The organism is Pseudomonas sp. NFIX28, from assembly GCF_900107395.1.
Lineage (GTDB): Bacteria > Pseudomonadota > Gammaproteobacteria > Pseudomonadales > Pseudomonadaceae > Aquipseudomonas.
Genome location: NZ_FNPW01000012.1, coordinates 171644 through 213685 on the forward strand (window position 1 = coordinate 171644; position 42042 = coordinate 213685).

At 63.7% G+C, this 42042-nt stretch carries 42 protein-coding genes, 3 tRNA genes and 3 pseudogenes (1 of these 48 running past the window's edge); 28 read left to right on the top strand and 20 right to left on the bottom strand.

The annotated features are described in order from the left end of the window. From BLV20_RS22110 to BLV20_RS22120, 3 genes are all read right to left on the bottom strand, one after another. Window positions 1–10 (bottom strand) — tRNA-Leu (locus tag BLV20_RS22110); it reaches 75 nt to the left of the window's first position. A 56-nt stretch (window positions 11–66) separates the two neighbouring features. Next, a tRNA-His gene (locus BLV20_RS22115) sits at window positions 67–142 on the bottom strand. A gap of 40 nt (window positions 143–182) precedes the next feature. Then, a tRNA-Arg gene (locus tag BLV20_RS22120) sits at window positions 183–259 on the bottom strand. Between the two features lie 280 nt (window positions 260–539). On the opposite strand from BLV20_RS22120, the gene folD reads away from it, so the two are divergent. Beyond that, the gene (gene folD, locus BLV20_RS22125; protein WP_092304581.1) at window positions 540–1394 is read left to right on the top strand and encodes a bifunctional methylenetetrahydrofolate dehydrogenase/methenyltetrahydrofolate cyclohydrolase FolD; all 855 of its coding nucleotides are present in this window, start codon (window positions 540–542) and stop codon (window positions 1392–1394) included. Between the two features lie 278 nt (window positions 1395–1672). Further along, the gene (gene pbpG, locus BLV20_RS22130; RefSeq protein ID WP_092304582.1) at window positions 1673–2608 is read left to right on the top strand and encodes a D-alanyl-D-alanine endopeptidase; all 936 of its coding nucleotides are present in this window, start codon (window positions 1673–1675) and stop codon (window positions 2606–2608) included. A 91-nt stretch (window positions 2609–2699) separates the two neighbouring features. Here pbpG and BLV20_RS22135 read toward each other — a convergent pair whose 3' ends face one another. Continuing rightward, the gene (locus BLV20_RS22135; RefSeq protein WP_092304583.1) at window positions 2700–3374 is read right to left on the bottom strand and encodes a PA2778 family cysteine peptidase; all 675 of its coding nucleotides are present in this window, start codon (window positions 3372–3374) and stop codon (window positions 2700–2702) included. A 221-nt stretch (window positions 3375–3595) separates the two neighbouring features. On the opposite strand from BLV20_RS22135, the gene BLV20_RS31500 reads away from it, so the two are divergent. Next, window positions 3596–3763 carry a hypothetical protein gene (locus tag BLV20_RS31500; protein ID WP_175540246.1) on the top strand — a complete coding sequence of 56 codons (168 nt, stop codon included), beginning with the start codon at window positions 3596–3598 and terminating at the stop codon, window positions 3761–3763. A gap of 70 nt (window positions 3764–3833) precedes the next feature. On the opposite strand, the gene BLV20_RS22140 is transcribed toward BLV20_RS31500, so the two are convergent. Together BLV20_RS22140 and BLV20_RS22145 are read right to left on the bottom strand one after the other, a co-directional pair. Beyond that, on the bottom strand, window positions 3834–4595 hold the full coding sequence (locus tag BLV20_RS22140; RefSeq protein WP_092304584.1) for a TerC family protein: 762 nt from the start codon (window positions 4593–4595) through the stop codon (window positions 3834–3836). Between the two features lie 32 nt (window positions 4596–4627). Continuing rightward, on the bottom strand, window positions 4628–4876 hold the full coding sequence (locus BLV20_RS22145; protein ID WP_092304585.1) for a hypothetical protein: 249 nt from the start codon (window positions 4874–4876) through the stop codon (window positions 4628–4630). A gap of 136 nt (window positions 4877–5012) precedes the next feature. On the opposite strand from BLV20_RS22145, the gene nhaR reads away from it, so the two are divergent. Next, the gene (nhaR, locus tag BLV20_RS22150; RefSeq protein ID WP_092304586.1) at window positions 5013–5918 is read left to right on the top strand and encodes a transcriptional activator NhaR; all 906 of its coding nucleotides are present in this window, start codon (window positions 5013–5015) and stop codon (window positions 5916–5918) included. Between the two features lie 6 nt (window positions 5919–5924). On the opposite strand, the gene BLV20_RS22155 is transcribed toward nhaR, so the two are convergent. Then, entirely contained in the window at window positions 5925–7079 is a 1155-nt protein-coding gene (locus BLV20_RS22155) for an MFS transporter (RefSeq protein ID WP_092304587.1), read from the bottom strand. 284 nt (window positions 7080–7363) lie between these two features. Here BLV20_RS22155 and sstT point away from each other — a divergent pair, with 284 nt between their 5' ends. Continuing rightward, entirely contained in the window at window positions 7364–8596 is a 1233-nt protein-coding gene (gene sstT / locus BLV20_RS22160; protein ID WP_092304588.1) for a serine/threonine transporter SstT, read from the top strand. Window positions 8597–8679: 83 nt separating this feature from the next. Here the strand turns inward: sstT and BLV20_RS22165 are convergent, their stop codons facing one another. Continuing rightward, a complete protein-coding gene (locus tag BLV20_RS22165) occupies window positions 8680–9189 on the bottom strand; it encodes a DUF1993 domain-containing protein (RefSeq protein WP_092304589.1) in 510 nt (169 codons plus the stop codon). A 136-nt stretch (window positions 9190–9325) separates the two neighbouring features. On the opposite strand from BLV20_RS22165, the gene BLV20_RS22170 reads away from it, so the two are divergent. After that, the gene (locus BLV20_RS22170) at window positions 9326–9976 is read left to right on the top strand and encodes a YceH family protein (RefSeq protein WP_092304590.1); all 651 of its coding nucleotides are present in this window, start codon (window positions 9326–9328) and stop codon (window positions 9974–9976) included. Window positions 9977–9999: 23 nt separating this feature from the next. On the opposite strand, the gene BLV20_RS22175 is transcribed toward BLV20_RS22170, so the two are convergent. Further along, window positions 10000–10818 (bottom strand): shikimate 5-dehydrogenase, encoded by an 819-nt coding sequence (locus BLV20_RS22175; RefSeq protein ID WP_092304591.1) that lies wholly within the window; start codon window positions 10816–10818, stop codon window positions 10000–10002. Between the two features lie 253 nt (window positions 10819–11071). Here BLV20_RS22175 and BLV20_RS22180 point away from each other — a divergent pair, with 253 nt between their 5' ends. The 3 genes from BLV20_RS22180 (at window position 11072) to BLV20_RS22190 (ending at window position 12159) form a co-directional block, all read left to right on the top strand. After that, entirely contained in the window at window positions 11072–11425 is a 354-nt protein-coding gene (locus BLV20_RS22180; RefSeq protein ID WP_092304592.1) for a hypothetical protein, read from the top strand. Between the two features lie 248 nt (window positions 11426–11673). After that, window positions 11674–11868: a hypothetical protein gene (locus BLV20_RS22185; RefSeq protein WP_092304593.1), complete on the top strand. Its 195-nt coding sequence runs from the start codon at window positions 11674–11676 to the stop codon at window positions 11866–11868. Window positions 11869–11976: 108 nt separating this feature from the next. Further along, window positions 11977–12159 carry a hypothetical protein gene (locus BLV20_RS22190; protein ID WP_092304594.1) on the top strand — a complete coding sequence of 61 codons (183 nt, stop codon included), beginning with the start codon at window positions 11977–11979 and terminating at the stop codon, window positions 12157–12159. Here BLV20_RS22190 and BLV20_RS22195 read toward each other — a convergent pair. Beyond that, window positions 12156–13223: an AI-2E family transporter gene (locus BLV20_RS22195; protein WP_092304595.1), complete on the bottom strand. Its 1068-nt coding sequence runs from the start codon at window positions 13221–13223 to the stop codon at window positions 12156–12158. The two genes, BLV20_RS22190 and BLV20_RS22195, sit on opposite strands and share 4 nt — an antisense overlap. A gap of 165 nt (window positions 13224–13388) precedes the next feature. Between BLV20_RS22195 and yegQ the strand changes: the two genes are divergently transcribed. From yegQ to BLV20_RS22230, 7 genes are all read left to right on the top strand, one after another. Next, entirely contained in the window at window positions 13389–14726 is a 1338-nt protein-coding gene (gene yegQ / locus BLV20_RS22200; RefSeq protein WP_092304596.1) for a prephenate-dependent tRNA uridine(34) hydroxylase TrhP, read from the top strand. Between the two features lie 326 nt (window positions 14727–15052). Beyond that, window positions 15053–15829, top strand: a complete 777-nt coding sequence (locus BLV20_RS22205) for an ABC transporter substrate-binding protein (RefSeq protein WP_092304597.1) — start codon at window positions 15053–15055, stop codon at window positions 15827–15829. Between the two features lie 84 nt (window positions 15830–15913). Beyond that, window positions 15914–16603 carry an ABC transporter permease gene (locus BLV20_RS22210; protein ID WP_092304598.1) on the top strand — a complete coding sequence of 230 codons (690 nt, stop codon included), beginning with the start codon at window positions 15914–15916 and terminating at the stop codon, window positions 16601–16603. Window positions 16604–16615: 12 nt separating this feature from the next. Next, a complete protein-coding gene (locus tag BLV20_RS22215) occupies window positions 16616–17314 on the top strand; it encodes an ABC transporter permease (RefSeq protein WP_092304599.1) in 699 nt (232 codons plus the stop codon). A 9-nt stretch (window positions 17315–17323) separates the two neighbouring features. Next, window positions 17324–18436 (top strand): succinylglutamate desuccinylase/aspartoacylase family protein, encoded by a 1113-nt coding sequence (locus BLV20_RS22220; RefSeq protein WP_092304600.1) that lies wholly within the window; start codon window positions 17324–17326, stop codon window positions 18434–18436. 18 nt (window positions 18437–18454) lie between these two features. Beyond that, window positions 18455–19219 carry an ABC transporter ATP-binding protein gene (locus BLV20_RS22225; protein WP_092304601.1) on the top strand — a complete coding sequence of 255 codons (765 nt, stop codon included), beginning with the start codon at window positions 18455–18457 and terminating at the stop codon, window positions 19217–19219. Window positions 19220–19329: 110 nt separating this feature from the next. Next, a complete protein-coding gene (locus BLV20_RS22230) occupies window positions 19330–20238 on the top strand; it encodes a MurR/RpiR family transcriptional regulator (protein WP_092304602.1) in 909 nt (302 codons plus the stop codon). A 143-nt stretch (window positions 20239–20381) separates the two neighbouring features. Here BLV20_RS22230 and BLV20_RS32120 read toward each other — a convergent pair whose 3' ends face one another. From BLV20_RS32120 to BLV20_RS22240, 3 genes and pseudogenes are all read right to left on the bottom strand, one after another. Beyond that, entirely contained in the window at window positions 20382–21203 is an 822-nt protein-coding gene (locus tag BLV20_RS32120) for a methyl-accepting chemotaxis protein (protein WP_371860293.1), read from the bottom strand. An 84-nt stretch (window positions 21204–21287) separates the two neighbouring features. Then, window positions 21288–22061, bottom strand: a pseudogene (locus BLV20_RS32125) (cache domain-containing protein); the annotation flags it as partial. 200 nt (window positions 22062–22261) lie between these two features. Then, complete coding sequence (locus BLV20_RS22240; protein WP_175540247.1) at window positions 22262–23578, bottom strand: Na+/H+ antiporter family protein; 1317 nt, start codon at window positions 23576–23578, stop codon at window positions 22262–22264. Between the two features lie 643 nt (window positions 23579–24221). On the opposite strand from BLV20_RS22240, the pseudogene BLV20_RS32130 reads away from it, so the two are divergent. Next, window positions 24222–25292, top strand: a pseudogene (locus tag BLV20_RS32130) (HAMP domain-containing protein); the annotation flags it as partial. A 342-nt stretch (window positions 25293–25634) separates the two neighbouring features. Beyond that, a pseudogene (locus BLV20_RS32135) lies at window positions 25635–26150 on the top strand (methyl-accepting chemotaxis protein); the annotation flags it as partial. 237 nt (window positions 26151–26387) lie between these two features. On the opposite strand, the gene BLV20_RS22250 reads toward BLV20_RS32135, so the two are convergent. From BLV20_RS22250 to BLV20_RS22265, 4 genes are read right to left on the bottom strand one after another with little or no spacing between them, the layout of a single operon-like run. Then, entirely contained in the window at window positions 26388–27701 is a 1314-nt protein-coding gene (locus tag BLV20_RS22250; protein WP_092304606.1) for a sensor histidine kinase, read from the bottom strand. Continuing rightward, window positions 27698–28366: a response regulator transcription factor gene (locus BLV20_RS22255; protein WP_009044669.1), complete on the bottom strand. Its 669-nt coding sequence runs from the start codon at window positions 28364–28366 to the stop codon at window positions 27698–27700. The genes BLV20_RS22250 and BLV20_RS22255 overlap by 4 nt, the downstream gene beginning before the upstream one ends. Beyond that, window positions 28366–28680, bottom strand: a complete 315-nt coding sequence (locus BLV20_RS22260) for a PepSY domain-containing protein (RefSeq protein WP_092304607.1) — start codon at window positions 28678–28680, stop codon at window positions 28366–28368. The genes BLV20_RS22255 and BLV20_RS22260 overlap by 1 nt, the downstream gene beginning before the upstream one ends. Next, window positions 28680–28988 carry a PepSY domain-containing protein gene (locus tag BLV20_RS22265; RefSeq protein ID WP_092304608.1) on the bottom strand — a complete coding sequence of 103 codons (309 nt, stop codon included), beginning with the start codon at window positions 28986–28988 and terminating at the stop codon, window positions 28680–28682. Before BLV20_RS22265 ends, BLV20_RS22260 begins: the two co-directional genes overlap by 1 nt. A 159-nt stretch (window positions 28989–29147) precedes the next feature. Between BLV20_RS22265 and BLV20_RS22270 the strand changes: the two genes are divergently transcribed. The 9 genes from BLV20_RS22270 (at window position 29148) to codA (ending at window position 36412) form a co-directional block, all read left to right on the top strand. Beyond that, the gene (locus tag BLV20_RS22270; protein ID WP_092304630.1) at window positions 29148–30227 is read left to right on the top strand and encodes a patatin-like phospholipase family protein; all 1080 of its coding nucleotides are present in this window, start codon (window positions 29148–29150) and stop codon (window positions 30225–30227) included. Between the two features lie 111 nt (window positions 30228–30338). Further along, a complete protein-coding gene (gene queD / locus BLV20_RS22275) occupies window positions 30339–30695 on the top strand; it encodes a 6-carboxytetrahydropterin synthase QueD (protein ID WP_025804812.1) in 357 nt (118 codons plus the stop codon). Window positions 30696–30927: 232 nt separating this feature from the next. Then, complete coding sequence (locus BLV20_RS22280) at window positions 30928–31752, top strand: alpha/beta fold hydrolase (RefSeq protein WP_092304609.1); 825 nt, start codon at window positions 30928–30930, stop codon at window positions 31750–31752. Between the two features lie 16 nt (window positions 31753–31768). Continuing rightward, a complete protein-coding gene (locus tag BLV20_RS22285) occupies window positions 31769–32278 on the top strand; it encodes a nucleoside 2-deoxyribosyltransferase (RefSeq protein WP_092304610.1) in 510 nt (169 codons plus the stop codon). Window positions 32279–32315: 37 nt separating this feature from the next. Next, entirely contained in the window at window positions 32316–32939 is a 624-nt protein-coding gene (locus tag BLV20_RS22290) for an NUDIX hydrolase (protein ID WP_092304611.1), read from the top strand. A gap of 74 nt (window positions 32940–33013) precedes the next feature. After that, window positions 33014–33388, top strand: coding sequence for a hypothetical protein (locus BLV20_RS22295; protein ID WP_092304612.1), 375 nt, complete (start codon window positions 33014–33016; stop codon window positions 33386–33388). After that, window positions 33385–33582 (top strand): helix-turn-helix transcriptional regulator, encoded by a 198-nt coding sequence (locus tag BLV20_RS22300; protein ID WP_092304613.1) that lies wholly within the window; start codon window positions 33385–33387, stop codon window positions 33580–33582. Before BLV20_RS22295 ends, BLV20_RS22300 begins: the two co-directional genes overlap by 4 nt. A 225-nt stretch (window positions 33583–33807) precedes the next feature. Continuing rightward, the gene (codB, locus tag BLV20_RS22305) at window positions 33808–35079 is read left to right on the top strand and encodes a cytosine permease (RefSeq protein ID WP_092304614.1); all 1272 of its coding nucleotides are present in this window, start codon (window positions 33808–33810) and stop codon (window positions 35077–35079) included. 79 nt (window positions 35080–35158) lie between these two features. Beyond that, complete coding sequence (gene codA / locus BLV20_RS22310; protein ID WP_092304615.1) at window positions 35159–36412, top strand: cytosine deaminase; 1254 nt, start codon at window positions 35159–35161, stop codon at window positions 36410–36412. Window positions 36413–36924: 512 nt separating this feature from the next. Here the strand turns inward: codA and BLV20_RS22320 are convergent. The 3 genes from BLV20_RS22320 to BLV20_RS22330 form a co-directional block, all read right to left on the bottom strand. Next, window positions 36925–37917: a diaminopimelate epimerase gene (locus BLV20_RS22320; protein ID WP_092304617.1), complete on the bottom strand. Its 993-nt coding sequence runs from the start codon at window positions 37915–37917 to the stop codon at window positions 36925–36927. Window positions 37918–38005: 88 nt separating this feature from the next. Continuing rightward, entirely contained in the window at window positions 38006–39361 is a 1356-nt protein-coding gene (gene gudD, locus BLV20_RS22325; protein ID WP_092304618.1) for a glucarate dehydratase, read from the bottom strand. 23 nt (window positions 39362–39384) lie between these two features. Next, complete coding sequence (locus tag BLV20_RS22330; RefSeq protein WP_092304619.1) at window positions 39385–40737, bottom strand: MFS transporter; 1353 nt, start codon at window positions 40735–40737, stop codon at window positions 39385–39387. A gap of 353 nt (window positions 40738–41090) precedes the next feature. On the opposite strand from BLV20_RS22330, the gene BLV20_RS22335 reads away from it, so the two are divergent. Next, window positions 41091–41807, top strand: a complete 717-nt coding sequence (locus BLV20_RS22335; RefSeq protein ID WP_092304620.1) for a FadR/GntR family transcriptional regulator — start codon at window positions 41091–41093, stop codon at window positions 41805–41807. Window positions 41808–42042: the final 235 nt, after the last annotated feature.

Sequence of the window (42042 nt, forward strand, 5' to 3'; positions counted from 1 at the left end):
CCACGTCCGCGTATCACGCTTTTAAAGCAAAGGCGCCAGACTATTAATCTGGCGCCTTTCGGAATATGGGGTGGACGATGGGGATCGAACCCACGACAACAGGAGTCACAATCCTGTGCTCTACCAACTGAGCTACGCCCACCATATTGCGTTGTTGCGTTACTTGTGCCAAAGCTGCCTAATGGCGCACCCGGCAGGACTCGAACCTGCGACCATCCGCTTAGAAGGCGGATGCTCTATCCAGCTGAGCTACGGGCGCCTTATTAATCTGTATTCTTTAACGATTACAAACTAAGTGCTTTCAGTCGTTACGAGTTAAACATCAACTCTGCCCGACCTTCTTAACCAGTGCTAGGCTGTGCCCGACAAGTGCGACGAATGTTATAGACGAGCCGTTAGGTCGTCAACTCTTTTTTGAAAAAAATTCATTTAATTAAAGGAGTTAGGGGAATTTGCAGACCAAGCGCCTTTGCCCTCACGTCCTGGCATGCGAGAATGCGTTCTCTTTTTCTCACCCTCTCGATGGTTAATCACGCGTCATGACTGCACAACTAATCGACGGCAAAGCGATCGCCGCTAGCCTGCGCCAGCAGATCGCCAAACGTGTCGCCGAGCGTCGCCAGCAAGGCCTGCGTACTCCCGGCCTCGCGGTGATCCTGGTCGGCAGCGACCCGGCCTCTCAAGTTTATGTCTCGCACAAGCGTAAAGACTGCGAAGAGGTCGGCTTTCTTTCACAAGCCTATGACTTGCCTACAGACACCACTCAAGAAGCTCTGGCTGGCCTGATCGACCGCCTCAACGATGACCCGAACATCGATGGCGTCCTGCTGCAACTGCCACTGCCCGAACACCTGGATGCCTCCAAACTGCTGGAGCGCATCCGCCCGGATAAAGACGTGGATGGTTTCCATCCTTATAACGTCGGCCGCCTGGCCCAGCGCATTCCCCTGCTACGCCCATGCACACCTAAAGGCATCATGACCCTGCTGGAAAGCACCGGCGCCGATCTTTACGGCATGGATGCAGTGGTTGTGGGCGCTTCCAACATCGTTGGCCGCCCGATGGCAATGGAGTTGCTGCTAGCCGGTTGCACCGTAACCGTCACTCACCGCTTTACCAAGGATCTGGCCGGCCACGTCGGGCGCGCCGACCTGGTGGTGGTGGCCGCCGGCAAGCCGGGCCTGGTCAAGGGTGAATGGATCAAGGAAGGCGCCATCGTCATCGACGTCGGCATCAACCGCCAGGAAGACGGCAAGCTGGTAGGCGACGTGGTCTACGAGACCGCCCTGCCCCGCGCTGGCTGGATCACCCCGGTACCGGGGGGCGTCGGCCCGATGACTCGCGCCTGCCTGCTGGAAAATACCTTGTATGCAGCCGAAACGCTGCACGGTTGACCCCTGGGAAATACCCTGACTAAAAGAACCCCGCCATTGGCGGGGTTCTTTGTTTTCATCCGCCAGAAACCTCAACCGACCCAGCCCTTCACGCCATCGGTGCCTCAGCGGTGAGGGGCCGGGACTGGTACAAAACTGATACAGGATGAAATTTAATTTACCTGAAGCCCTTTACCCCCAGGCGTGTAGCTCTTTCCTCGCACATACTCATAAAATGTAACGTTTTTTTGAACGCAGCCCGTTGTAGAACGGCATATCCACTTCATGAGTCCGCCCGCGTGAAAATCCGTCTTTCTATCCTGAGCCTGTTTTTTGCTGTTACAGGCACCTTTATCACGCAGAGCGCCGTCGCTCGCGAAACCACCGAAGCGCCGCGCGACCCCTCTCAGCTGCATATCGCCTCCGGCAGCGCCATGCTGCTGGACCTGCAGACCAACAAAATCATCTATTCCAGCAATCCTGACGTTGTCGTGCCCATCGCTTCGGTGACCAAGCTGATGACCGGCCTGATTGTGCTAGACGCCAAACAACCGCTGGATGAATACATTTCCGTGGACATTAGCAATACGCCGGAAATGAAGGGCGTGTTTTCACGGGTCAAGCTCAAAAGCGAATTGCAGCGCAAGGACATGCTGCTGATTACCCTGATGTCGTCGGAAAACCGTGCCGCCGCCAGCCTTGCCCACCATTATCCCGGTGGCTACGCAGCCTTTATTGCCGCCATGAACGCCAAGGCCAAGGCATTGGGCATGACCAGCACGCACTATGTCGAACCCACAGGCCTGTCGACCCATAACGTTTCCACCGCACGCGACCTGAGCAAGTTGCTGCTGGCAGCGCGCAAATACCCGTTGCTGAGCGAACTGAGCGCCACCAAGGAAAAGACCGTGGCATTTCGCAAACCCAGCTACACCCTGGGTTTTCGCAATACCGATCATCTGGTCCACCGGGCCAACTGGGATATCAAGCTGACCAAGACCGGCTTTACCGATGAAGCGGGTCATTGCCTGGTGCTGGTCACCAGCATGAGCAACCGCCCGGTTGCCCTGGTAATTCTCGATGCCTTTGGCAAATACACGCACTTCGCCGATGCCAGCCGCATTCGGCAATGGCTGGAAACCGGAAAAAGCGGCTCGGTACCGGACGCAGCCTTGCGCTACAAGGCCGACAAGAACCTGAAAAGTCGCCAGAACGGCGTCGCCCAGAGCAAATAAAACCCGAGAGACACAAAAAAGGCCGCAGTTCAGTCGATCGCGGCCCTTTTCAAAGACGGCGCCCTTGGGCGCCGTCAGCGTTTGTGCAACCTCAGTTGGCGGTCAACGCCTTGGTCGCCCGCGCCGCCGCGTTCTCCTGCCCGGCCCGGGCCAGCTCATCGGCCGCCTTCAACCAACGCTGGCGGTCAACCTGGGCCGGCACCTGGGTCGGCCCCTGGATCAATACCGCCCAATGCCCTGCACTGCTCCAGGCCGACTCGAACTTGGCAAAATCCATCAACAAGCGACGATTCATCCCCGCTCGCAGCAGCACCGTCTGCTTGTGCCGGTTGTAACCGGCCAGCACGGCATAGCGAGGCTCGGCCCAGAACGCCGAGCCTTCGGTGTAACGCACCATTACCGGGTACCCCGCGGCGACCTGGGCCAGCAGCGCGGCTAAATTATCGTCCAGCGGATAAACCACCATTCCGTACTCACGCGCCAGGCTCAGCATGTTCTGCTGCAACTTCGCCTCGGCGCCGGGCAGCTGCAGCGGCTTGTCCAATAAGCCCGGGGTGATCGCGATGCCCTGCTGGGACAGCATGCTGGCCAGTGCGCCCGGGCCGCTCTGATAAGTCTCGCCACGGTAAAACGGTACGCCATTGAGCTCTACCCGCTCGGGCAGACGCTGAATTTCCGGCTGCACGCTGCTGGCGCAACCGGCTAGCGTGAGGGCGCAGGCACCCGCCAACAATAGTGTGCGAAATCGTAGAAACATCCGTTCCATCATGACTCTCTTGTGCAGGTGCCAAGCCGGGAGCGCCGGCTGAAACGCTGATGATAGGGCTCCGCGGTGCACGGGTATAGCGTTAAGCCGCAGTAATTTGCAGCCCATAGAGCAAACGGGTTGATGGCACTCGACTATTGGTCAATGGCTTGAAATACATCCGCGACTAAACTGTCCATTGCAACGAGCGTGTGCCCGGACAGGGCAATAAGGAGGCATATATGAGCCTGACAACGACAATCCTGATGCTGATCGGCGGCTGGCTGTCCGTCGCCGCTGCCATGCTCTGGGGCGTCCTGCGAATTGCTCGCCGGCACCATCACCCGCGGTTGCCGACTGCCGCCACGAAAACCGCAAAACCGGCCCGGCATCACGCCACCGCGCACTGACCGCACCTTTATTTCCCCCATAAAAAAGGCGGCCCGTGAACACGGGCCGCCTCGGTCATTGCCGCAAATATCAGGCCTGGACTTCCGCCTCCGCCGCTGCGCGCTTCTGCCGGGCACGACGGGCCAGCATGTTCAACCCCTCGATGGCTGCCGAGAAGGTCATGGCCGCGTAGACGTAACCTTTTGGCACATGGGCACCGAAACCTTCGGCGATCAGGGTCATGCCGATCATGATCAGAAAGCCCAGGGCCAGCATGACCACCGTCGGGTTGTCATTGATGAACTTGGCCAAAGGCTCGGCCGCCAGCAACATCACCAGTACCGAGACCACCACCGCGATGATCATGATCGGCAAGTGCTCGGTCATGCCGACGGCGGTAATGATGCTGTCGATGGAGAACACCATGTCCAGCATCAGGATCTGGCCGATCGCTGCGGCAAAACCCAGGGATACGCCTGCGGTCTCGCTTTTGCCGTCCTGCGATGCCGGGTCCATGCTGTGATGGATCTCGGTAGTGGCCTTCCACAACAGGAACAGGCCACCGGCAATCAGAATCATGTCCTTCCAGGAGAAGACCTGGCCGAATACATCGATCACCGGCTCGGTCAGCTGCACGATGAATGCGATGGTACTGAGCAGTGCCAGGCGCAGGATCAGAGCCATGCCGATACCGATCCGGCGAGCCTTGGCCCGGTGCTGTTCAGGCAGCTTGTTGGTCAAGATCGAAATGAAGATCAGGTTATCGATGCCGAGCACGATTTCCATGACCACCAGGGTTGCCAGGGCGATCCAGGCGGTGGGGCTGGCGGCAAGTTGTAAAAGGTATTCCATGGCTCAGTCCTGAGTCGGGGGTATTGGGAGAATCAGATTTCCTGGGACGACGAGGCAGGCTCTTTGGCCTCGTCAGCCGGCTTTTCCTGCTTGCTGATCAAGCCCTGGGTTGCATCGCTGAGCGCTTGCTCAGCGGCCTTGTGCGTATCGTCGATTGCCTGCTTGGCGTTTTCGGCGGCTTTACCCAGCAGCTGTTGCGCGCTTTTTTCCGCCTGGTCGCAACCGGCAAGGGTGATCAACGACAACGCCAGCAACGGTGCGGCGATGGATTTATAGATCATTGCACTTTCCTCGTTAGAACAGACCGAGCCGAGAGTATGGCTCGTCAATAGCGAGGCATTCTATGCAGATGAATACTTCAGGAAAATTCGTATTTTTAACAGCTATACTTCGATTTTTACGAATAAAAAGCCCGCCATGCTCAATTACCGCCAACTCCACTACTTCTGGGTCGTCGCCAAGACCGGCAGCATTGTCCGGGCCTGCGAACAACTGAACCTGACTCCGCAAACCATCAGCGGCCAGATCACCTTGCTCGAACAAACTTATGGCATCGAGCTGTTTCGCCGGGTTGGCCGGCAACTGGAGCTGACCGAAGCCGGGCGCCAGACCCTGCCCTACGCCGAGCAGATGTTCCAGCTGGGTGGCGAACTGGAGGCCATGCTCCAGGCCCAGCCCAATGAACAGCAAATCCTGTTTCGGGTCGGCGTGGCCGATGTGGTGCCCAAATCCATCGTCTATCGCCTGATCGCCCCGACCATGGAGCTGAACGAACCGATCCGCATCACCTGCCGCGAAGACAAGCTCGAACGCCTGCTGGCGGACCTCGCCATCCAGCGCCTGGACCTGGTGATTTCCGACAGCCCCATGCCCTCGCACCTGGATATCAAGGGCTACAGCCAGAAACTCGGCGAATGCGGCATCAGTTTTTTCGCCACCGAGGAACTGGCCGAGCTGTACGGAACGGATTTCCCCCATAGCCTGCATGGCGCCCCGTTGCTGATTCCCGGCCAGGAAACCGTGGTGCGCAGCCGCCTGCTGCGCTGGCTGGCCGAGCAGCAGATACAACCGAGGATCATCGGTGAGTTCGACGACAGCGCCCTGATGCAGGCATTCGGCCAGTCAGGCAGCGGGATCTTCATCAGCCCGAGCGTGATCGCCGACGAAGTGAGGCGCCAATATGGCGTGCAACTGATTGGCCAGACCGACGCGGTCAGCGAGTCGTTCTACGCCATCTCGGTCGAGCGCAAGGTCAAGCACCCTGGCATCGTGGCGATCACCGAAGGCGCCCGCCGCGAACTGTTCACCGCCATGGGCGCCTGAGACGGATCAGGCGCAGCTGGCCTGGGGTTTGAGGGTCATCAACAGCAAAGCCAGCAGGATCGACACCAGGATAAAAGCAGCAGCGGCAACCCCCAGGCTGCCCAGCCCCAACGTATCGATCACCCGGCCGCCGACCATGGCGCCCAGGCCGATTCCCAGGTTGGCTCCGGCGATATTCAACGACGCAGCGAATGCCGGCGCCTGGGGAGCAGCCTTGATCAGGCGGACATGGCTGACCAGGAACAGCGCCGCCTGGGTCACGCCCCAGACGCCCATGGCCGCGGCCAGGCCCACTGGCGAGTGGATGCTTGGCACCAGCGCCACCATGCCGCCGATCATCAAGGCGCAGAATCCCATGGACGCGAGCAGCGGATGGCGGTCCACCGCGCGGCCGCCCAGGGAGTTGCCAATCAGCCCCACCGCACCGAAGCCCATCAGGCACCAGCCGACCAGCGTGCCGTTGAAACCGGCCAGGCGCTCGAGGATATCCGCCAGGTAGGTGTAGGCGGTGAACATGCCGCTGAACACCAGGATCGACAGCAGCACATGCCCTTGCATCAAGGGGCTGCGCAGAATGCGCAACTGCGAGCGCAGGCTTGCCTGTTCGTTGTGCACGCGGGTCTGCGGCAGGTAGACATACAGCAACAACGCCTTGGCAAAGGCCACCAGCGCCAGGATGCCGAATGCACTGCGCCAGCCGAAGGCATCGGAAATCAGGGTGCCCACCGGGATGCCGAACACCGTGGCGCAGACGATGCCAAAGCCGATCTTGGCGATGGCGCGCCCGGCGTAGTCAGGGCCGACTATATCCACCGCGGTTTCGCTGGCCAGGGCCCAGAACACCGGCAAGCCGAGCGCCGGGATCAAGCGGGCCACGGCCATCACCCAGATATTCGGCGCCAGCGCCGCCAGGGTGTTGGCCAGGCCGAACATCACCAGCACCGAAATGAACAGGCGCTTGCGCTGGAAACGCGCGAAATAAGCCGTCAGCAAGGGTCCGAACGCCGCCACGGTGAAAGCGAACAGCGTCACCAGCAGGCCGGCCTGCGGCACGCTGACGTCCAGGTCGCGGGCAATCGACGGCAGCAGGCCGACTATGATGAATTCCGTGGTCAGCACGGTAAAACCGGCGGCTGACAGCAGCAGGATAGGCAACAGCATGGAAAAACTCCGGAAACGACGACATCAGCGATGGCCTGGGGGCCCGCTGACTGGAGATGAGAAGAGGATGGCGAATCCTAACAGAATGTTTCTGCCGATGTCCGCGAGCCGCCGCAAAAAACCGCAGATCGTTTCGAAGGCGCTGGTGGCAGATCGTCACATCCTTGGGCCAAGCCTGTGTGATAAAGTCCGCCTCCTGCCGCAACCCCCCGTACCTTTTGCAACTCATCAGCACGGCGTCACCCTCGACGCACGGCATATTAAAAAAACAGAGATACAGTTCTATGACTGCTGCCCCCCCATCGCTCCTGGAAAAACTCAAACGCACCAGCCTGGTCACGCAGATCGTCATCGGCCTGATCGCCGGTATCGCCCTCGCGCTGGTCGCCCCCGAACTGGCGAAATCCACTGCTTTCATTGGCAAGGTGTTCGTCTCGGCGCTCAAAGCCGTCGCACCGATCCTGGTGTTCGTGCTGGTAATGGCTTCCATCGCCAACCACAAACACGGCCAGGAAACCCATATCCGCCCGATCCTCTGGCTCTACCTGCTGGGCACTTTTGCCGCGGCGGCGGTGGCGGTGGTCGCCAGCAGCCTGTTCCCCTCCACCCTGGTACTGAGCAGCCATGACGTCGCCATCTCCGCCCCCGGCGGCATCAACGAAGTCCTGCAGAGCCTGCTGCTGAGCGCGGTGGACAACCCGGTCAACGCGCTGATGAATGCCAACTTCATCGGCATCCTGGCCTGGGCCATCGGCATGGGCGTGGCCATCCGCCATGCAGCGCCCACCACCCGCGCCGTGCTGGACGACCTGTCCAGTGGCGTGACCCTGATCGTGCGGGTGGTGATTCGCTTCGCCCCCCTGGGCATCTTCGGCCTGGTGGCCTCGACCCTGGCCACCTCCGGTTTCGGCGCCCTGCTCGGCTACGCCCACCTGCTGGCGGTGCTGATCGGTTGCATGCTGTTCGTCGCGCTGGTGATGAACCCGCTGATCGTGTTCTGGAAGATCCGCCGCAATCCCTTCCCGCTGGTGCTCATGTGCCTGCGCGAAAGCGGCATCACCGCATTCTTCACCCGCAGCTCGGCAGCCAATATTCCGGTCAACCTGGAACTGAGCAAGCGCCTGGGCCTGCATGAAGACACCTATTCGGTCTCGATCCCCCTGGGCGCCACCATCAACATGGCCGGTGCCGCCATCACCATCACCGTGCTGACCCTGGCCGCCGTGCATACCCTGGGCATCGCCGTCGACCTGCCCACCGCCGTGCTGCTCAGCGTGGTTGCTGCCATCTGTGCCTGCGGCGCCTCCGGCGTGGCCGGCGGTTCGCTGCTGCTGATTCCACTGGCCTGCAGCCTGTTCGGCATCCCTAGCGAAATCGCCATGCAGGTGGTCGCGGTCGGCTTCATCATCGGTGTGTTGCAGGACTCGGCGGAAACCGCGCTGAACTCCTCCACCGACGTGCTCTTCACCGCCGCCGCGTGCATGGCCCAGGAAGAGAAGGTCCGCCAGACCGCCTGATCCTGCACGAATAGCGCGCACTAAAAAGCCCGGCAAGGCTCGCACCTTGCCGGGCTTTTTTATGGGTTTGCCCCCCAACTACATCAGAAAGCGCCCATGTAATCGCGCTTGCCGATTTCCACACCGTTGTGACGCAGGATCGCGTAGGTGGTGGTGACGTGGAAGAAGAACTGCGGCAGGCCGTAGGTCAGCAGGTACGACTGGCCACTGAAGCGCTTCTCTTTCGGGGTGCCCGGACGGGTGACGATCTCGATGCCTTCCTTGCCATCGATCTGCGCCGGCTGGATGCCGTCGATAAAGGCCAGGACCTTGGCCAGCAGCGCCTGCAGCTCGGCAAAGGTGGTTTCGGTGTCGTCATACTTCGGCAGCTCGACTTCGGCCAGGCGAGCCGAAACGCCTTTGGCGAAATCGACGGCGATCTGCACCTGGCGGACCAGCGGGAACATGTCCGGATACAGGCGTGCCTGCAGGAAGGCATTCGGGTCGATGTTCTTCGCCGTGGCGTGGGCTTCGGCCTTGTTCAGGACATCGCTCAAGGCATTGAGCATTTGCTTGAAGACAGGAACGGAGGCGGCGTACAGGGAAATGGTCATGGTGATCTCGACAGGCTGACGGAAAAAAGCGCAAACAAAGTGGCGCGATTATAGACCGGCTTGGGGGCCGCCGGCGGCTTGTCTTTTATCCAGCAAGGATTAGGCTAGTCGCCTTCGACAGCATAGGGAAAGCGCGATGAGCATCGAGCAAGAAACCTCCAGCGAGCAACTGCAACTGACCAGCACCGAACTGCGCATTCTCGGATCGCTGATCGAGAAACAGGCGACCAGCCCGGAAACCTATCCGCTGACCCTCAATGCGCTGGTCATCGCCTGCAACCAGAAAACCAGCCGTGAACCGGTGATGAACCTCACCCAGGGCCAGGTCGGCCAGAGCCTGCGCGCCCTGGAAAACCGTGGCTTCGCCCGCTTGGTGATGGGCAGCCGCGCCGACCGCTGGGAGCATCGCCTGGACAAGGCGCTGGAACTGGTGCCGGCGCAAGTGGCGCTGGCCGGCCTGCTGTTTTTGCGTGGCCCGCAGACCGTCAACGAACTGCTGACCCGCAGCGGCCGCATGCACGATTTCGAAGACAGCGAACAAGTGGTGCATCAGCTGGAGCGCCTGATCGCCCGTGGCCTGGCGTTGCTGATCCCGCGCCAGGCCGGGCAGCGTGAAGATCGCTACATGCATGCCCTGGGCGACCCGGCGGATATCGAAGCGATCCTCGCCGCGCGGCAGAATCCGGTGGAACGCAGCCCGGGCAGCGGCGTGTCCGCCGAACGCATCGAAGAGCTGGAAGCGCGGATCGCCGCCCTCGAAGAACGCCTGGCGAAACTCGAAGGCTAATCCGCTAACCTGCCCCGCGCCCATCAGGCCCTGGCGAAGTCTACCGCCTGCTGGAACTGCTCGGCGCTGGGGCGCACGCCGGTGTACAGCACAAACTGCTCCAGGGCCTGGATGGCGATCACTTCCAGGCCGGTGATCACCTGCTTGCCTTCGGCCCGGGCGCGCAGGATCAGCGGGGTCTCCGCCGGCACCGCCACCACGTCGAACACGGTGCGCGCGGCCTCGATCGCCTCGGCCGGGAATGCCAGTTGATCGGCCTCGGGACCACCGCTCATGCCGATCGGGGTGACGTTGATCAGCATCTGCGGGCGCAATTGGCCCAGCTCCGCCTGCCAGGCATAGCCCAGGGAATCGGCGAGGGCCTGCCCGGCCCCGGCGTTACGGGCAACTATCACGCCATCACGGTAGCCACCATCACGCAAGGCACTGGCCACCGCCTTGGCCATGCCGCCGCTGCCGCGCAGGGCAAAGCGCGTGTCCTTGGGGATCCGGTGACGTTCGAGCAACTGGGCGACGGCAATGTAATCAGTGTTGTAGGCCTTGAGGTGGCCGTTGGTGTTGACGATGGTGTTGATCGACTGGATGGCGCTGGCCGAGGCGTCCAGTTCGTCCACCAGGGCAATGCAGGCTTCCTTGAACGGCATGGACACGCCGCAGCCGCGAATTCCCAGGGCGCGGACCCCGCCCACGGCGCCGGGCAGGTCCTGGCTGCTGAAAGCCTTGTAATAGAAGTTCAAGCCCAGCTGTTCATACAAATGATTGTGAAAACGCAGGCCGAAATTCCCCGGACGCCCTGACAGCGACATACACAACTGGGTGTCTTTATTGGGATTCATCTGCATGTTGATCTCCTTGGAACGCACTTTCGGATGGACGGGATTAGCCAGTCGCCGGGTTCTGCCCGATCATATTCAAGGTGCCTGAAAGACGGGCCTGCGGCCCACGGACGAGGGTAAAGAAGCCGGTACAGACCTTACACAAAATTTACCCGGCGGCCGTGCAGTTTTTCAGAAAAAAGCTGTCTTAGAAGTATCCCCGCGACAGTCCTCGCGTCTATTGCAGAGCGAGCGCAGGGGTAGGAATCGAGGAATAGCCATGATGCGTAAAATCCCCAAGATTGCCTTGCTCATGGGTGCACTCGCTGTCGCCGGTCAGGCGTCCGCCCACGGTGGCGGTGGTTGGGGTGGACCAGCGGTAGTCGGTGCGGTGGTCGGCGCAGCGGTTGTGGGTTCGGTGATCGCCAGCCACAGCCGCCCGGTCTATGTGCAACAACCGGTCTACGTTCAGCCGCAGCCGGTCTATGCCGTGCCACCACCGGTCTACTACCAGCCACAGCCGGTGTACGTGCAAGGCCCGCCAATTTATTACCGCCCGGCTCCGGTGTACTACGGGCCACCTCGTGGCTACTACGGCCCGCCACGCCATTACTATGGTCCTGGCCGCTGGTAAGCCAGGCGCCCGTCATAACCACAGGCCCCGCCCTCGCAAGCGGGGCCTGTTGCGTTTTGCCCCGTCTGCGAACGTCTGAATAAATCTTGCAAAGGTCGCTGCTGGAACAGCTTTTGCGATTCAATCGGGCAATAGTGTTGCCAACGGCGGCCTGTAGGTTGAAGCCTGGGGCTGTCATATTTATGTCATGCCAGGTCCGCAAGATCGGATCTGTCCAAAACGGCCCCATAACAACAAGGACGATTCCCATGCCGACACAGAATCCTCACCACTCCCCTTCCCTGGGCACTGCGAGCAAGGTGTACAGCGCCCTGACCGAACTCAAGCACCTGGAAGGCCATCGCAGCGCCAAGTTCCTGGCTCTTCTGGCCGAGCACCTGGTGCGCAAGGGCCTGCTGCATGACCCGGAAGTGGTCTACATGCTCGACCAGGTCGTCGACTGACCGCGCAGCGGCGTTTTTCGCCGGTATCGATGTCCACTATCGAGCACGGTGATTTTTCGTAGAACCTGTCGCTCCGTAAGGTAGCTCCACAGATTGATGGAGGTACTTATGCCCAAGGTTCAGATCATGTCCGTTATCGGTAGCGCCGTTCCCACCTCGCTCAGGGAGCTGGGATTGCTGGCGTGTTGGTACCTGGTGCGCGATGGCGAGCCGGTCAGCGGCCCGCTGACCTCGCTGACCGCCGCCCAGGCCCTGTCGCAAGAGATCGAGCAGCGCGTCCTGCATGCCTAAGGCAGCGGCAACTGTGGCCGCGGCCGGGTCTCGACGAACAGGGCCCAGCTTGAAATGAACAGCGCGGCGATCAATGGCCCGATGACAAAGCCGTTCAGGCCGAAGATCGCCAAGCCGCCCAGGGTCGAGATCAGGATCAGGTAATCCGGCATCTTGGTGTCCTTGCCCACCAGGATCGGACGCAGCACGTTATCCACCAGGCCAATCACGAATATCCCGTACAACCCCAGCACCACGCCTTGCCAGATCGCCCCGCTGAACAGGAAATACGTCGCCACCGGGCCCCAGACGATCCCCGCGCCCACCGCTGGCAACAATGACAGCAAGGTCATCAGCACCGCCCAGAGCAGCGGGCTGGGAATGTCCAGGAACCAGAAGATTAGCCCGCCCAATACCCCCTGGCTGGCGGCCACCAGCACGTTGCCTTTCACCGTGGCCCGCACCACCCGACTGAACTTGAGCTGCAGCCGGCGCTTCTGGTGCTCGGCCAACGGCAAGGCGATGCGCACCTTGCGCACCAGTTCCGGGCCATCGCGCAAAAAAAAGAACAACAAATACAGCATGACGAAAAAGCTCACCACGAACTTGAACGTGCCCTGGCCGACGCTGAAAGCCTGGGTGGCGATGAACTGGCTGCCCTGCAGCGCGCCCCTGACGATCTTCTCGCGCAGGCTGTCCAGCTCGCCCATGCCGAGGCGGTCCAGCAGCTGCTGGAAATACGGCGGCAGGCTGTGCTTGAAACGGTCCAGTTGGCCGGCGATGTCCCACTTGCCGCTTTCAATGTTCTGGTAGAGGTTGGCCCCCTCCTGCACCAGCAGGAAACTGATGATGATCACCGGCAAAATGGCGATCACCAGGCAAATGCTCAGGGTGCACAGGGCCGTCAGGTTGCGCGGCCAGTTGAATTTGAGTTGCAGGCGCCGCTGCAGCGGGTCGAACAGAATGCCGAGAATCACGGCCCAGAACGCCGCCCCGTAAAAGGGCAGCAGAATCCAGATGAAAGCGACGGTCACCAGGGTCAGCAGAAGCAACAGGCTTTTGTGTTGCAGGGGGGTCTGGCTCATGTCTGCTCCATGTCGATAAGTCCCGGGACGCCGCAAAAGCGCCTAAAACCTTAGTCCGCCAGCGTTCGGCCAAGTGCCTTTTTTATTCATCGAGCATAGATCCAGATCAATGAACTCTGCCGGCCATGGCCTTACCCTCGCGACCTTTTGCCACCGACAGCCGCCATGACGCCCCTGACCCGCCCCGAACTGCTCGCCCCCGCCGGCACCCTGAAAAACATGCGCTACGCCTTCGCCTATGGCGCCGATGCGGTGTACGCCGGCCAGCCGCGCTACAGCCTGCGGGTGCGCAACAACGAATTCGACCACGCCAACCTGGCCCTCGGCATTCGCGAGGCCCAGGCCCAGGGCAAGCGCTTCTACGTGGTGGTCAACATCGCCCCGCACAACGCCAAGCTCAAGACCTTCCTCAAGGACCTCGCGCCGGTGATCGCCATGGCCCCGGACGCGCTGATCATGTCCGACCCGGGGCTGATCATGCTGGTACGCCGGCACTTCCCGCAGATGCCGATCCACCTGTCGGTGCAGGCCAACACGGTGAACTGGGCCAGCGTCGAGTTCTGGCAGCAACAGGGCCTGAGCCGGATCATCCTGTCCCGCGAGCTGTCCCTGGAAGAGATCGAGGAAATCCGCCAGCAGGTGCCGGCCATGGAGCTCGAAGTGTTCGTCCACGGTGCCCTGTGCATGGCCTATTCCGGGCGTTGCCTGCTGTCGGGCTATATGAACAAGCGCGACGCCAATCAGGGCACCTGCACCAATGCCTGCCGCTGGAAATACCAGGCCGAGCCAGCCACGGAAAACGCCGTCGGCGAGATCGTCCAGCAGTTCCAGCCGGAGCCGACCCTGGGCATCGGCGCCCCCACCGACCAGGTGTTCCTGCTGCGCGAAGCCAACCGCCCGGACGAGCCGATGCCGGCCTTCGAGGACGAGCACGGCACCTACATCATGAATGCCAAGGACCTGCGCGCGGTGCAGCATGTCGAGCGCCTGACGCGCATGGGCGTGCATTCATTGAAGATCGAGGGCCGCACCAAGTCGCACTTCTATTGCGCGCGCACCACCCAGGTCTATCGCCGGGCCATCGACGACGCGGTGGCCGGCCGCCATTTCGACCGCAGCCTGATGACCGACCTGGAGTCCCTCGCCCAGCGCGGCTACACCGAAGGTTTCCTGCGGCGCCACGTGCATGACGAATACCAGAACTACCAGAACGGCAGCTCGGTCTCGGAACGCCAGCAGTTTGTCGGCGAACTCACCGGCGAGCGTCGCGACCGGCTGGCGGAAGTGAAAGTGAAGAACCGCTTTGCCCTGGGCGACCACATGGAACTGATGACGCCCAAGGGCAACTTCCACTTCGACCTGCACCAGTTGCAGAACGTCCGTGGCGAACCGATCGAGGTCGCGCCGGGGGACGGGCATACGGTGTACCTGCCGATCCCGGATGCGGTGGATCTGCGTTTTGCCTTGTTGATGCGCGATGTGACGGCGAACAGCGCGGTTTAATCCTGATTGAGGTGGCGTCGCTGATGACGCCATCGCGGGCAAGTCGGATCGCCACCCGCTCACTCCTACACCGTAACAAGCCTGCCCCTGCCTCACGTACGCAACCCCTTCCCCTTCCCCCTCCCCTGAATCCATCTGAACAGGCTGCGCCAACCGGCACAGCCAGCTATCCGCACACGCCATTCTGATATTATTATTTTCACAATGTTGATTTCTGAAATAATACATGTCATTTATAGCCACACCAAAATCACCAGGACCGAAGCACGCCAGACCGGACGGCTTGTACCCGTACCACCCCAACGCCCCTCCAAGGAGTCAACAATATGAACAAGACAGAACTTCTAGGTGCTCTGGCGCTGTGCGCCGCAAGCTTCCTGGCCCACGCCGACGAAGACCGCCTGCGTATCGGCATCGAAGCCGCCTACCCGCCCTTTTCCTTCAAGACGCCAGAGGGCAACGTCAGTGGTTTCGACTACGACATCGGCAACGCCTTGTGCGAAGAGATGAAGGTGAAATGCGAGTGGGTCATCCAGGAATTCGACGGCATGATCCCGTCGCTCAAGGTGCGCAAGATCGATGCCGTGCTGTCGTCGATGTCGATCACCGAGGACCGGATGAAGTCGGTCGACTTCAGCAAAAAGTACTACCACACGCCGGGCAAGTTCGCGATGAAGACCGGCAACGTGATCAACGACCCGGTGCAGGACCTCAAGGGCAAGAAAGTCGGCGTACAACGCTCCTCGACCTACGACCGCTTCGCCACCGAGCAACTGGCCAACGCCGGGGTCGAGGTGGTGCGCTATGCCTCGCAGAACGAAGCCTTCCTCGACCTCGCCTCGGGCCGTCTGGACGCCACCCTCGCCGACATCGTCAACACCGACGAGAGCTTTATCAAGACCGCGGCAGGCAAGGGTTTCGCCCTGGTCGGGCCGGACATCAGCGACCCGAACTATTTCGGCAGGGGCGCCGGGATCGCCGTGCGCAAGGGCGATAGCGCCAATGCCGCGCGCCTCAATGCGGCCATCGACGCCATCCGCGCCAACGGCAAGTACCAGCAGGTAATGGCCCGTTACTTCGCGTTCGATATCTACGGCGAATAAGCCTGACCCAGGGCCCTGGCGCCGGCCCGTTGCCGGTGCCGCGCCCGCCTTGCGCCTCGCGGCGCTCGCTTGAGGAACTTCATCATGCTCCACGGCTACGGATCGAGCATTCTCGATGGCGCCTGGCTGACCATCAACCTGGCGCTGACCTCCATGACCCTGGCCATTGCCCTGGGCCTGGTCGGCGCGGCCTTTCGCCTGTCGCCGCTGAAATGGCTGGCGATACTGGGCGAAGGGTATACGACCCTGATTCGCGGGATTCCCGACCTGGTGTTGATCCTGCTGATCTTCTACGGCGGCCAGGATCTGGTGAACCGCCTTGCCCTGGCGCTCGGTTACACCCGCTATTTCGACATCAACCCGTTTATCGCCGGCGTCTGCACCATGGGCTTCATTTTTGGCGCCTATCTCTCGGAGACGTTTCGCGGCGCCTTCATGGCGATCCCCAAGGGCCAGGCCGAGGCCGGCGCGGCTTATGGCATGAGTGGCGCCCAGGTGTTCTGGCGGATTCTGGTGCCGCAGATGATTCGCTTCGCCATTCCCGGCTTCACCAACAACTGGCTGGTACTGACCAAGTCCACCGCGCTGATTTCGGTGATCGGCCTGCAGGACATGATGTTCAAGGCCAAGAACGCGGCGGACGCCACCCACGAACCCTTCACCTTCTTTCTCGCCGTGGCGGCGCTTTACCTGCTGCTGACCAGCCTGTCGTTGCTGGTGCTGCGTTATCTGGAAAAACACTACTCGGTCGGCCTCAAAGCCGCCGAACTGTGATTGGGAGCCCCCATGATTCTCGACTACCACCTGATCTGGGAGAACCTGCCGCTGTATTTCGGTGGCGTACTGGTGACCCTCAAAGTGCTGCTGATTTCCCTGGCCTGCGGTCTGCTGCTGGCGGTTCCGTTGGCGCTGATGCGGGTGTCCCGCTCGCCGCTGATCAACCTCCCGGCCTGGCTCTACACCTACGTGATCCGCGGCACGCCGATGCTGGTGCAGCTGTTCCTGATCTACTACGGCCTGGCCCAGTTCGAAGCGGTACGCCAGAGCCTGCTCTGGCCCTACCTCTCCAGCGCCACCTTCTGTGCCTGCCTGGCCTTCGCGCTCAACACCGGCGCCTATAGCGCCGAACTGCTGGCCGGCAGCCTGAAGGCCACGGCCCACGGCGAGATCGAGGCCGCCAGGGCCATGGGCATGTCGCGCCTGACCCTGTACCGGCGCATTCTCCTGCCCTCGGCCTTGCGCCGGGCGCTGCCGCAGTACAGCAACGAAGTGCTGATGATGCTGCAAACCACCAGCCTGGCCTCCATCGTCACCCTCGTCGACATCACCGGCGCCGCGCGCACCGTCAGTTCACGCTTCTACCTGCCGTTCGAGGCGTTCATCACCGCCGGGCTCATCTATCTGGTCCTGACTTTCATCCTGGTCCGCCTGTTCAAGCTCGCCGAGCGCCGCTGGCTGGCGTACCTGGCACCGCGCAAGCACTGAGGAGCTGTTATGGAACACATTCAATACCGCTTGCCCTGGAGCGCTTCGGGCACCGAACGCCAGCTGACGCTGTTTCGTTTCGGCAGCGGGCCGCGCAAGGCCTACATCCAGGCGTCCCTGCACGCCGACGAGCTGCCGGGCATGCGGGTAGCCGTCGAACTCAAGCGGCGCCTGCTCGAACTGGAAGAACAAGGCCGCCTGACGGGGGTGATAGAGCTGGTGCCGATGGCCAACCCGATCGGCATCGCCCAAATGTTCCAGGCCACCCACCAAGGCCGCTTCGAGTTCGGCAGCGGCAAGAACTTCAATCGCGATTTCCCGGAGCTGACCAAGGCCGTGACGCCGCTGTTGGAAGGCCGGCTGGGCGACGACGCCAGCGCCAACATCGCGCTGATCCGCCGCGCCCTGCTCGATGCCCTGGCAGACATGCCGGCGCCAGACTCGGAACTCGACGGCCTGCGCCGCCTGTTGTTGCAACATGCCTGCGATGCCGACGTGGTGCTGGACCTGCACTGCGACTTCGAGTCGGTGATGCTGCTGTACGCAATGCCGCAGAACTGGCCACACCTGCGCTCTCTGGCCGCGCGCCTGTACGCGGGGGTCGCCCTGCTGGCCGAGGCCGCGGGCGGCAGCGCCTTCGATGAAGCCTGCGCGATCCCCTGGCTACAGCTGGCCGAGCGCTTTCCAGCGGCCGATATTCCGCTGGCGTGCGTGGCCACCACCATCGAACTGCGCGGCATGGCCGACACCGAGCGCGAGCCCTGCGCCGACAGCGCCCAGGCCATTCTCGGCTACCTCGCCGACCAGGGCCTGATCAGCGGCGGCTGGCCGACACCGCCACCGTGCATCTGCGAAGCGACGCCCTTCGCCGGCGCGCAGTACGCCTATGCGCCGCACCCGGGGGTGGTGAGTTTTCTGCAACCCCTGGGGGCCCGGGTCAAGGTCGGCGACCCGCTGTTCGAGGTCATCGACCCGCTGACCGATCACCACAGCCTGGTGCGCGCCGCCACCGACGGCATCCTTTATGCCCGCGAGCGCCTGCGTTTTGCCCAACCCGGTCTGTGGCTGGCCAAGGTGGCCGGCAATACCCCCATCCGCCAGGGTCGCCTGCTCAGCGACTGACTCCAGAGAATCGCAACCATGTACAAACTTGAAATTCAGGATCTGCACAAAAGCTACGGCGCGCACCAGGTGCTCAAGGGTGTGTCCCTGCAGGCGAAAGCCGGCGACGTGATCAGCCTCATCGGCTCCAGCGGTTCCGGCAAAAGCACCTTCCTGCGCTGCATCAACCTGCTGGAGCAGCCCAGCGCAGGCAGCATCGTGCTCAATGGCGAACCCCTCGAACTGCGCGCCAGTAAACTCGGCAGCCTCAAGGCGGCCGACCCCAGACAGTTGCAACGCATGCGTTCGCGGCTGTCGATGGTGTTCCAGCACTTCAACCTGTGGTCGCACATGAGCGCCCTGGAAAACGTCATGGAAGCACCGGTGCATGTGCTGGGCCTGAGCAAGCAGGAGGCCCGGGAAAAGGCCAGGCACTACCTGGACAAGGTCGGCGTGGCGCACCGTATGGACGCCTGGCCGGCGCATATGTCGGGCGGCGAGCAGCAGCGCGTGGCGATTGCCCGGGCGCTGGCCATGGAGCCGGAAGTAATGCTGTTCGACGAGCCGACTTCGGCACTCGACCCGGAACTGGTCGGCGACGTGCTCAAGGTGATGCAGGACCTCGCCCAGGAAGGCCGGACCATGGTCGTGGTGACCCACGAAATGGGTTTTGCCCGCGAGGTTTCGAACCAGTTGGTATTCCTCCACCAGGGCCTGGTCGAAGAACGCGGCGAGCCGCGCGAAGTGCTGGCCAGGCCCCAGTCCGAACGCCTGCGGCAGTTCCTCGCCGGCAGCCTGAAATAACCCGACGCAGCTCCCCCCCTGGCCTGGCGCTGCACGCCAGGGGGCGGCTTCGGATACACTCCGCCAACCTTGTGCCCCTCCTCCCATCCTCAGGACATGTTGAGCCGGATATGCCGACCCCACTGAAAGACACCACGGTCTATGCCGCGCCGGTGATGCGTAAACTGGCACAAATCGTTGCCGACCTGCCGCCGTCGCTGCGCAAGGTCGCGGACTTTATCCTGCGCCATCCGTTGAAGGCCGCGACGCTGACCATCGAGGAGATGGCCCACGAAACCTCGACCTCGCCGGCGGCGGTCAATCGACTGGCCAAGACCCTCGACCTCGGCGGCTACACCGGCATGAAGGCCGAGCTGGTGACGACGCTGCAGCAAATGGTCTCGCCGGTCGACAAGCTACGCAACGAACTGGCCCATCGTCCCGGTGGCGCCTTCGGCCTGCACGAACAGATCCAGAGCGCCAGCAGCAACCTCGCCATGGCGGCGACCAACAATCATGCCCAGACCTTCGACGCCTTCGTCACCAGCCTGGTCCAGGCGCGCAAGATCTACATTCTGGGCTTTGGCAACAGTGTCTACTTCGCCGGCCTCGCCGCCTCGACCCTGATGCCCTTCTGTGCCGATGCCACCGCCATCAGCATGGAGGGCGGCAACGAAAATGCCGCCTACCGCCTGGCCGCGATCACCGATCAGGACGTCCTACTGGCCATCTCCCTGCCGCGCTACTCCCTGGACACCCTGCAACTGGCGCGGTTCGCCAACGAACGCGGCGCCTCAGTGCTGGCCATCACCGACTCGCCCGCCTCGCCGCTGGCCAGCATTGCCGAACATGTGCTGTTCGCCCCCGCCGACCATCCGGTGATGACCAGCTCCAACATCGCGGTGCTGGCCCTGATCGAAGGCTTGGTGGCGGGGGTGATGGCGCGCAACAAGGAAGCGGTCAAGCTGGCGACCGAGCTGACCGAAAGCGTGATGTCCTACCTGCACATTCCCAATAGCGGCAAATCACGGAAGAAGTGAGGCGGTTTTTATCGGGGTACAGGGGCTGGCTCGATGTGAATGCCTGACAGCCCCTGTAGCCGCTGCCGCAGGCTGCGATCGGCGCCGAAGGAGAGGAAGGTCCTGCGGACCTTATCGCAGCCTGCGGCAGCGGCTACACCGCGTCAGATACGGAACTGCCCCACCAGCTTGCCCAGGCGTTGGCCGAGGTCCGCCAGGCTGCGCGAGGTCTGGGCGCCGAGCTGGGTTTCGTCGGCGACGCTGTCCACCGCCACCGCGATCTGATGCACGCTGCGGTTGATCTCCTCGGCCACGGCGGTCTGTTCTTCCGCAGCGCTGGCGATCTGCGCGTTCATCGAGTTGATGGTGCCGATCAGTTGCGCCATGGCATCCAGCGACGCCCCGGCCTCGTTGGCCTGGTGCGAGGTGCCGTCGCCAGCATCGCTGGAGCGGCGCATGGCCTCTACGGCGGTGCGCGTGCCCTGCTGCAAGCGGTCGATCATGCCCTGGATTTCCTGGGTGCTCTGCTGGGTACGGCTGGCCAGCGCCCTGACCTCGTCGGCCACCACGGCGAAACCACGCCCGGCCTCACCGGCCCGCGCCGCTTCGATGGCGGCGTTGAGTGCCAGCAGGTTGGTCTGCTCGGCAATCGAACGGATCACATCCAACACGCTGACAATCGACGCCACATCCTTTTGCAGGCTGTCCAGGGAAGTGCCGCTGCTGCGGATATCGCTGACCAGCGCGTGAATCTGCTGGATGCTGCCGTCCACCACGCGCTTGGCCGCCTGGCCTTCCTCGTCGGTCTGCTGCGCCGCCACGGCCGCGCCCTGGGCGCTGCGCGCCACTTCCTGGGCCGCCGACGACATTTCATTGATCGCCGTGGCCACCTGGTCGGTCTCGTGGCGCTGGCGCTCCATGGCCTGTTCGGAACGCTGGGCCTGTTCGGAAACCTGGGTCACCAGGCCGGTGAGCTGGCCGGTCATTTCGGTGATCTGCCGCACCAGGCCGTGGATCTTGTCGACGAAGCGGTTGAACGAGCCGGCCAGGTCGCCCAGCTCGTCCTGGCTGGTGATGGCCAGGCGGCGGGTCAGGTCGCCTTCGCCGGCGGCGATGTCGTCGAGGTTGATCTTCATCAGGTTCAGCGGCCGCAGGATGGTATTGGCCACCAGCAGGCCGATGGCGGCGATCACCAGCAGCACCACCACGGCGATGCCGATGATGCTCAGGACCATGCCCTGCATGCGCTGGTTGACGCTGGCCTCGACCTCGGCCACCTGGGCGTCGATGCCGTCCAGGTTCACCGAGGAACCGACGATCAGGTCCCACTTGGGCAGGTATTCGGTGTAGCCCAGCTTCGGCACCAACACGTCGCTGCCCGGCTGGGTCGAGCTGTACTGCACATAATGCGTGCCGTCCTTGCCGACCTTGACCAGCTCGCGGTTGACGTACACGCCATTGGGGTCGCGGTTGTCCTTGAAGCTCTTGCCCACGCCATCCGGGCTGTTGCCCTTGAACAGGCGCACCGTCTCGGAGTCGTAGCCGAAGAAGTAGCCATCCTTGCCGTAGGTGATGTTCGACAGCAGCTTGACCACCTGCGCGCGGGTCGCGGTATCGCCCGACGGCGCCGCATCGTAGAGCGGCTTGACCGTGCTCAGCGCCACCTCCACATAGCTTTGCAGCGTGGTCTTGGCCTCGCCGAGCAGGCGCTGCCGGGTCTCGTCCACCTCGTTCTGCGCCTGCTCCTTGAGCATGAAGACCGTGGCCAGGCTGATCACCAGCGCAAACAACAGGACCGGGAGGACCGCGAGGGACAGGACTTTGCCCTTCAAACTTAGGCGCATAGGAGGTTCACTCTTGATGTTGTTGGCGTGATATAGCCTTAACGGCACGCCGCCACAAAAGTTGAGCCCCACGGGATGAAGAGCGGAATCCGCAGATAGGCGGCGCCCTGGAGATGTTTCGCGAGCAAAGCTTCACGCTTCTGTAGAAGCGAAGCTTGCTCGCGATAGGAACAACGCGGTGCAACTGAACCCCCGCGGGCTCAGAGCACCATCGCCGCGACCCAGCCGAAGACCAGCAGTGGCAGGTTGTAGTGCAGGAAGGTTGGGACCACGGTGTCCCAGATGTGGTGGTGCTGGCCGTCGATATTCAGGCCGGAGGTCGGGCCCAGGGTCGAGTCCGAAGCCGGCGAACCGGCATCGCCCAGGGCGCCGGCGGTACCGACGATGCACACGATGGCCAACGGGCTGAAGCCCAGTTGCACGCACAGCGGCACGAAGATGGTCGCCAGGATCGGCACGGTGGAGAACGACGAGCCGATGCCCATGGTCACCAGCAGCCCCACCAGCAGCATCAGCAAGGCGCCGACGCCCTTGCTGTGGTCGATCCAGCCGGCCGAGGTTTCCACCAGGCTTTTCACCTCGCCGGTGGCCTTCATCACTTCGGCGAAACCGGCGGCGGCGATCATGATGAAACCGATCATCGCCATCATCTTCATGCCTTCGGTGAACAGGTCGTCAGTCTCGCGCCAGCGCACGATGCCCGACACCGAGAAGATCAGGAAGCCGGACAGCGCGCCGATAATCATCGAGTCCAGCAGCAGCTGGATGACAAAGGCCGCGATAATCGCCAGCCCCGCCACCAGCAGCGTGCGCGGGTTGTATCGCACCGAGACCTGCTCGACCTTCTCGATCTGCCGGAGGTCGTACACGCGCTTCTTGCGGTAACTGAAAAAGGCCAGCAGCAGGCCGAAGACCATGCCCAGCGCCGGAATGCCCATGGCGTGGGTGACATTGATATTGCTGACGTCCACGCCGCTGCGGGCGACGTTGGCCAGCAGGATCTCGTTGAGGAAGATGTTGCCGAAGCCCACCGGCAGGAACATGTAGGGCGTGATCAGGCCGAAGGTGATGACGCAGGCGATCAGGCGCCGGTCCAGTTGCAGCTTGCCCAGCACATACAGCAGCGGCGGCACCAGCAGCGGAATGAAAGCGATATGGATCGGCAGGATGTTTTGCGAAGCGATCGCCACCACCCACAACAGGCCGATCAGCAGCCATTTGACGCTGCCGCCACCGTTGCTGTCCTGGCGGTCCACCAGCAGCAGGATCTTGTCCGCCAGGGCATGGGCCAGGCCGGACTTGGCAATCGCCACGGCAAAGGCGCCGAGCAAGGCATAGGACAAGGCCACCGTCGCCCCGCCGCCCAGGCCATTGTTGAAGGCCTTGAGAGTCGCCTCGATACCCAGGCCACCGGTCAGCCCGCCCACCAGCGCGCCTACGATCAGCGCGATCACCACATGCACGCGGGACAGGCTGAGGACCAGCATGACGCCAACCGCGGCAATTACTGCATTAATCATCGTTACCTCATGGCACTGCGGCGGGAAAACGCCGCAAAGGAAATGAGTCCGGCCAGAGGGCAACTGCCGACACCGGGTTGCAAAGAAGGGGCTTGTTAGAGGGCGCGCACTTTGCAACAGCGGGCCACGCTTGTCAAAACCGGCGGGCACTCGCTGCCCGACCGACTACCGCCTGCGCCGGCAGCTCCGCCGTCACTTGTAGCCGCTGGCGCAGCCTGCGATCGGCCGCGCAGCGGACGTCGGGTCTGAGGATCGAGTCTTCCAGGCCAGTCGCATTGCGTGCCTTTGCGAGTGCTGCGCACTCGATCGCAGCCTGCGGCAGCGGCTACAGGGAGCGGCATTCGAACGAGCGTTTAAAGAACGCCGTTCTTCGGCCGATACGCTGCAAAGTCTCAGATAAATATCGAATAAGGACGTCTCCATGTCGCTCAGACAACTTTCCATCCAGTGGAAAATCACCCTGCTCGCCGGTCTCTGCCTGGCCGGCGTGGTGACATTGCTGGTGGGGCTTTCGCTGTACCGCATGGAGCACAGCTCCGCACTGGTGAAAGCCTCGAGCATGGAGATGCTCAACGAGGCCGCCCAGGCCCGCATCGAGGCCCAGGGCGAAGTCCAGGCGCTGGGCATTCGCCAGCAATTCATGGACGCCTATCAATATGGCCACGGCTTCTCGCGCCAGGTGCTGTTCCTGCGCGAACAGGCCGAAAAGCGCTTCCTCGACGCCTTCGACCTGCGCGAAGACCTGACCCGCCAGGTGAAGTCGGCGTTGCAGGCCAACCCTGACCTGCTCGGCCTGTCGCTGGTGTTCGAAGCCAATGCGCTGGACGGCAAGGATGAGCTTTTCAGCGGCCAGAGCGAGCTGGGCAGCAACGACAAGGGCCGCTTCGCCCTGTACTGGTCGCAGCCGACCCCGGGCAAGCTGACGTCCATGGCGCTGCCGGAAAGCGACATGAACGACACCACCACCGGCCCCAGCGGCCAGCCGGCGAATGCCTGGTTCACCTGCCCGCGCACCACCCTCAAGCCTTGCGTGATCGAACCCTACTTCTATGCGATCGATGGCCAGAACGTGCTGATGAGCAGCATCGTCTTCCCGCTGACGGTGAACGGCAAAGTCATCGCCTCGCTGTCGGTGGACATCAACCTCAACAGCCTGCAATCGGTCAGCCGGCAAGCGAGCCAGGAGCTCTACGACGGCCGGACCACGGTCAGCATCATCAGCCCGGTCGGCCTGCTCGCCGGCTACAGCGCCGACGCCAGCAAACTCAGCCAGCGCCTCGACCAACTGGACCAGGCCAACGGCGCCGAGCTGGTCCGCCTGCTGACGAGCAGCACCCAGACCCAGAGCCTGCACAGCGACAACAAGCTGAAAGTGCTCGCGCCCTTTACCCCGATTCCCGGCGGCAAGCCATGGGGCGTGCTGCTGGAAGTGCCGGAGCAAGTTCTGGTCGGCCCGGCCGAGGCCCTGAAAAACCAGCTGGACCAGAGCAACCGGGCCGGCACCCTGATCGAACTCGGCCTGGGCCTGCTGGCCGCGGTGATCGGCCTGCTGCTGGTGTGGCTGATGGCGCGCAGCGTGACCCGGCCGATCCTCGGCGTGGCGCGCATGCTCGAAGACATTGCCAGCGGCGAAGGCGACCTGACCCGGCGCCTGGCCTACGACAAGCAGGACGAACTGGGCCAGTTGGCCGGCTGGTTCAACCGTTTCCTGGACAAGCTGCAACCGATTATCGCCGAGGTGAAACGCTCGGTGCAGGACGCCCGCGGCACCGCCGACCAGTCTGCGGCCATCGCCACCCAGACCAGCGCCGGCATGGAGCAGCAGTATCGCCAGGTCGACCAGGTGGCCACCGCCTCCCATGAAATGAGCGCCACCGCCCAGGACGTGGCTCGCAGCGCGGCCCAGGCCGCGCAGGCCGCCCGCGACGCCGACCAGGCCACGCGCCAGGGCCTGAGCGTGATCGACCGCACCACCGCGAGCATCGACCACTTGGCGGCCGACATGAGCACCGCCATGACCCAGGTCGAAGGCCTGGCCGCCAACAGTGAAAAAATCGGTTCGGTGCTGGAAGTGATTCGCGCCATCGCCGAGCAGACCAACCTGCTGGCCCTCAACGCCGCCATCGAGGCCGCCCGCGCCGGCGAGGCCGGGCGCGGTTTCGCGGTGGTCGCCGACGAAGTGCGCAACCTTGCCCGACGCACCCAGGAATCGGTGGAAGAAACCCGCCAGGTCATCGAGCAGCTGCAAAGCGGCACCCAGCAAGTGGTCGGTTCGATGGGCAACAGCCATCGCCAGGCCCAGGGCAGCGTCGAGCAGGTCGGCCAGGCGGTCACCGCCTTGCGCCAGATCGGCGACGCGGTGACGGTGATCAGCGACATGAACCTGCAGATCGCCAGCGCCGCCGAAGAGCAAAGCGCGGTGGCCGAAGAGATCAACAACAATGTGGCGACCATCCGCGACGTCACCGAATCGCTGTCGGAACAGGCCAACGAATCGGCCCGGGTCAGCCAGTCGCTGAACAGCCTGGCCAACCAGCAGCAGAGCCTGATGGATCAGTTCCAGGTCTGACACCTCAAGCCCCCTCCCCCCTGTTGGGAGGGGAATCCATTTCGGGAGTGCCTTGGCTTTTGTAGCCGCTGCCGAGGCACGAGGCTGCGATCGGGCGCAAGCGCCCGTCAATCCTGTGCCCGCGGTGTATCTGAGCGACCGAGTCGCCGGGTGTACGGCTGCTGCGCAGCCGATCGCAGCCTCGTGCCTCGGCAGCGGCTACAGGGGTTCAGGGTTCAGGGTTCGGCATCGGCAAACTCAGCGCTTGGGCAATTCGATCAACACCCGCAGCCCGCCCTGCGGGCTTTCCAGCAAGCGCAGCACCCCGCCCCAGCTTTCGACGATGTCGCGCACGATACCCAGGCCCAGGCCGTGGCCATCGGTCTGTTCGTCCAGCCGCGTGCCACGGCTGAGCACCTGGCTGCGCTGTTCCTCGGGAATCCCCGGCCCATCGTCGTCCACCGCCAGGCCATAACCTTCGGCGGTCTGCCACACGCTCAGCGCCACTTCGGCATCGGCCCATTTGCAGGCGTTGTCCAGCAGGTTGCCCAGCAGTTCCAGCAGGTCTTCCCGGTCCCAGGGCAATTGCAGGCCGGGAGCGGCCTGATAACTCAGGTCCAGGTGCTCGCCGTGAATCATGTTCAGGGTCGCCAGCAGCCCCGGCAGTTCGGCGTCGCAATCGAACAGCGCGCCCGGCAACGCATCGCCGGCCAGGCGCGCGCGGTTCAGTTCGCGGTTGAGCCGCTGCTGCACCTGCTCCAACTGCTCTTCAAGCAATTGGCGCAACTCCGGGTGGGCTTGCAACTTGGGGTTGGCGCTCAGGCTCAGCAGCACCGCCAACGGAGTCTTCAACGCATGCCCGAGGTTGCCCAGGGCATTGCGCGAACGCTTCAGGCTGTCTTCGGTATGGGCCAGCAAATGGTTGATCTGCGCCACCAGCGGTTCCAGCTCCAGCGGCACCTGTTCGTCCAGTTGCGAACGCTGGCCGCGCTGCAACTGGGCGATCTGCTCGCGGGCCTGTTCCAGCGGGCGCAAGGCGCGGCGCACGGTGACCCGCTGCAGGATCAGGATCAGCAGCAGGCCGGCCAGGCCCAGCGCCAGGCCGACCTGCTGCATGCGCAGGAAGCTCTCGCGCACCGGGGTGTAGTCCTGGGCCACGCTGATGGAAATCGACTGCCCGAGGCGCCGGTAGTCGGTGCGCAGCACCAGCAGGCGCTGGCCTTCGGGCCCCAGTTGCAGGTTGCTGTGCAGCCCGGTCTGTGCCAGTGCAGGCAGCTCCTGGTCCCACAGCGAGCGGGAGCGCCAGTGCACGTCATCGAAGTCGATGCGGAAGTAATGTCCGGAAAACGGCCGCTGATAGGCCGGCGACAAGCGCCGCTCGTCCAGTTGCAAGCCCTGCGGGCCACGGACCAGCGCCACCAGCAGGCTTTCGCTGTCGTTGCGCAGGCCGGCTTCCAGGTAGCGCTGCAAACCCATCTCGAACAGCCACAGGCTGGTCTGCGCCAGCACCAGGCCGACAATCACCATCACACTGATCAGGCCCAGGCTCAGGCGGCGCTGGATCGACCTCACTGGGCGTTCCCGCCGAACAGGTAGCCCTGGCCGCGACGGGTTTCGATCACGCTGCGCCCGAGCTTGCGCCGCAGGTGGTTGACGTGAACCTCCAATACATTGGAATCGCGCTCGGTTTCACCATCGTAGAGGTGCTCGGCCAAATGGCTTTTCGAAAGGATCTGCTCCGGGTGCAGCATGAAGTAGCGCAACAGGCGGAACTCGGCGGCGGTCAGCTGGATGTCCACGCCATCGCGCACCACGCACTGACGGCCTTCGTCGAGGTGCAGCCCGGCAGCCTGCAATGTCGGCTGGTTGGCCTGGCCGTGGGAACGGCGCAACAGCGCCTGGATGCGCAGGTGCAGTTCTTCCGGATGGAAAGGCTTGGTCAGGTAGTCGTCGGCACCGGCCTTGAGGCCTTCGATGCGTTCGGCCCAGGAACCGCGGGCGGTGAGGATCAGCACCGGAGTCGCCAGGCCGCCGGCGCGCCATTTGGCCAGCACCTCCAGGCCCGGCACCCCGGGCAGGCCAAGGTCGAGCACGATCAGGTCGTAAGGTTCGCTGGCGCCCTGATACAGCGCGTCACGGCCATCGGCCAGCCAGTCCACGGCATAACCCTGGCGGTTGAGCCCGGCCAGCAGTTCGTCGGCCAGGGAGACGTGGTCTTCCACCAGGAGCAGGCGCATCAGTCATCTTCCTTGTCTTTCAGTAAACGGCCGGTGGCGGCCTCCAGGTCCAGCTCGCGGACCACGCCCTCAGCGGTCAGCAGCTCGACTTCGTAGATATAGACGTCGTGTTTTTCTTCCAGCTCGGCTTCCAGCAACTTGGCCCCGGGGTAACGGTCCAGGGCCTGCTGCAGCAATTGCTCCAGCGGCAGGATCACCCCTTGCTGGCGCAGGTTCAGGGCTTCGTCCTGGTCCAGGTCGCGGGCCAGCGCCACCGAGCAAAAAGCCAGAAGCGCCAGGGCCACTCGGCTACCGGCGCGTAGATTCACCTTCATTACGTATCCTGATGATCCTTGAGTACCTGGCCGCTCACCGCGTCCAATTCCAGGTCCCATTCAACCCCTTGGGCGTCGCGCATCTCGATCTGGTAGATGTACTTGCCGTACTCCTCTTCCAGCTCGGTTTCGCTGATGGTCGCACCCGGGTGCTTGGCCAATGCCGTGGCATTGAGTTTTTCAAAGGACACAATGGTACCAGCGTCGCGCAGTCTCAGGGCCTCGTCGGGGCCCAGGTCGCGGGCATGGGCCAGGCTGGCGGTCATGCCGACGAGGCTGGCGGTGAACAGGGCAGTCAAGGTTTTCATGGGTGTCTCCGGATTTCTCGTTATGTGTCGCTACGGGACTCACGATAGTCGGTTGAACTTAATTGAAACTGAATGGCCATCACCGGCGGCGCGCAGGTTTCATTCGGCGCCGCCTGCCCGAGCTTTTATACTCACTTGTCGCTCGAGATTGAGACCGGTATGACCGCTATCCACATCAAGTTTCCCGCCCTGACCCTCAAGGCCGGCCCACGCGCCCTGGCCCGCATCCGCGCCAACGGCCTGAACGCGGCCGAGGTCGGCACCCTGCCCGGCGCCGCCGGCGGCCCGAAAGCCCTGGGCATCCAGGGGCTGGACCTGGCGTTGTTCGGCGAGTGGCTGGCGGCGGCGCCCCGGGAGCGTTCGCTGATCGGCGCCTCGGTGGGTTCCTGGCGCTTCGCCAGCGCCTGCCTGCCGGACGCCGCCGAAGGCATCCGCCGCCTGGGCCAGCTGTACAACGCCCAGAGCTTTGCCAAGGGTGTGAGCATGGCGCAAATCAGCCAGAGCTCGCAGCGCATGTTGCATGAGCTGCTCGATGGCCGCGACGCCAGCATTCTCGCCAACCCGCACTACCGGCTGAACATCATGGTGGTGAAAAGCCACGGCCTGCTCGCCGACGACCATCGCGGCCGACTGGGCCTGGGATTGTCCTCGGTGATCGCCGACAACCTGCGCGGCCGCGCGCGCCTGGCGCGGCACTTCGAGCGCCTGGTGCTGCACGACCCGCGCCTGGCACCGCCACTGCATGCCCTCGACGACTTCCCCTCGCGCTTCGTGCCGCTGGACACCGGCAACCTGCGCCAGGCCCTGCTGGCCTCGGGTTCCATCCCGATGGTCATGCAAGGGGTGCGCGACCTGCCCGGCGCCGGGGCCGGCACCTTCCGCGACGGCGGCCTGCTGGACTACCACCTCGACCTGCCCTACAGCGGCGAGGATATCGTGCTCTACCCGCACTTCACCGACCGGGTGATTCCCGGCTGGTTCGACAAGACCCTGCCCTGGCGCCGCGGCAACCCGGGGCGCCTGCAGGACGTATTGCTGCTGGCACCGTCGAAGGAATACCTGGCGCGCCTGCCCTACGGCAAACTGCCGGACCGCAACGATTTCAAGCGTTTCATGGGCGACGACGCCAGCCGTCAGAAATACTGGCGCAGTGCGATGGATGAAAGCCGACGCCTGGGCGACGAGTTCCTCGAGCTGGCCGGTAGCGGTCGTCTCGGCGAGCGCCTGCTGACCCTTTAGGCTCTGACCCCTAGTCAGGGTTTTCCCGCAACCGCATAGCCAAGCTGATAAACTCGCCGCCTGCCTTACATCGCCTGCGGCGATAGCCACCTGACCGAGCTGACCGACACCGTGGAAATCTTCAAAGAATTTACCTTCGAATCCGCCCATCGCCTGCCCCACGTGCCCGAAGGGCACAAGTGTGGGCGCCTGCACGGCCACTCGTTCAAGGTGGCCATCCACCTGAGCGGCGACCTCGATCCGCACACCGGCTGGATTCGTGACTTCTCCGAGATCAAGGAAATCTTCAAGCCGCTCTACGAGCGCCTGGACCACAACTACCTGAACGACATTCCCGGCCTGGAAAACCCCACCAGCGAAGTGCTGGCCAAGTGGATCTGGAATGAGCTCAAGCCCCTGCTGCCGGAGCTGAGCGCGATCCGCATTCACGAGACCTGCACCAGCGGCTGCATCTATCGCGGCGAATAACCCTGCGCCCGCCTGAAAAAACCACCGCCCGCGGTGGTTTTTTTATGCCTATGCTTGCCCGCTCGGCCCTCGGCTCATAGCTGAATCCGGCTTTACACCCACGAAGCCATGAGCGAAAACATCGCCTGTACAGGCGCCGTGGCTACCCCTAGACCCACCGCGCCGAGAAGCACGGGTTGCGCCGGGCTTACCTGGGCAGGCGCCGGACCGATCACTCGCAGAGGACCACAGCATGAGCAACTGGCCGCTGGATCGAAGCTACAGCTTCAATGGACAAACGGTGCGCTACGCCATTCACGGCGAGGGCCCGCCCCTGGTCTTCGTGCATGGCACGCCGTTTTCTTCCTACGTCTGGCACCGCATCGCCCCGCACTTCAGCACCAGCCACCGGGTGCACTATTTCGACCTGCTGGGCTACGGCCAGTCGGAACAGGCCGCCGGCCAGGACGTGTCCCTGGGCGTGCAGAACCAGCTGCTGGCCGAGCTGCTGGAGCACTGGGGCCTGGAGCGTCCGGACGTGGTGGCCCACGATTTCGGCGGCGCCACCGCCCTGCGCACCCACCTGCTCAACGGCAAGGACTACCGCAGCCTGACCCTGATCGACCCGGTGGCGCTGTCGCCCTGGGGCTCGCCGTTCGTGCAGCACGTGCGCCAGCATGAACAGGCCTTCAGCGGCGTGCCGGACTACATCCAGCAAGCCATAGTGCCGGCCTACATTCGCGGGGCGATCCACCGCAAGATCGCCGACCCGGAGCTGGCGCCCTACGTCCAGCCCTGGCTCGGCGCCACCGGCCAGGCTGCCTTCTACCGGCAGATCGCGCAGATGGACGAGCGCTACACCGCGGAGGTGGCCGCGCTTTACCCGAACATCCGCTGCCCGACCCAAATCCTCTGGGGCGAGGAGGACCAGTGGATTCCCATCGAACGCGGCCGCCAATTGCAGCAGTTGATCCCCGGCTCCCGCTTCCAGGCGGTACCCAACGCCGGCCACCTGCTGCAGGAAGACGCCCCGGAAGCCATCATCGCCGCGCTGCTGCGCTTTCTGCCGCAAGCCTGAAGGAGCAAAAAAAGGCATGAGCCCACGCATCTACCTCGCCGGCTTCGACCTGTTTCGCCGCGATGCCATCGCTCGCGGCGACTACCTCAAACGCCTGTGCCAAGCCCAAGGCCTGCAAGGCCTCTACCCCTTCGACCAGCAGGTGCCGGCCCAGCCGACGCCGGAGCAGACCGCCTGGCTGATCTGCCAGGAGAACATGCAGCTGATCCGCGACTGCGACGCGATGCTGGCCAACCTCAACGACTTTCGCGGCCGCGAACCGGACTCCGGCACCGCCTTCGAGGTGGGCATGGCCATCGCCCTGGGCAAGCCGGTGTGGGCCTGGTTCGACACGCCCGCGACCCTGCGCGAACAAGTGCCCCATGACGCCGACGGCCGCGATGCCGAAGGTTTGCTGGTGGAGGATTTCAACCTGCCGCGCAACCTGATGCTGGCCTGCACCTGGGCCGGCCACAGCCGCAGCGCCGAAGACGCCCTGCCGCGCCTGGCCGCCTACCTCGCCCAGCAACCGCCGCTCCGACAGTGACAGATTTGCCCCCAGCGATTACGTGAGGACACGCACCATGGAAAACACCTGGCTCACCCACGCCAAACGCTTGCAGGCCCTGGCCTCCACCGGGCTGCATTTCTGCAAGGACCCGTTCGATCGCGAGCGTTACCAGGAAGTCGCCGACATCGCCCACCGCATGCTCGCGCAACTGGCCGACGTGCCCCTGGAACGCATTGCCGGCCTGGTGTCGGACTTCGCCAAACGCTACTCGACACCCCTGGTGGATGTGCGCGGCGCCTTGATCGAAGACAACCGCATCCTCCTGGTCCGCGAACAGACCGACGGCCGCTGGGCCATGCCCGGCGGCTATGCCGATATCGGCCTGTCGGCCGCCGAAAACATCGTCAAGGAGATCAACGAAGAGGCCGGGCTCAGCGTCTCGGCCCGCGCCCTCTACAGTGTCCGGCACAAGGCCAAGGGCCCCTTCACTCCCGACACCCGGGACTTCTACAAGCTGTATTTTCTCTGCGAGCGCAGCGAACGCGGGACCCCGGTGGCCGGCTCGGAAGTCAGCGACGCCGGGTTCTTCACCCTCGACGCCCTGCCCGAACTGTCCCGTGGCCGCACCGTGGAAGGCGATATCGAAGCCGCCTTTGCCTTCCACCGCGGCGAAACCCGACTGACCCTGTTCGATTGAGCCAATGTAAAGCATCCTTGACACCGCTGGATCGCCCGCCTAATGTAAAGCACCCTTTACTTCAGGAGCCAGCCATGTGCGGCAAACGCTACCTCGTGGAATTCACCCTCATCCTGCTGGCCTACCTTGTCGCCGTGGTTTTCAGCACTTACCTGCTGTCGGGCATGGACAGCGGCGCCGGGCGTATCGCGGTGTCGCTGATTCCCGTAATCCCGATGATCGCCATGGCGCTGGTGGTCATTCGCCAGCTGCGGCGCCTGGATGAACTCAGCCAGCGCATCCAGCTCAATGCCCTGGGCATCGCCTTTGTCTGCACCGCGCTGATCACCTTCAGCTACGGCTTCCTGGAAATAGCGGGTCTACCGCGACTGTCGATGTTCGCCGTCTGGCCGATCATGGGCTCGGTATGGCTGGTGGCCACGCTCCTCGGCAACAGGCGCTACCAGTGAACAACCGCCTGCGTGAACTGCGCGCCGGGCAAGGCTGGTCCCAGGCGGAACTGGCCGCGCGCCTGGAGGTTTCACGGCAGACCGTGAACGCCATCGAGACCGGTCGCTACGACCCCAGCCTGCCCCTGGCCTTCAAGATCGCGAAGGCCTTCGGCCTGCCCATCGAGGGTATTTTCGAGGCCCCCGAAGACTGAGCGGCCGGTGATCCAATTTGTCTCACCGGCGCACCGCTTTTGCGCCGAAGCCGACCAATCGGCCGCGCCGGAAAGCAAAATCCCCCTGCTTGTCTATAAATCTCCTGCAGGTTGCACAACGCCGGCCGGGCGCTCCTGATCCTTGGGCGGCGTTGGCACGGCGACTGCAATGCGCCTGCGTCGCTTACGCACCAGGTAACGCCTGGGCCAATCAGGGGAAGGCAGATGACGCAGAACGATCCAGGCAACGATTACCCGCTCAGCGAAGTGCCGATGCATGCGCGCAAGGGCCTGGCCTCCACGGCCATGGTGCTGCTGGGTTTCACTTTCTTCACCGCCACCATGTTCGCCGGCGGCAAGCTCGGCGTGGCCTTCAGCTTCGGCCAGATGCTCGGGGTGATCGTGCTCGGCAACCTGCTGCTGGGCCTGTACGCGGCGGGCCTGGGCTATATCGCCTTCAAGAGCGGCCTGAACTCGGTGCTGATGGGGCGTTTCTGTTTCGGCGAGGTCGGCAGCAAGCTCAGCGACCTGATCCTGGGCTTCACCCAGATCGGCTGGTACGCCTGGGGCACCGCCACCGCCGCGGTGGTGCTGGGCAAGTATTTCGAGCTGGACCAGGGCACGGTGCTGGGCCTGATGGTGCTGTTCGGCCTGGCGTTCTGCGCCACCGCCTATGTGGGTTATCGCGGGCTGGAAATCCTCTCCTATATAGCGGTGCCGGCCATGGCGCTGCTGCTGTTGCTGTCGATGTGGGTGGCTACGGTCAAGGTCGGCGGCCTCGACGGGCTGCTGGCCGTGGTGCCGAGCGCCAGCCTCGACCTGTCCACGGCCATCACCCTGGTGTTCGGCACCTTTGTCAGCGGCGCCACCCAGGCCACCAACTGGACGCGCTTTTCGCGCTCGGCCAGGGTCGCGGTGCTGGCCAGCCTGATCGGTTTTTTCATCGGCAACGGCCTGATGGTGCTGATCGGGGCCTACGGCGCCATCGTCTACCAGCAGCCGGACGTGGTCGAAGTGCTGCTGTTGCAGGGCTTCGCCATGGCCGCCATGGCCATGCTCCTGCTCAATATCTGGAGCACCCAGGACAACACCATCTACAACTTCGCCGTCGCCGGCTGCAACCTGCTGCGCACCGGCCGGCGCAAGACCGTGACCCTGGCCGGCGCAGTGATCGGCACCCTGCTAGCGCTGCTGGGCATGTACGACATGCTGGTGCCCTATCTGATTCTGCTGGGCACGGTGATCCCACCGATTGGCGGGGTGATCATGGCCGACTTCTTCTACCGCTACCGCGGCCAGTACCCGCGCCTGGCCGACAGCAAATTGCCGGCGTTCAACTGGGCCGGCCTGGGCGCCTATGCCATCGGCACCGTGGCGGCTTTCAGCTCGCCCTGGCTCGCGCCGCTGGTGGGCATCGCGGCCGCGGCCCTGAGCCATATGTTGCTGAGTAGCCTGCTCGGCCCGCGCGCCACCACCGCAGCGGATATCCAGGCATGAACCTGGGGCCTTGCGACGTTGCGGCCGCCGGCCCGAGCACCGTACCCTGACCGCCTGGATTGAAAGAGGAATCGCTCCGATGCTCATCATCAACGCCCGCCTGCGCAACCGTGAAGGCCTGCACGAACTGCACCTGGAAAACGGCCGCATCGCCAGCATCGCCCGGCAGACCGAAGCCCCGACCCTGGGCCCCGACGACCTCGACGCCGGCGGCAACCTGGTGGTGCCGCCCTTCGTCGAGCCGCACATTCACCTGGACGCCACCCTCACTGCCGGCGAGCCACGCTGGAACATGAGCGGCACGCTGTTCGAAGGCATCGAATGCTGGGGCGAGCGCAAGGTCACCATCACCCACGAAGACACCCAGACCCGCGCCCGTAAAACCATTCGCGCCCTCGCCGCCCACGGCATCCAGCATGTGCGCACGCATGTCGACGTCACCGACCCGGAGCTGACCGCGCTCAAGGCCATGCTCGAAGTGCGCGAGCAAACGGCGCACCTGGTCGACATGCAGATCGTCGCCTTTCCCCAGGAAGGCATCGAAAGCTACCGCAACGGCCGCGAGCTGATGGAAGAAGCGATCCGCCTGGGCGCCGATGTGGTGGGCGGCATTCCGCATTTCGAATACACCCGCGACCAGGGCGTCAGTTCGGTGAAGTTCCTCATGGACCTGGCCGAGCGCACCGGCTGCCTGGTGGACGTGCATTGCGACGAAACCGACGACCCGCATTCGCGTTTTCTCGAAGTGCTGGCCGAAGAAGCCCGCAGCCGCGACATGGGTTCGCGGGTGACCGCCAGCCACACCACCGCCATGGGTTCCTACGACAACGCCTACTGCGCCAAGCTGTTCCGCCTGCTCGGCCATTCGGGCATCAGCTTCGTCTCCTGCCCCACCGAAAGCATCCATCTGCAAGGGCGCTTCGACACCTTCCCGAAACGCCGCGGCGTGACCCGGGTCAACGAGCTGCTGGAAGCCGGGATGAACGTGTGTTTCGGCCAGGATTCGATCGTCGACCCCTGGTACCCGCTGGGTAACGGCAACATCCTGCGGGTGCTGGAGGCCGGCCTGCACATTTGCCACATGCTCGGCTACCGCAACCTGCAGAGCGCCCTCGACCTGATCACCGACAACAGCGCCAGGGCCCTGGCCCTGGGCGAGCGCTACGGTCTGGAGGAAGGCCGCCCGGCCAACCTGCTGATCCTGTCGGCCGACAGCGACTACGAAATGATCCGCAGCCAAGGCCTGGCGCTGTATTCGATCCGCGACGGCAAGGTGCTGATGAAACGGCAAATGGCCCAGGTTGAATTGCTGGGGGATGCAGGGGCTGTGTGACGGCGGCCGACGCCTTCGCGGGCAAGCCTCGCTCCTACGCAAAGCGGGTGAATTTGAATATTGGATTGGCGATGGCGGGTGATGAGACGGCTAGAGGCGTAACGGCGGCCGACGCCTTCGCGGGCAAGCCTCGCTCCTACGCAAAGCGGGTGAATTTGAATATTGGATTGGCGATGGCGGGTGATGAGACGGCTAGAGGCGTAACGGCGACCGACGCCTTCGCGGGCAAGCCTCGCTCCTACGCAAAGCGGGTGAATTTGAATATTGGATTGGCGATGGCGGGTGATGAGACGGCTAGAGGCGTAACGGCGACCGACGTCTTCGCGGGCAAGCCTCGCTCCTACGGAAATGGTGGCGTATTCCTCGGTAGGAGCGAGGCTTGCCCGCGAAGGCGATCGCCATGGATACATCGCCCCCCGTAGCCGCTGCCGCAGGCTGCGATCCGGCACGGTCGCTGCGATCTCAAGGGCAGCGGAAGATCCCGCAGGTATTTACGCAGCCCGCGGCAACGCCTACAGAGCGCGGGCGGTGCCGAACAGGCTGACCCGCACCAACTCCCCACCCCGCGCTTCCAGGCGCAGCGGCGCGGTGCCGCCGGGCATCGCCACCGCGACTTCGCCGGCCTTGACCCAACCGACTCGCCATGCCGCGCAGGCCACGGCACTGGCGCTGGTGCCGGACGATGCGGTGGGACCTTCGCCACGCTCGAACACCCGGGCGGCGATGCGCTGCGGGCCCTCCAGCCACGCCCATTGCAGGTTCACCCCCGCCGGGCAGGGTTCGCCGCTGCCGATGGGCATGGCGTAGGCGATGCGAGTCAGCGCCTCGGCCAGGGGTGCTTGCGCCATCTGCCGGTTGCCCGGCAAGGCGCCGGCATCGTCGACCAGGGTCACGCAATGCGGGTTGCCGATACGCACGAACTGGCTGCGACACCATTGCGGGCACAACCGCGCCAGCCCGCGCACCCGACTCAGGTCGACACAGCTCGAATCGTCAGTCTCGACCCCGTGTTGCACACCCACAGCTTGCGGGCCGAACGCCGGCTGCCCGAGGTCCAGCCAAAAGCCACCCACCCCGGCGACCTGCGCCGGTTCGACCACGGTCGCCACCGGCGATACGCCATCCGGCTTGTCGTGATGCACCCGCAATTCGCTGGCCCCCTGGGCTGGCAACAGACCTTGCTCGGTCAAGGCCTGGGAAAAGATGGTCAGGCCGTTGCCGCTGCGTTCGGCCAGGGTGCCGTCGGTGTTGACGATCAACAGGTCGAACGGCGGCGCGTCCTGGAACGGCCCGACCAGCAATCCGTCGCTGCGATGGGCCTTGGCCCCTTGTGGCCGGGTGCCTGGCGCCCAGCCGCACAAGGCCTCGACGGCCTGCGTGCTCCAATTGGCCCGGGCCAGCGCCGCCTCGGCCGCACTGGCCGGCAAGGCGATCCCCAGCCGGCGTACCTCAGCGGGCGCCACCACGCCGTAAAGATTGCCGCGCGCATCGTAGAAAGAGGTCATTGCAGGGTTCCAGAGACAGACGGGCCGCTGACATTACTGCGAATGCCGCGGCCCGGCCAAGCCCTGTGCCAAGCCTTTCCTACCTGGCTCAGCGCACCAGGCACGGCTGCTTGTTGTCGAAGCGCCAGCCCGGGATCAGGAACTGCATGGCCACGCTGTCGTCCCGCGCCCCCAGGCCCCGGCTGTTGTACAGCTCATGGGCGCGGGCCAGCGCGTCCAGATCCAGTTCGACGCCCAGCCCCGGCGTCTGCGGCACCGCCACGCAGCCCTCGACGATCTGCAGCGGATTGCGGGTCAGGTGCTGGCCGTCCTGCCAGATCCAGTGGGTGTCGATGGCGGTGATCTCGCCCGGCGCCGCGGCCGCCACATGGGTGAACATGGCCAGGGAAATGTCGAAGTGGTTGTTGGAGTGCGAGCCCCAGGTCAGCCCCCATTCATGGCACATCTGCGCGACCCGCACCGAACCCTGCATGGTCCAGAAATGCGGATCGGCCAAGGGAATATCCACCGCTTGCAGCTGGATCGCGTGGCCCATTTCCCGCCAGTCGGTGGCGATCATATTGGTCGCGGTGGGCAGCCCGGTGGCGCGGCGGAATTCGGCCATCACCTCGCGCCCGGAGTAACCGTTTTCCGCGCCGCAGGGGTCTTCGGCATAGGCCAGCACCCGGTGTTGGTCGCGGCACAGGGCAATCGCCTGTTTCAGCGACCAGGCACCGTTGGGATCGAGGGTGATGCGCGCCTTGGGAAAGCATTCGGCCAGGGCGGTGACCGCCTCCATCTCCTCTTCGCCGCGCAACACGCCACCCTTGAGCTTGAAGTCGTTGAAGCCATACCGCGCCTTGGCCGCCTCGGCCAGGCGCACGATGCTCTCGGCGTTCAGCGCCGGTTCATGGCGCAAGCGCAACCAGGCATCGTCGGCCTCGGCTTCGTTGCGGTAGGCCAGGTCGGTCCGGCGTCGGTCGCCGATGTAGAACAGGTAGCCGAGCATCTTCACCGATTCGCGTTGTTGCCCTTCGCCGAGCAGCGCCGCCACCGGCACCCCGAGGAACTGGCCGAGCAGATCGAGCAACGCCGCTTCCAGCGCGGTCACCGCATGGATAGCGATGCGCAGGTCGAAGGTCTGCTGGCCCCGCCCGCCGGCATCGCGCTCGGCAAAGCGTTGGCGCACCTGGTTGAGCAGTTTCTGGTAATGGCCGATGGACTGGCCGACCAGCAGTTCGCGGGCCTCCTCGAGGGTCGCGCGAATCCGCTCGCCCCCCGGCACTTCACCGACCCCGGTGTTACCGGCGCTGTCGGTAAGAATCACGATATTGCGGGTGAAAAACGGGCCGTGGGCGCCGCTGAGATTGAGCAGCATGCTGTCATGCCCGGCCACCGGCACCACTTGCAGTCGGGTGATAAGCGGTGCCTGTGCGGGCTGATTGAAGGTGGAGTCGAGGGTCATGGGTCGGTTCCTGTCGGCAAAAATCAGTGGGTTTTGTCCAGCAGCGGGCGGGCATCGTCCAAAGGCGTCGGCATGACATGGGCCTTGGGCCGGGTGCGGGCGAAAAACACGATGATCGCGGCGATGATCGAGGTCGCCGCCAGGCCGTACAGGCCACCCTGGATCGACCCGGTGCGCTGCTCCAGCAGGCCGAAGGTGGTCGGGGCGACGAAACCGCCGAGGTTGCCGACGGAGTTGATCAGGGCGATGACCGCGGCGGCGATGCGCGCATCCAGGTAGGCCTGGGGAATCGGCCAGAACAGCGCGGATGCCGACTTGAAGCCGATAGCGGCGAAGCACACGGCGACGAAGGCGAACACCGGCCCGCCGGTGGTGGACAGAAACATCCCGGCGGCCGCCACCAGCAAGGCGCTGGCGACCCAGGCCTGCTGGAACTTCCACTTGCCGGACGCCGCGGCGAAGGCGTACATGGCGATGATCGAGATCAGCCAGGGAATGGAGTTGAAGAACCCCACCTGCAGGTCGCTGAGGTCGCCCATCTTCTTGATGATGCTCGGCAGCCAGAAGGTCGCGGCGTAGATGGTCAGCTGGATGCAGAAGTAGATCAGGCAGAACAGCAGGATCTGCCGGTCCTTGAGCAGGGTCCAGAGCGACGGTTTGACCGGCGTCGCCGCTTCGCGCTCGCGTTGCTCACTGTCGATCGCGTGCACCAGCGCATCCTGTTCGGCGGCGCTCAGCCATTTGGCGTCGCGGGGCGTGGAGTCGAGCCAGAACCAGACAAAACCGCAGAGCAGTACCGAGGCCATGCCCTCGACGATGAACATCCACTGCCAGCCGTGCCAGCCCAGGCCTTCGATCTGCAACAGCGCTCCGGACAGCGGGCCGGAGACCAGCGAAGCCACCGCCGAACCGCTCAGGAAAATGGCGATCGCCTTGCCCCGCTCCACGCCGGGCAGCCAGCGGGTGAAGTAGTAGATCACCCCGGGGAAGAACCCGGCCTCGGCCACCCCCAGCAGGAAGCGCAGCACATAGAACTGGGTTTCGTTCTGCACGAAGGCCATGGCCGTGGCCACCAGCCCCCAGGTGAACATGATGCGGGTCAGCCAGATCCGCGCGCCGACCCGCTGCAACAGCATGTTGGACGGCACTTCGAACAGCGCGTAACCGATGAAGAACAGCCCGGCGCCAAAACCGTAGGCCGCGGCGCCGATGCCCAGGTCATGTTCCAGGTGGGTGCGCACGAAGCCGATGTTGACCCGGTCGATGTAGTTGACGATGAACATGATGACGAACAGCGGCAGCACATGACGCTTGACCTTTGCCACGGCGACGGCCAGCAGGGAATCGTCGCCGGCCGGATTGAGGGTGATATTCACGATGCCTCTCCCACTTGTTTGTTGTTGTGTGCGGGTGACTGGGCGAGCGCCGCAGTTGACAGTCATCATACAAGTAGAAAAATAGCGTCACAAGCGCAGACTCGTCGCAGAAGCCGGTACACAAGGCTTTCCTGATCGACGAGCAGGTTGATAAATAAACTCAACTAATTGATTTAATTGGTATAAATAAAAACAAAGGCAAAGAAATATTTTTCAGGTTGTCCTGGCACAGAGAACCCGCACTGAATTCGAAAGCGGCTTATCCGATAACTTGTCATACATGTCAGACAAGTTGAGGCCTGCCTGGCCACTTCGGTGATAAGCTTTTTGCCTCACTCCCGCGCGACCTTCCCATGAGCACCGAATCTGATATCGCCCCGGGCCGCCGTCGCCCTTCCACCAACCTGGCCCATGACCTGGTCAGCGACCTGACCCAGCAGATCATGCGCGGCCTGCTCAAGCCCGGTGACAAGTTGCCGTCGGAAAGCACCCTCGTCCGCGCCCATGGCGTCAGCCGCACCGTGGTGCGCGAGGCCATCTCCAAACTGCAAGCCGCCGGCTGGGTGGAAACCCACCATGGCGTCGGCAGTTTTGTCCTGGAGCGCCAGGACACCCACGGCCTGCGCTTGAACGTCGATACCGCCCTGAGCGTGCGCGACATCCTCGAATTGCGCCTGGGCCTGGAAACCCAGGCGGTGGCTCTCGCCGCCCGCCGGCGCAGCGCCGAGCAACTGGCGCAGATGCGCCAGGCGCTGGACGACTACCAGCAACTGCTGGCCAACAACGACAGTTGCGTGGAGGCCGACCAGCGTTTCCACCTGCTGATCGCCGAAGCCACCGGCAACCCCTATTTCGTGCAGATCCTGCAATCGTTGGGCAACGCCCTGATCCCCCGCACCCGGGTGCGCGACGCCGAGCGCGGCGATGTCGACCTGGCACAACTGGCGACCCTGGCCAACCAGGAACACGAAACCATCTACGCCGCCATCCGCCGCCAGGACCCGGATGCCGCGCGGGCGGCGATGTGGACCCACCTGAGCAACAGCCGGGAGCGGTTTTCCGCGGGGTGAGCGCCTGCGCTCGCGCCTGCCGGAGTAGCCGCTGCTGAGCCCCGCGAGGCTGCAATAGACCCGCAGGGTCTCCAGCGCCCTCAAGATCCCCGCGAGCGTGCCGCTCGATCGCAGCCTGCGGCAGCGGCTACACAAGCATCGGGCCCGAGCGGAATACCGATGTGTCCCCCCTGTAGCCGCTGCCGAGCCCGCGAGGCTGCGACAGACCCGCAGGGTCTCCAGCGCCCTCAAGCCC

Coding starts and splice junctions, on each gene's coding strand:
- BLV20_RS22260 (WP_092304607.1), bottom strand. CDS start 28,680: ATGAAGGTGAATCTACGCGCCGGTAGCCGAGTGGCCCTGGCGCTTCTG.
- BLV20_RS22215 (WP_092304599.1), top strand. CDS start 16,616: ATGATTCTCGACTACCACCTGATCTGGGAGAACCTGCCGCTGTATTTC.
- BLV20_RS22185 (WP_092304593.1), top strand. CDS start 11,674: ATGCCGACACAGAATCCTCACCACTCCCCTTCCCTGGGCACTGCGAGC.
- BLV20_RS22165 (WP_092304589.1), bottom strand. CDS start 9,189: ATGACCATTTCCCTGTACGCCGCCTCCGTTCCTGTCTTCAAGCAAATG.
- BLV20_RS31500 (WP_175540246.1), top strand. CDS start 3,596: ATGAGCCTGACAACGACAATCCTGATGCTGATCGGCGGCTGGCTGTCC.
- BLV20_RS32120 (WP_371860293.1), bottom strand. CDS start 21,203: ATGACCGGCCAGCTCACCGGCCTGGTGACCCAGGTTTCCGAACAGGCC.
- BLV20_RS22190 (WP_092304594.1), top strand. CDS start 11,977: ATGCCCAAGGTTCAGATCATGTCCGTTATCGGTAGCGCCGTTCCCACC.
- BLV20_RS22145 (WP_092304585.1), bottom strand. CDS start 4,876: ATGATCTATAAATCCATCGCCGCACCGTTGCTGGCGTTGTCGTTGATC.
- BLV20_RS22135 (WP_092304583.1), bottom strand. CDS start 3,374: ATGGAACGGATGTTTCTACGATTTCGCACACTATTGTTGGCGGGTGCC.
- nhaR (WP_092304586.1), top strand. CDS start 5,013: ATGCTCAATTACCGCCAACTCCACTACTTCTGGGTCGTCGCCAAGACC.
- BLV20_RS22155 (WP_092304587.1), bottom strand. CDS start 7,079: ATGCTGTTGCCTATCCTGCTGCTGTCAGCCGCCGGTTTTACCGTGCTG.
- BLV20_RS22205 (WP_092304597.1), top strand. CDS start 15,053: ATGAACAAGACAGAACTTCTAGGTGCTCTGGCGCTGTGCGCCGCAAGC.
- BLV20_RS22225 (WP_092304601.1), top strand. CDS start 18,455: ATGTACAAACTTGAAATTCAGGATCTGCACAAAAGCTACGGCGCGCAC.
- BLV20_RS22335 (WP_092304620.1), top strand. CDS start 41,091: ATGAGCACCGAATCTGATATCGCCCCGGGCCGCCGTCGCCCTTCCACC.
- BLV20_RS22210 (WP_092304598.1), top strand. CDS start 15,914: ATGCTCCACGGCTACGGATCGAGCATTCTCGATGGCGCCTGGCTGACC.
- BLV20_RS22195 (WP_092304595.1), bottom strand. CDS start 13,223: ATGAGCCAGACCCCCCTGCAACACAAAAGCCTGTTGCTTCTGCTGACC.
- BLV20_RS22180 (WP_092304592.1), top strand. CDS start 11,072: ATGATGCGTAAAATCCCCAAGATTGCCTTGCTCATGGGTGCACTCGCT.
- BLV20_RS22270 (WP_092304630.1), top strand. CDS start 29,148: ATGACCGCTATCCACATCAAGTTTCCCGCCCTGACCCTCAAGGCCGGC.
- codA (WP_092304615.1), top strand. CDS start 35,159: ATGCTCATCATCAACGCCCGCCTGCGCAACCGTGAAGGCCTGCACGAA.
- BLV20_RS22170 (WP_092304590.1), top strand. CDS start 9,326: ATGAGCATCGAGCAAGAAACCTCCAGCGAGCAACTGCAACTGACCAGC.
- BLV20_RS22295 (WP_092304612.1), top strand. CDS start 33,014: ATGTGCGGCAAACGCTACCTCGTGGAATTCACCCTCATCCTGCTGGCC.
- sstT (WP_092304588.1), top strand. CDS start 7,364: ATGACTGCTGCCCCCCCATCGCTCCTGGAAAAACTCAAACGCACCAGC.
- BLV20_RS22285 (WP_092304610.1), top strand. CDS start 31,769: ATGAGCCCACGCATCTACCTCGCCGGCTTCGACCTGTTTCGCCGCGAT.
- BLV20_RS22290 (WP_092304611.1), top strand. CDS start 32,316: ATGGAAAACACCTGGCTCACCCACGCCAAACGCTTGCAGGCCCTGGCC.
- BLV20_RS22220 (WP_092304600.1), top strand. CDS start 17,324: ATGGAACACATTCAATACCGCTTGCCCTGGAGCGCTTCGGGCACCGAA.
- codB (WP_092304614.1), top strand. CDS start 33,808: ATGACGCAGAACGATCCAGGCAACGATTACCCGCTCAGCGAAGTGCCG.
- gudD (WP_092304618.1), bottom strand. CDS start 39,361: ATGACCCTCGACTCCACCTTCAATCAGCCCGCACAGGCACCGCTTATC.
- BLV20_RS22255 (WP_009044669.1), bottom strand. CDS start 28,366: ATGCGCCTGCTCCTGGTGGAAGACCACGTCTCCCTGGCCGACGAACTG.
- BLV20_RS22320 (WP_092304617.1), bottom strand. CDS start 37,917: ATGACCTCTTTCTACGATGCGCGCGGCAATCTTTACGGCGTGGTGGCG.
- BLV20_RS22140 (WP_092304584.1), bottom strand. CDS start 4,595: ATGGAATACCTTTTACAACTTGCCGCCAGCCCCACCGCCTGGATCGCC.
- BLV20_RS22230 (WP_092304602.1), top strand. CDS start 19,330: ATGCCGACCCCACTGAAAGACACCACGGTCTATGCCGCGCCGGTGATG.
- BLV20_RS22175 (WP_092304591.1), bottom strand. CDS start 10,818: ATGCAGATGAATCCCAATAAAGACACCCAGTTGTGTATGTCGCTGTCA.
- folD (WP_092304581.1), top strand. CDS start 540: ATGACTGCACAACTAATCGACGGCAAAGCGATCGCCGCTAGCCTGCGC.
- BLV20_RS22265 (WP_092304608.1), bottom strand. CDS start 28,988: ATGAAAACCTTGACTGCCCTGTTCACCGCCAGCCTCGTCGGCATGACC.
- BLV20_RS22280 (WP_092304609.1), top strand. CDS start 30,928: ATGAGCAACTGGCCGCTGGATCGAAGCTACAGCTTCAATGGACAAACG.
- yegQ (WP_092304596.1), top strand. CDS start 13,389: ATGACGCCCCTGACCCGCCCCGAACTGCTCGCCCCCGCCGGCACCCTG.